This window comes from Allomuricauda sp. MMSF_3307 (genome assembly GCF_030733585.1).
Lineage (GTDB): Bacteria > Bacteroidota > Bacteroidia > Flavobacteriales > Flavobacteriaceae > Flagellimonas.
The window spans coordinates 229409-287079 of the sequence record NZ_JASHIQ010000002.1; the positions used below are offsets into that span (position 1 = coordinate 229409).

Below are 57671 nucleotides of genomic sequence, written 5' to 3' on the forward strand. Positions count from 1 at the left end.
CTCCTTCATCCGGGTCTCTTCCACAAAGGAATAGATGGGGGTGTCGATGGTTTTTCCCTCTTTCAATAATTGGATATGCTCGATCAAAAGGTCAAAGTCTATCGAATTGGGGTGATCAAAGTTTACCATGGCCCTTTCTTCCTTGGTCAAATGGGAAAGATCGTTATAATAGGAATCTTGGGAAATAACCCCAACCTCGTCCGTCGGCAGCTGCTCCACAATTTGGTTTACTACCGTAGTTTTACCGCATCCCGTGCCGCCTGCAATCCCTAAGATCAGCATAGTTTAAATTTTGGCATCAAAAATAAACAAATGATTACATCTCCTGCCCAATTACGACACAACATAATTAAGGAAGATTAAGATAACAATTAATGATCATTGTCATAATTATTGGTTTCGATTGGCCATAGCTTTGTATGAATTCTAATGCAATACCCTTATATTTATCAAGCTAACCAATGGAAATTTTTGATATGAATGATTCTTATTCGGTCAAGGTTGGGGATGACTTTGACTTTACACTTTCCAAGGATACGATTTCTTCGTTGGATTTGATCAAGACTGGTGATGGGGCCTATCATTTATTGAAGGATGGCACATCGTACCACGTAAAGATCCTGGATTCCCAATTCAATAAAGGAACCTATACCATCAGCATTAACGGTAGCGAATACGAAACCGCTATACAGACCCCTTTGGATGAACTGATCAAAAAAATGGGTTTTGCCGTGAATGCGGGAAAAAACATCGACTCCATTTCAGCGCCCATGCCGGGATTGATTCTGGATATTTTGGTGGAAGCAGGACAGGAGGTGAACGAAGAGGACCAATTATTGATCTTGGAGGCGATGAAAATGGAAAACATCATCACCTCGCCTCGACAGGGGGTAATCAAAAGCGTTAGCGTATCCAAAGGCGACGCCGTAGAGAAAAAACAATTGTTGATCGAATTTGAATAAAGCAACATGAAAAAAATATTGATTGCCAATCGTGGCGAAATCGCTGTAAGGGTGATGAAGACCGTCAAAAAAATGGGAATAAAAACCGTTGCCGTTTATTCTGAGGTCGACAGAAACGCTCCACATGTATTGTTCGCCGACGAAGCCGTCCGTATCGGCGAAGCACCCTCGAACAAATCCTATCTCAAAGGGGACAAGATCATTGAAGTGGCCAAAAAACTCCAAGTGGATGGCATCCATCCCGGTTATGGCTTTTTAAGTGAAAATGCTGATTTTGCCGAAGCTGTAGAAAACAGCGGAATTACGTTTATTGGGCCAAAATCCAAGGCCATCCGAATTATGGGAAGCAAACTAGCAGCCAAGGAAGCTGTAAAAGCCTATGATATTCCCATGGTTCCCGGTATTGACGAAGCCATTTCGGATGTGGCCAAAGCCCATGAAATTGCCAACGAAGTTGGTTATCCCGTATTAATCAAGGCCTCTGCCGGTGGTGGTGGAAAAGGAATGCGTATTGTGGAAAAAGAGGAAGATTTGGAATCCGGAATGAAGCGGGCCATTAGTGAGGCCACTTCCGCCTTTGGCGATGGCTCCGTTTTTGTGGAAAAATATGTGACTTCGCCCAGGCATATCGAGGTACAGGTAATGGCCGATACCCATGGGAATGTGTTGCACTTTTTTGAAAGGGAATGCAGCGTGCAGCGGCGTCATCAAAAGGTAGTGGAGGAAGCGCCTTCTGCCATTTTAACGCCCGAATTGCGCAAAGAAATGGGCGAAGCGGCCTGTAAAGTGGCCAAATCCTGTGACTATATTGGTGCCGGTACCGTCGAATTTTTGATGGACGCCGACCATAATTTTTATTTCTTGGAAATGAACACCCGTCTGCAAGTGGAGCATCCAGTGACTGAATTGATCACTGGGGTAGACTTGGTAGAGTTGCAGATAAAAGTGGCCCGTGGCGAAGAATTGCCCATGAAGCAGGAAGACCTTACCATAAATGGACACGCCGTGGAACTTCGGGTATATGCCGAAGATCCTTTGAACGACTTTTTGCCCAGTGTTGGGAATCTGGAGACCTATCAGCTGCCCGTGGGAGAGGGAATTCGGGTGGACAACGGTTTTCGGGAAGGAATGGATATCCCCATTTACTACGATCCCATGCTTTCCAAGTTGATCGCCTATGGTAAAACAAGAGAGGAAGCGATTGAACTGATGCTGGACGCCATTCAAAATTATAAGGTGAAAGGAGTACAGACAACCTTGCCTTTTGGCAGCTTTGTGTTTGCCCACGAAGCCTTCCGTTCTGGGAATTTTGATACCCACTTTGTAAAGAATTATTACGCTCCCGAAATGATAAAGGAACAAACAAGCAACGAAGCGGAAATTGCCGCCATGATTGCCCTTTATCAATTTTTGGAAGACAAGAAAATAGTACGATTACCTTCAAACTGAATCCATGGATCACAAAATAAAAGAACTACAGGACAGAATTGCACAGGCCCATTTGGGCGGTGGTGAAAAACGCATCGAAAAGCAACATCAGAAGAAAAAACTAACGGCCCGGGAACGCGTGCTCTACTTTTTGGATGAAGGCTCTTTCGAGGAAATGGGCATTTTGGTGACCCATCGTACCACTGATTTTGGCATGGATAAGGAAATGTACTATGGCGATGGTGTTGTGACCGGCTACGGAACCGTAAATGGACGGTTGGTGTATGTGTATGCGCAAGATTTTACCGTTTTTGGGGGAGCGCTTTCAGAAACCCACGCAGAAAAAATCTGTAAGGTGATGGATTTGGCCATGAAGGTAGGTGCACCCGTTATCGGGCTCAATGATTCGGGGGGAGCCCGGATACAGGAGGGAGTACGATCGCTAGGCGGTTATGCCGATATTTTTTATCGAAATGTGCAGGCATCCGGTGTGATTCCACAGATTTCGGCCATTATGGGACCTTGTGCCGGTGGGGCGGTATATTCGCCCGCCATGACCGATTTCATCATCATGGTGGAAGAAACCAGTTATATGTTCGTGACAGGGCCCAACGTGGTCAAAACGGTAACCAACGAGACCGTGACTTCGGAAGAATTGGGCGGTGCCAGTACCCACGCTGTAAAATCCGGGGTGGCGCACAGGACTTCGGCCAATGATGCTACCTGTTTGGATGATATCAGAAAACTTTTGGACTATTTACCGCAGAACAATAAGGAAACCACTCCGCTATTGCCATACGAGCTTGGCGATGAAACCCGTGAGGAACTGTCCAGCATTGTTCCCGACAACCCCAACAAGCCTTACGATATGCATGATGTGATCAATGGAATCATCGATGCGGATTCGTTCTATGAAATCCATAAGGAGTATGCGGAGAATATTATTACCGGCTTTGCCCGATTGGGTGGACGAAGTATCGGGATCATTGCCAACCAGCCCATGTTCCTGGCCGGGGTTTTGGGAGTAAAAAGCTCGCGCAAGGCCGCGCGATTTACCCGTTTTTGTGATTCGTTCAATATTCCCTTATTGGTCTTGGTGGACGTCCCTGGATTTTTGCCCGGAACGGACCAGGAATGGAGCGGGATTATCGTACATGGTGCCAAATTGCTCTACGCTTTGAGTGAGGCGACCGTGCCCAGAGTTACCGTGATTACCCGAAAAGCCTATGGTGGCGCCTATGATGTGATGAATTCCAAACATATCGGAGCCGATTTCAACTATGCCTGGCCCAGTGCCGAAATTGCGGTCATGGGGGCAAAAGGAGCGAGTGAGATTATTTTTAGACGTGAAATTGCCGCTGCCGATGACCCAGAAGCCAAACTCAAGGAAAAGGAAACCGAGTACGCTGATAAGTTTGCAAACCCTTACAGGGCCGCAAAGCGTGGTTTTATCGATGAGGTGATTCTGCCCAAAGATACCCGAAGCAAATTGTTGAAGACGTTTGCCATGCTGGAAAAGAAAGAGGTACAAACCCCATGGAAAAAGCATGGGAATATTCCGTTGTAAGCTCGGCAAGTGATCAAACTTTAAGGCCTGACACGAATGGCACGGATTTTCTCGAAAACCTTAGTTTTTAGATTTTCCGAGGGCTGACGGTTTAACTACAACATCACCGTCTTCCCAGTTTTAACCGATTCATCGGCGGCGAGCACGATTTTAAGGCTGTTCACCGCATCGTTCAAATGGTCGGTGAGGTCACGGTCGTTTATAATGGCATCGAGCAGATATTCTTGTTCCAACAGACATAGTCCATCATGGTCCGGCTCGTCCGCAGTGCTGATGATTTCATCCTTTTTGGTAAAATTGCCTTCTGCATTGAGTTCGCTGTGGTGCAGTTTCAAACTTCCTGTTTTGGTATGCCCCTCGATATCCTCAGAAGCGCCTTTGTCCAAATCACTGATGGAAACACAGCCTTTGGGACCTATCACATCTTTGATAAAAAAGGCGGTTTCACTCATCATGGGACCCCAACCTGCCTCGTACCAGCCTACAGAACCATCCTCAAAGCGAACCTGTAACTGCCCATAATTGTACATCTCGGTATCCACTTCGTCCGATAAATGGGCACCAATGGCAGAAACACTAATGGGTTTGGAGCGGGTCATGGAACACATCACATCCACATAGTGCACGCCGCAATCCACTATGGGCGACATGGATTTCATCAGTTGCTTATGGGTATACCATTGCTCTCCGGAGCTTTGCTGGTTCAGATTCATGCGCATTACCAATGGTTTGCCCAAGGTCTGAGCCATTTCGGTAAACTTGGCCCAAGTAGGGTGCACCCTCAAAATGTAGCCAACTACCATTTTTCGGTTTTGCTGTTGGGCCAGTGCCAACAAAGTTTGCGCTTCCGCTACGGTTAGGGCAAGGGGTTTTTCCACAAAAACATGGGCATTGGCTTCCAAGGCCATTTTCACATAATTAAAATGCGTATCGGGATAGGTGTTGATGGATACCACATCCGGTTGAGTGGCTCGGAGTGCCTCATCATAGTCCGAAAATGTAGGGGCACCGTCCAGTTCTTTGGACAGTCTCTCGCGACTTTTGGCCCCTCTACTGACCAATCCTACAATCTCAAAACCTTCCAATTGATGGTATGCGCGTGCATGGGAGGTTCCCATATTGCCACATCCGACCACCAATACCTTTAATTTGCCCATTGTTTCTAAAGATTTAGCCATAAAGATAGGGTTATCTACATTTTTTACCATGATTTGGAAGAAGTTAGGTTCGGTGGTTTCTGGAAGGACTTGTAAAATGTTCAACTACAACGATGTATATGTTTCCTTTACATTAAACCTTTCTTAAATGCTTTACCAGTCCAATGGGTATGCCTAATTTTGCCTGATGCAAAAACAACATCAAAAACCCAACTTTGAGTTTGTGGCCCTTATGGCCGCTTTGATGTCCATCGTAGCCTTGGCCATTGATGCCATTCTGCCTGCCATTTCCAATATAGGAACGGCCATCAACAGTACCGACCCAACGGATAACCAGTTATTGGTGACCATGATTTTCTTGGGGCTTGGGGTAGGACAGCTCTTCTTTGGACCCATATCCGACAGTTTTGGAAGAAAGCCAGTGGTTTATATTGGTTTCATCATCTTTTTGATTGCAAGTGTCGTTTGCTTGTATGCACCTTCTTTGGAAGTGATGGTCGTGGGCCGAATCTTTCAGGGCATTGGGCTTTCGGCACCCAGGACGATTTCCATTTCTATCATTCGGGATACCTACGTGGGCGATTATATGGCCAAAATCATGTCCTTTGTGGTGGCCTTCTTTATTTTGGTTCCAGTGGTAGCGCCTGCTATTGGTAAGTTGATTCTGGATGCTGCGGGATGGGAGGCTATTTTTTATGTGCAGATGTTCTTTGTTTTGGTCGTTGCCATTTGGTTTTGGAAACGTCAAAAGGAAACCCTGCATCCTGAATACAAAATCCCGTTTACCAGGCACGTATTTATTGATGGGGTCAAAGAATTTGTGAAATATCGGGAGACCGTGGCCTTTACCTTGACATCTGGATTGGTGACAGGCGCGTTTTTGGTGTACTTGAGTTCGGCCCAGCATATTTTTGAAGATCAATATGCCCTCAAGGAAATGTTCCCTTATATTTTTGCGGGCTTGGCCGTTTCCATTGGACTTTCCACTTTTTTGAACGGAACTTTGGTGATGCGCTTCGGGATGCGAAAACTATCTTTAATGGCAACCATTGTTTTTTGCGTTGTCGCTTTAACGTATTCCATTGTATTCCTTAATACGCCCAATCCCAGTATTTACGTGCTGGTAGGGTTCTTGTCCATTCAGTTTTTCTGCCTTGGGTTTATGTGGGGTAACTTCCGTTCCATTGCTATGGAGCCTATCGGTCATATAGCGGGTATTGGTGCTGCTATCAATGGATTTGTATCTACTTTGCTGTCCATTCCCATAGCAACCTTTATTGGGGAATTTGTAAAAGAAACGGTATGGCCGCTTTTTGCTGGCTTGGCCATTTGCGGTCTTTGTGCCCTTGCCATTTTCCTTCTGGTGAACAAGCCCAAACGAAAAAGGGTGGTCACCACTTAATCTTCTTGGGGGTAATATACCTCTCCGCTACAGGAATCTGAAGTGGCTCCGGTCACAGATTTTAAAACATTGGTCCTTCCTTGGAGTCTCAGCACCCCCATTAGTGCGAAAACTAGGGCTTCTTTGTAGGCAATCAGGGTTTTATCGGGTACTACCACCTCAACGTCGTCGCCCAATGCAGTTTGCAGGCTATCCATAAAAAACTGGTTGAGTGCGCCTCCGCCAGTGGCCAATAATTTATGCTTATCTGGCTTGTCGGCTTTGTGTTGATGGACGGCCAAGGCAATCTGCTCGCAATTATGATGGATAAACGTATGCAGCAAATCTGGGTTGGAGGCCGATGAGTTTTCAATCAACGGGACAATTTGAGAGGTAAACCATTCGTAGCCAGTAGACTTGGGGTAGGGTAGTTTATAATATTCCAAAGTATTGAGTTCATTTAAAAGTGTTGTGTCCAATTTCCCCGACCGTGCCAGTTGACCATTTTTATCGTAGGCCATTCCCATTTTGTGGGTGATATAGTTCAGCGGCATATTGGCCAATCCAATATCGTAAGCGATACGTTTGCCATTTTTTTCAAAGGAGATATTGCTGATGCCCCCGAGATTCAGACAAAAATCGTATTCGTGGAACAATAATTTGTCGCCAATGGGCACCAAGGGAGCGCCTTGTCCCTTTAAGGAAACATCCTTGGTCCTGAAATCGCAGACCACTTGCTTTCCGGAGACATTCGCCAAAAGCTGTCCATCGCCCAATTGAAAGGTGACACCATCTTCGGGGCGGTGATGTGATGTGTGGCCATGACTGGCAATAAAGTCTACCTCTTCGCCAAGTTCATCCAAAAACAAACGGCACTGTTGCCCTAACCAGATGCCATAATCTTTGTGCAATTGTGCATGTTCTTCCTCGGAAAGATGAATGGCATTTTTGAGGTATTCCCGCATATCTTCCGAGTATTCGATTTCGGCCGTATTTTTAATGCGAAAGTTCCAAGTTCCGTTGGCTTCCCAAATATGGCAATAGGCCATGTCCAAGCCATCCAGCGAGGTGCCGGACATCAGCCCCAAAACTTTATAAGTGCTCATACCAGATACTTTTTGAGACTATTAAAAATAACAAATTGTGGGCTCATGGTCGAAAAGTTTTTAGTTGAATGGGAAGCTGTCCTTTTGCCTTGATTTTTCCAGAGAAATGGGCGAAAGCGACCTTTTGGAACGCTTCAAAATTTTGATATGCCAAAACCACATTGGCGTGGAGCGGCAACTCTAAAATATCCAGTACATATGGATTGCCGAACAGATACAGCAACACATTCTTTTTCTGAAGAAATTTTTGAAGGGAATCCACGGTTTTTTCGTCCATCCCAAACTTATTTTTAGGTTTTACCGCAGGCGGAAATAAGCTTACTACGACATTCTGTTGATTGGACTGTAAAGCGGTATCCAAATCAACCGTTTTTGAACCAAAGTGTATCGAAATCTCTTCGGCAAACCAGTCTTTCTTGTCAAAAGACACAGAAACGCTCAAAAATCCGGACGATTTAATGTGGTCAGCCATGACTTTATCTCCATACAGTTCCGTGATGGTATTTTCTGCTATGGTATGGTTCAATTCAGAACACGAAATAGTATCCATTTCTTTGGATTCTCTTTCTTGGGAAAACATTTTTTCTTTTAGCTTCCAGACCCTATCAAAACTCTCTTGAATGCGTTGCTCCGATGCACTGGAAAGGATGGCATCCACACCTTCCTTTACATGTTCGCTAAAACATAGCACATCCATCCCGGCATCAAAAGCCGCTTTCTCCAATGTTCCTTTTTTGGGGAATTTTTTGGAAACGGCATGCATGTTCAACGCATCTGAAATGACAACACCTTTAAAGCCGAGTTGCTCTCTGAGCAATTCTGTAATTATTTTTGATGAGGTGGTAGAAGGGTTCTCGGCATCCAATTGGGGCAAAAGCAAATGGCCTACCATAACCGAGTCAACCCCCATATCAATGAGTTTTTTGAAAGGATACAGTTCGTTCTCAAATAATTCGTCCAAAGATTTATCGATTACTGGAAGTCCTAAATGGGAGTCCGTTGCGGTATCGCCATGCCCTGGAAAATGTTTAACGGAGTTTAAGGTTCCGCTGTCTTGCATACCTTTTAAGAAAGCCCCTGCTTTCTCAACTACACTTTTCCTGTCGTCCCCAAAAGACCGATAACCGATGACCGGATTTTCTGGATTGTTGTTGATGTCCACAACGGGTGCCAGATTCCATTGGATTCCTGCCTTTTCGCAGTCATTCCCAATAGCTTTTCCAACTTGATGGATAAGTTCGTCTCTATCGGTAAGTGCCCCAAGGGTGATCGCGTATGGGTATTGCGGCGTATTTTCAATGCGCATGGCCAGCCCCCATTCGGCATCGATTGCAATCAGCAAAGGAATGATCGCCGCCTTTTGATACCGTTCGATAAGGTCCAAGAGTCTGTCGTAGCTCTTCTCGTTGTGCACAATGGCTTTTTTCCCTTCAAAATTGGTGGCCGCACTGGCCCGACTATGAAAGAAACAAATGGAACCTACGTGCTGTTCACGGATAAGCTGTTCCATTTTTTGTACTTCGGCTTCGGTATCGTTGATGAATGCAGCTGGCATGAACAACTGTCCAACCTTTTGTTTTAAGGTCAAAGGTTCCTTCGGAAGCCTAAAAGGTTGAATCGTTTTATTCATTGGATTCTACTGTTTTTTTACCGTAATCTGCGGGATATTTCAGGTAACGGAGCACAAGGAATGCAGGGAGCGCAGCGACCACCACCCAAATGAAGAAGCCGTCGTATCCCAGCCATTCCTGAATATACCCGCTCAACATGCCCGGAAGCATCATCCCCAAGGCCATGAAGCCGGTGGCAATAGCGTAGTGCGAGGTTTTTGAGGCTCCTTCGGCCACATAAATGAGGTACATCAAAAAGGCGGCAAAACCAAACCCATAGCCAAACTGTTCTAGTACCACGGTACCCACAACTGCATATATGCTGGTGGTTTGCGTAATCGCCAAAATGGCATAGAGTGCATTGGGCAGATTTAGGGACAACAGCATGGGGAGCATCCACTTTTTTAAACCGTCCCTCGATATCAAAATTCCACCTAGGATACCGCCCAGCGATAGCATGATTACGCCTACAGTGCCGTAAATGGTCCCCACAGCCTCGGTGGAGTAGGCCAGTCCGCCTACCTCCAATTCATCCAACAGAAAAGGGGATGCCATTTTTACCAATTGTGACTCGCCCAATCGATAAGTGAGAATGAACAGCAAAGCGACACCGATTTGGTGTTTCTTGAAAAAACTGGCAAAAACTTGAAAGAAACCTGCTGGTTTTTCCGATGATGTAGTTGTGGATGCTTCAAACTTAGGTGCGGATAAAAAATTGGCAACGGTCAACCCTATCATGAGTACCGAAGCAGTAATCATGGTTACGGACCACGCCTTGGTATTGTCACCATATTGATTTTCCAAGAAGCCGGCAAAAATCACTAGTAATCCTTGCCCTGTGACCATGGCCAATCGGTAAAATGTACTTCTCAGTCCAATAAAGAAAGATTGTTTTTTCTGGGTGAGACCGATCATGTAATAGCCATCGGAGGCAATATCGTTGGTGGCCGAGGCGAAGGCAGCCATCCAGAAGAAGGCCAATGTGATGATAAAGAACGAGTTGGAAGACAAAAAGAGACCAATGCCCAAAAAAGCAAAGGAAATGAGCAACTGCATCCCTAAAAACCATTTTCGTTTGGTACCGTTCAGGTCCACAAGTGGGCTCCACAAGGGTTTAATCACCCATGGGAGGTATAGCCAACTCGTGTAGAGTCCGATTTCTGCATTACCAATACCTAAGCGTTTGTACATGATCACGGAGACCGTAACTACTAAAATGTAGGGTATGCCTTGGGTGAAATAGAGGAACGGTATCCATAACCAGGCGTTTTTGTCTTTTGGCGCTACATTCACTTTGTTTGTTTTTTTAGGTTGCTATATAAATTTTTATGTACGTTGGGTGTCACCTTAGTTTTTGGTATTGATTTGGTTTTGGTTCATTGGTACGGTTTGTAAACCACTTTGATTGCCATAGGCATCGCTTACTCCGATCATTATTTCTTTTCGAAGATGCTTTTTTTCCAAATCAAACACATAGCAACCTTCGATATCACTTTCAGAAAGATATTGCTTTCCAATGAGTTGAGGACCTTCCTTGCCTGATTTGTACAGATTCAAAAATCGGGGAATATTATCCACGTGACGGATGCAAATCTCCAAGGTCCCATTCTTCAATTTTGTGGAGCTTATGGCAGGGAGTTGTAGCTGTCGAACCACCTTATTCAAAGGACCGGGGGTTTCGGCTGGAAGCGGATATAACTTCCTCTGCAATTTCCGAGTTATCTTTTCGTGATTGCCCATCAAGGATTTGGCACTGAAAAAGATATTTCCGTCAATGTTTTCCAAATTTCGGGCAAAGTTGAGCTGTTGGGGTATCTCCCTTTTTCTGTCCCAAGCTTTGTCTGGATTATTTTTGATCTTGTAAGCACCATTGCCTATGTACAGATGAGTGTTGGGGGCATGCTCCGCCCACCATTTGGCAATAACCTTGTGAGAGGCCACAGGATAGTCCATGCTCCAATACACTTGCGGTGCCAAATAGTCCAACCAGCCTTGTTGAACCCATAAAATAGGGTCGGCATAAAGGTCTTCGTAGGTGGTTTGCCCAGCTTTGGTGTCGGAACCCCTTGGGTCCGTATCCCGGTTTTTCCACACCCCAAACGGGCTTATTCCGAACTGTACCCAAGGTTTGTGTTTTTTGATGGTGCTATGGACGCTTTTTACCAGTGAATCCACATTGCTACGTCGCCAATCTTCTAAGGATTGACCCGTTGGCGCATAGGTGGAGTAGGCTTCGGCATCATCGAAAGTTTCACCCTCCACTTTATAGGGATAGAAATAGTCATCAAAATGGATGGCGTCCACTTCGTAATTGGTCACAAGTTCCTCTATAATGGCATTAAATTTTTCCCTGACTTCGGGAAGTCCCGGATTATAATAGTTCTTGTTACCGTAGGTAACAATCCAATCGGGGTGTTGAAAGTAATCATGGGTTTCCGATAAGGTGGAAGTATTAAGACTTACGGTGGCGCGATAAGGATTAAGCCATGCGTGAAATTCCATGCCCCTTTTGTGGGTTTCCGAGATCATCCATTCCAGTGGTTTGTCAAATCCCTTCGGGGCTTCTCCCTGGGTACCTGAGAGGTATCTGGACCAAGGGGCCAAAGCAGTGGGGTAAAGTGCATCCCCAGCAGTTCGCACTTGAACTATGGCAGCATTGAAATTCAAATTTTGATAGAACTCCAAAATATCGATAAAGTCCTTCTTTTTTTTGGCTACGTCGTCTTCGGGATGTTTGGGCCAATCAATGTTGGCCACGGTGGCGACCCAAACGCCCCTAAATTCTTGTTTGGGTGGTTTGGTCGTTGCGCAGGATAAGAGAAAAAGTATGGGGATTAAAGTTAAAAATCGATGCATTGAAAAAAGTAAAAGGCCTACTTGTGCAATAAATGTAGGCCTTTTTGCTAGATTAAATTAAACAACTAACAACTTAAAAGAGTGTTATTTTAAAAACGATAGCGCACAAAACCTTCCATGGCTTCATATTCGGCCATACCCAGTTGATTGTAGCGGTTTGCAGTTTCCTTGTTTCTTTGCTCAGCCCTTTGCCAGAATTCCCTTTTGTCGTTTCCGGGGAACATGGCACTATCCTTTTGGGACTGGTGCTTAAAAATGGCGTTGATTTTTCGGGTCATATCCTTAGGCCCGATGGGTACCGCCATTTCCATATCTGCAATATCCCATTCTTGCCAAGCTCCACGGTAGAGCCAAACGTAGCAGTTTCTGATCCAATCGGAGCCTTCGTCAACCAGTCGCTGTATGGCTTTGTAGATAACGTCCAAGCAAACTCGGTGAGTGCCATGGGGGTCGGAAAGGTCGCCTGCCGCAAATATTTGGTGTGGCTTGAGTTTCTGTAAGAGGTCGTAGGTGATTTGCACATCTTCCTCGGAAAGTGGTTTTTTACGTACCGCTCCGGTTTCATAAAAAGGAAGGTTCTGGAAGTGGGCATTCTCCTCGGGTACCCCGCAGTATCGGCAGGCAGCTAAGGCTTCCCCTTTTCGGATGAGCCCTTTGAACTGCTGTACCTCAGGACTGTCTAGCTCCCCAGGCTTTTTGTTGGCCAAGAACTTTCGTACTTCCTTGAACTTTTTCTGCAGTTCTTTGTTGTCTTTTTGCACATCGGTGGCAAAATCCAGAAAACGGATGACCTCATCATCAAAAACGGCGATGTTTCCTGAGGTTTGGTAAGCCACATGCACATGATGTCCTTGGTCCACCAAGCGCAACAAGGTGCCTCCCATGGAAATCACATCGTCATCGGGGTGTGGACTAAAAATTAAGGATGTTTTGGGATGAGGTTGCGCTCGCTCCGGCCTTTGACTGTCATCAGCATTCGGTTTTCCGCCCGGCCATCCGGTAATGGTTCGTTGTAATTGGTTGAAAACGGAAAGGTTAATCTGTTCAGCGGACCCAACTTCGGCAATAAGGTTACCCATACCATGTTCGTTGTAGTCCTCGTTGGTCAATTTTAAAAGGGCCTTGTTCAATTTTTCGGACAGCCAGATGGAGGCGGTCTTGATGAGTTTTTCATCCCAATCACATTCGCTCACCAACCACGGGGTCTTGACCCTGGTCAGGTAAGAAGAAGCGGCATCATCCAGTACAAAGTCACAATTAGTGTGGTGCTGCAAGAATGTCGCAGGAACAGATTCCTTTATTTCCCCTTCCACAGCTTGTTGAACTATGGGTGCCTTGCCCTCGCCCCATGCCATAATGATGATTCTTTTGGCATCCATAATAGTGCCGACGCCCATGGTGATAGCGCGGCGCGGTACATTTTCCTCACCAAAGAAGTCACTTGCCGCATCCAAACGGGTCACACGGTCCAAACGAACCAAACGCGTTTTGGAATTAAGGGAAGAACCAGGCTCGTTGAAACCGATGTGTCCGGTTCGGCCGATACCTAAAACTTGAATATCAATGCCGCCAACATTTTTGATTTTTTCCTCATAATCCAAACAATATTTTCGAATCTCTTCCTTGGGCAAGCTACCATCTGGAATATGCACGTTGTGGGGCTCAATATCGATATGGTCGAACAGATGCTCGTTCATAAAACGAACATAGCTGTGAATGGAGTCGGGTTCCATGGGGAAATATTCATCCAAATTGAAGGTGACCACATTTTTAAAGCTCAGTCTGCCCTCTTTGTGGAATTGCACCAAATAGTCGTACACCTTTGTTGGTGTAGATCCCGTAGCGAGTCCAAGAACCGCTTTTTGCCCTTGCTCTTGTTTTTGCTTGATCAAGCTGGCGATTTCGTTGGCCACATACCAAGATGCACTTTGCGAATCTTGATAAATGTGGGTGTTGATTTTTTCGAACTTGACGATTTCGGCATCCAAAGGTTCTCTTTTGATGGGATTGTTGGCTAATTCTTGCATGTTTACTTTGCTTTTTACCAGTTTTACAGGACAAATATAGACTAAAAAAGCAAATACCTGCAATAATTTGCAATATATTTGCATTTAATTGCAGTTTTAGACAGGAAATAACATTCTGTTTACATACAGCTTGTTTTCTGCAATTGTTTTTACTTTTGATTTTTGGATGAAAACATCAATCCCATGCTGAAAGAAGAAAGACAACACGCCATACTGAACGAGGTAGAGCTCCATAATAAAGTTTTACTGGCCGATTTGGCCGATAAACTCAACGTTTCGGTGGATACCGTCAGAAGGGACGTGAAGGAACTGGACGAGGAAAACCTATTGGTTAAAGTGCATGGGGGAGCGGTTTCCCTAGGCTTTTCCAACCATAGTCCCCAAAGAAACAATGTATATGCCTTGGACAAGAAGGTTGCCATCGCCAAAAAGGCGATTGCTTTGCTACGCAACAATAGCGTTATTTTGATTGATGGAGGAACCACCTGTTTGGAGATGGCCAAATTATTGCCTGTAAATCTGAAACTGACCTGTTTTACACTGAGTCTCCCTGTAGCCATGGAATTGCTTCGCAAACCGAATGTGGAGACCATCTTTATTGGTGGTACCTTGTCGCGCGATTCGCAGATTGCCATGGGACCCAGTGCCATTCTTGCCCTTTCCGAAATAAAGGTGGATTACAGTTTTATCGGTACGGGCTATGTGGATACCGAATTTGGTCTCACCGAGTTTGACTGGGATGTGGTACAGACCAAGAAGGCGGTCATTAATGCCTCCAAGAAATCAGTGCTATTGTGCATCTCCGAAAAATTGAATTCGCAGCATCGATTCAAGACGTGCAGTTTGAATGTGATCAATACCATGATTACGGAACTGGAGCCTTGGGATACCAAACTTGATGCCTTTAAAAACCTGAACACACAAATACTCTAAATATAGTAATGGACAAGCATAAAAGGATTACCGAAGCACCTTCCAATTATGATGGATTGGAACAAATGGATGCGCTGGATATCGTGACCCACATCAACCAAGAGGATAAAAAAGTAGCAGATGCCGTGGAAAAGGTACTTCCGCAAATCGCCAAGGTAATCGATGAAACGGCAAAGCGTTTTGAGCAAGGGGGGAGATTATTTTACATAGGCGCAGGAACCAGTGGAAGGCTGGGAATATTGGATGCTTCTGAAATACCACCAACATTTGGAATGCCCCATGAACGGGTTATCGGACTTATTGCGGGAGGCGACCAAGCGATACGAAAGGCAGTTGAGTTTGCCGAAGACGATACCGAGCAAGCTTGGAAGGACCTTTTGGAATATGGGATAAACGAAAATGATGTTCTGGTCGGAATTGCAGCTTCAGGCACCACTCCCTATGTTTTGGGAGGAATTGCCGATGCCAATGCCCATGGCATTTTAACAGTGGGTATAACCAATAATCCGGGTTCACCATTGGCGAATGCGGCAACCATTCCCATCGAGGTGAATGTGGGACCGGAGTTTTTAACAGGAAGTACCCGAATGAAGAGCGGTACCAGTCAAAAATTGGTACTCAACATGATTTCCACAGGATTGATGATTCGCATTGGAAGGGTGAAAGGGAACAAAATGGTGAACATGCAGTTAAGCAACACCAAATTGGTAGATCGGGGAACGCGTTACATCATGGAAGAGTTGGGTCTCAACTATGAAAAGGCCGAAAAAGCGCTCAAACAATATGGCTCCGTAAAATTGGCCGTGGATGCCTTAAAAAAATAGGTTATTTGGGAACCAGTCGGTAAATCCCTTTGCCTTCAACACTAACATAAATAAAACCATCAGGTGCTTGCCTCACATTGCGAACCCTTCCCATACCATCCATCAATTTTTCACGGTACACCACTTGGTTGTCCTGCATTTCCAATCGTTCCAAATATTGAAAGGCCAAAGACCCCACCAATAAGCTTCCTTTCCATTTGGGATATTTGTCCGAAGTAACGAACGCCATTCCCGATGGTGCAATGGAGGGAGTCCACTGATAGAGCGGTTGCTCCATTCCCGGGCGTGAGGTTTCATCTGTGATTGGCGTGCCACTATAATTGATGCCGTAGGTAATTATAGGCCATCCGTAGTTTTTTCCTTTTTGTATAATGTTGATTTCATCCCCGCCCCTTGGACCGTGCTCGTGTTCCCAAAGTCGGCCGGTTTCGGGATGCAGGGCCAATCCCTGTGGATTTCGATGTCCATAGCTCCAAATCGCTTTTTTGGCTTCCGCTTGGTCCACAAATGGATTGTCATCGGGAATGCGACCATCATCATGCAACCGATAAATTTTACCACCATCCCTGGTAATGTCCTGTGGATTGACATCCCGGTTGCCACGTTCCCCAATGGAAAAAAACAAGTAACCATCCCTGTCAAATTCAATTCGGGACCCAAAATGTTGTCCTCTTGTGGAGTTGGGAGACGCCTTGTAAAGTTTTTCTTGCTGGACCAATTTGTTGTTGGATAATTTGGCCCTCATGATGGCGGTGTTGCCCCCTTTTCCGTTTCCTTCCGTAGAGGCGTAGGAGAGATAGATCCAACCATTGTTTTCGTAATTGGGATGTAGTTCAATATCCATCAAACCGCCCTGTCCTCGGTTGTACACCTCCGGTAGATTTTCAATCTCGCTTACCCTCCCAGAGTGAAAAAATTTTAGTTTTCCGGACTTTTCCGAGTAAAAAATGCCGCCTTTGGGCAAGAAAACCATGCCCCAAGCGTTCTCAATGTCGTCAATCACGAGTTCAGCAGTAAAATCAAGGGTTTCGGGAGTTTTTATCTCTTTATCCGAAGTTTGCGCGCAGGATGTACTAAGCAGTACAACGAAAAAAATGGGAAATAAGAGACTATTTTGCATAATTTTACGTTGAAATAACAGATTTAATAGATAAACGACCATTTATTATGGTTGGGTGTGTTGAAGATAAAAAGAAATTTATACGAACAGAAAATTACTATCTAGAATATTAAGGTCCCAAATCTGAAGTATTCTTCCAAACAAGACTTAACCCTATGCTCCCACAAAAAACAAGGCATTTGCTATATGTCGTGTTGTTGGTGTTCATATCAATATTCGGTTCCACGGTATTAGCAAAAACAAACGTTACTCGGATACTTACCAAAATTGTTTCCAGTAACGCAGTGTCGGATACCCAAAACGAGATTCCCGAAGTTGCTGCAGAGGAATCTTTTACCGAAGACAATGAACTGCTCGCAACAGCTCCTATGTTCTCCACTATCATCAACGGTGCGAACGAGGAAGTGGTTTGTCCAAACGATGGAAGTACCTTGGCCAAGTTCTTCCTTTGCGGAACCAGTGATGTTCGGACGCTTACCCTAAGTCAATCTGGAAGTTCCTACCAATGGCAGCGATTGGACCCCAATAGTTGTGCCCCTACCGTAGTGGACGATTGTCCCACCATCAACAACGCCTGTACTTGGAACACCGTGGGAACGGGTTCCACTTTTAATTTGGCGGCAGCGGGCGAATATAGGGTACGGGTCAACTCTGGACAGTACTACTACTTTAAATCCACCCTTAACCCACTTAACCCACAACTCATAAAAGAAGATATTATTTGTGGTAATCCCGGCAGGGTAGAGGTAACCAATGTCCCAGCAGGGTACGAATATAGTTTGAACAGTTCCGCAGGACCTTATCAAGATGATCCTTTCTTTGATATCACCGCCTCTGGCGATTATCGAGTTTTTGTACGATTAAAAAATGTGTCCCAAACTGCATGTGTATTCCCGTCCAATTTGGTCACCGTAGGTGATTTGGATATCAATGTGGACGTTACCGCCAATGATATTTTGTGTAGTGGAGAATTGGGTAGTATTGATGTTGCGGTATCTGGGGTTCCTGGTTTTTACACTTATCGGCTTATAAAAAATGGAGTATCGGTGGATACATTCGGACCCAATGGTGCTGATTCGTATTCTTTTGACAATGTAAGTCCAGGTACTTATTCTATTCGTGTTGAAACCAATTCCTGTTCCGAAACCATCACTACCGACGTTGATGGGGACCCTATCGTTATCGGTGGGGGTATCAGCCCATTGGCGGTTTCGGCAACGGCATCCGATAGTTTTGGTTGTGGGGCAACATCCGTTAATGTCAATGTGACCACAAGTGGGGGAACAGCACCCTATCGATTCAGTGTGGATGGAGGTCCATTCGGTTCCACCTATTCCAGTACTTCCTCTTTTTCTGTAAGCTCGGCTGGCACTTACAATATTTTGGTGGAGGACGCCAATGGATGTCAACGTACCGCAGCTGTGGATGTGGAGAATATCCCGCCTCCCGTGTTCAGTTTTACCGAGGAGGATGCCAATTGTGGCGGCGCCAACGATGGTAGGATTACCGTGAATGTGACCAATGGATATGGATACGAAATTCAGTATAGTGTCAATAATGGGGCAACCTTTCAGATAAGCAATACCTTTTCCAACCTGGCCCCAGGCAATTATGATGTGGTACTTCGCTATGAGCAGGACTCTTTTACGTGTACCACAACACCTCAAGCAGCGACCATAGGCACTCCGTCGACGATTACCGCAACCGCCACACCGGACGCTGTTCCAACATGCGGTGATGAAAATGGTGGTCAGATTACCATCTCGGGGGTCTCTGGAGGAACCGCACCTTATGAATACAGCGTAGGAGCCGGCTTTAGCAGCAACCCTGTGTTCCCGAGCCTTGGTGTTGGAACCTACACTCCCATGATTCGGGATGCCAATGGATGTGTGCAAGCACTTCCCGATATCGTGTTCAATACCCTGAACAAGCCTACCAACTTGGATTTTAGTATTTCAAGCTTGGATTGTATCACGACCACAGCATCTTTGGATTTGACCGTTACCGGTGGTTCTGGAACATATACCTATGAGATTATCGCTCCAGCGACGAGTGCCGTAAACAATGGAAGCAATAATACGTTTACAGGTTTGGGCCTGGGAACCTATACCTTTAGGGTTACCGATAGCGAAGGATGTTCCTATGATGAAAACTATGCCATTACGGATATCAGTTCCATTGGTGTTCAAGGGCAGCAGACCCGAGTAGTGACCTGCGTTGGGGATTCCGATGGAGAGGGACGCTTTTTGGTGGACGGTTTCAATACCACCTATAGCTACAGTATTGATGGTGGGCCCGTTTCCACAGGACAAAACAACAGCATCATTCCGTTGACAGGTTTGGCGGCAGGAAGCTATGTGATTTCCGTAACTGACGAGGAAACCAATTGCACGGATACTGCTACCTTGGTGATTGAAGAACCGTCCACCGCATTCGCTATTTCCAGTCTTGATGTAACCGCAATGAGCTGTCAAAATGGAAATACGGGAGCCGTTCGCATCAATACTGTTGGTGGTTGGGGCGGTAACCGATATACTTTGACCCAGCCAGATGGTTCTACCCGTGGTCCCAAAAATGGAAGTACTTTTTCCAACCTTTCACAAGATGGCACCTATCAAGTGAGTGTTACCGATGCCAACGGATGTACCGTTACCGATAGCTTTACCTTGACCCGACTGGATGCGCCAACCTTAACTTTGGATGCTGCAGCATCCGATTTTTGCTATGACAACTTTACGGCGGCCACCCTCTCGGTAAATGCTACAGGAGGCTTGGCACCATATCGCTACCGTATCAACGGAGGAGTTTTGGGTGCAACTGCCAGCTTTAACGGTCTCACCCCTGGTACCTACACCATTGAGGTAGTGGATGCCAATGATTGTAGGGATACCGTAACAGCGACCATCGAGCCACAGGTAATGGCCAATGCGACCACCATTCAAGAATTGGATTGTGCAGGCCCTCCCGGACAGATTCAGGTGAACATCAGTAATGGTTATACCTCTTCGGGCGATTATGATATTTACGAAGTAAGTATTAACGGAGCACCATACACTTCGGACAACAACAATATTTCTGGAAACTCTTTTGTGTACAGTATCCCGAATGATGGCTCCATCATCTCCGATACCACCTTCCAGTTTATGATTACGGATGCGAGAGGTTGTACCACCGAAACCAACACCGTGACCATTTCCCCACCTGAAACCATAGCAGGTACCGCTGTGGCAACCGACACCCAATGTGGTGACAATGCCAGTGGTGTAGTGGAGCTGATTCCCGATACCACCCAAGGGATACCCCCTTACGAGTTCAGTAATGATAATGGTGCGACATTTAGCACACAAAATATATTCTCAGGCTACGGAGCGGGAACCCATGGTGGTTTTGTTATCCGTGATAGCCGAGGCTGTGTGAGTCCGGCCTATTCGGTAACCATAGGTTCCAGTGCCCCATTGGACGCAACCGCTACCCCAACGGATGCCGTTTGTTCCGCCGGAGCGGTGAACGGTTCCATTTTGGCCACAATCAATAATGGCGTAGCTCCATTCGATTATGTATTGGTGGATGAGTTTGGCGGTACGGTGGCAGCATCAACAGGAACTGCCAGTACCACCGTAAACTTTCCGAATTTGCCATTGGGCAATTACACCCTTATCACCACCGATGCACAAGGTTGTGAAGACCGTGACCCTGTTGTCATTGACCAAAATCAGTTGGACCTGATTCCTTTGGATCCTGACCCTGCCATTTGTTCAGATACCTCGTTTCCCTATCGGGTTAGAGCTACGGGTGGAACGGCGCCTTACGAATTTAGATTGGTGGGAGAACCCACATTCAATCCCGCGACATCTGGGGGCGACACCTATGATTTTACAGGTCAGGTAGTCCCGGGCGTCACCTATTTTGTTGAGGTACGGGATGCTTTGGGATGTACCTATATCGAAGAAATTGACCCGATTGGACCAAGTAATCCGGTCGCGGTAACAGCAACATCCTTGTCGGCTTCCTGTAATGTGGCCGGCAGTGGCTCCATTGACTATGAGGTGGCTGGTATTTCGGCACCAGGTAATTTTACCATTACCGTTCAAAATACGGATACGGGCGCCAATGTATCCAGCAGTTCGTTTACTGGGGAAACCATTCCCTACAACGGAACCATCAACGGATTGGCTCCTGGCAATTATCAAATCATTGTCCGCGACGACACCAATGGATGTAGTGGCAGCACTTTGGCCTTTATCGATATCAGTTCGGTATCCATTGCCATTGACAATTTTGTGGAGGCTACCTGTAATGTTGGCGCATTGGTAACGGTTAGAGGTTTTGGAACCACCGGTCCTTACAATTATGCCTACGTGCCCACGGGAGATCCCGCGCCTACCACATTTGCTTCGGAAACCACCTTTGAGATTCCCGGACCATACCCTGCGGATTACGACTTTTATGTTCAGGATGCAAACGGATGTACCGCGCTGACCACTTTAACGGTCACCCAAGAAGCTGGTGTGCCAGACCCTGTAATCGACGTGGTTAATCAGTGTACTGCGACCAGTGGATATCAAATTGATATTGTATCTCCATTGTCTACAGGTTCCGGTCTACCAGAAGAAACCTTCCAGTACGATATCGGAAGTGGTTTTCAGACGGGAACTACTTTTATCGTACCCAATCCTGGAAGCTATGTCATCACCGTTAGGGACGGAAACGGTTGTACCAATACCGTTACGGCCGAGGTGTTTGATTTCTTTGCAATCTCTGCGGATGCTACTTCATATCCTACCTGTAATGCAGGGGACGGGGAAATTACGGTGAACACCACTGGAGGTAGCGGTAACTTCGAATACCAGTTGAGGGATGCAGGCACCTTGGCCAATATTGGCCCGGCCCAATCCACCAATGTGTTTACCAATGTGATGCCCGGAGATTATAATATTTTGGTAACCGATTTGGATTCCAACACCTCTCCTTTGTGTTCGGATGAAGCGGAAGTAATTGTTTCCACAGTGGATACGCCAGTGATTTCAGCTACGCCAAGTAGCGATGTCACCTGTTTTGGAGCAGATGACGGAACCATTACGGTGGAACTCCAACCCGGAACCGATACCGATACACCCATCAACTATGTGCTGTATCAAGGGGCCACCGCCACTGTGATTGCGGGACCCCAAGGTTCTCCTGTATTTGATGACTTGCAACCTGGTACATATCAGGTAGAAGCTGTCTCCGACAGGGGATGTACGGATCGCTCTGGAAATATCATCATCGACGAGCCTACCGAACTGATGATCAATGCAGTAAACACAGAGTTTAGTTGTAATCCATCCAGTAATCAATTCAGTACGGCCACCATTACCATTTATACTGATGATAATGGAGACGGAACAGGAACACCAACTGGTTCAGGTTCCTATACCTATAGCATGAACGATGGAACGCCACAATTTGATGGAACCAACTTCCAGACGAGCAATACTTTCGAGGTGATTGACAATGGAACCAATCAGTCGATAATCTTAACGGCTCGCGATCAAAATGGTTGTGAGCAAACAGCAACGGTAAACATCAATACCCCTACCGATATAACATTTAGCTACAATGTCAATCAAATTACATGTGATGCATCCGGCAGTGGAGTGACCCCAGGTTCAATTGATATCATCATCAATGAAGGTCCAGGGAATTACGAGGTGGAAATTCTGCCCTTGGGTTCAGAGCCTGCTCGCAGCTCTGGTGGAAGCGACAGGGTAACATGGGATATTGCAACCCCAGGGGATTACATTTTTGCGGTGACCGATATTGGCAGCGGCGGTTGTACCTACTTAACGACCACCATCAATATGCCGGAATACAACACAATTGATGCCGTGATTGCCGAGTTGGAACCCGTCACCTGCTTCAACGGTAACGATGGTGTCATCAGTTTGGACATTTCCAACTACTCTGGTGTTTACAATTATGAAGTCTTTTCAAGGGATAACGCTGGCGTTGAAACATCTACCGGTGTAACAGGGACCTTCGATACCAATGCACCTATCAATTCTCCTGAGCGTATTGAAAATGTTCCAGCGGGTAATTTGGTGGTCCGAATCGAAGCTTTGGATTCGCCGTTTTGCGATGCAGTGAGCAATGTAACAACGGTACGTTCACCCGATCGTCCTCTTACCGTGGACGCGGTGCAAACTTCTCCAGTGACCTGTAACGTTCCCGGTTTTGGTGAGATTACAGCATCGGGCGATGGTGGATGGGGCACCTACGAGTACCAGTTGGTAGCTTCGGACGGCACCATTCTGGTAGATTATCCGAATACCAACCCCGTATTTGAGAATCTTTCCACCGACACCTATACGGTAAACGTTCGGGATTTGAGAGGCTGCGAGGCTACCATGGATATTGATTTGCCTTTGCCTACGCCAATTTCCGCAGATATTCAAGTGGTAAGCCCACTTGCATGTAACAATGATAATGATGCGGTAATCGAAGCCTATAATGAAGCAGGCGGACAAGGTCCTGGCAATTACCTGTACCAGTTGAACAGAATTACGGATGGCACCAACAGTGGATTGCAGACCACCCCAAGGTTTGCCAATTTATCTGCAGGAGAATACACCATCACCATTTTTGATGGCTGGAACTGTAGCTTTACCACCATTCCAATAGAGGTGCAAGATCCAGAGATTGTGATAGCAGAACTTGTAGAGCTGCAACCTCCAGGTTGTGGGGATTTGGGCCGTATGGAACTTACGGTGACCAACCCGGAACCAGGTGTGGATTATTTCTACCGAAGAGCGGGTACCACCGATCCTTTTATCCCCTTTGGTACAGGAATGACCAGTGTAGAGATTGCAGCCGATATTACCGTAGATCCAGGACCCTTCCAATACGATGTACAAAACTCCAATGGTTGTCCGTTTGAGAAATCCAACCAGATTTCGCTAGATCCCGCAGCACCTTTGGTGATTGCTTTGGATTTGACCAACGCCACCATTAATTGTGCGGGTGAGGCGACGGGAATCATACGTTCAGAAGCCTTTGGAGGCATAGGTAACTATGTCTATACCTTGGTCAACTCGAATACAGTGCCACCAACCGCGGCATCGATTGTTCGTCCGGCCCAAAGCTCAGGTATTTTTAGGGAGTTGAACCCTGGTACTTATTACGTATATGCACAAAGTGGCGGATGTGAGGCCATATCGGACCCAATTGTGATAGAGCCCAAAGACCCATTGGTATTGGATTATTTGGAAGCGGTTCCCGTGCAATGTGCCGGTGATATGAACGGACAGATTATCATTGAAGCCAGTGGTGGAACAGGGCAGATCAGATATTCGATTTCCGATACCCTGAGCGAGTTTTTTGAAGGCGACGACCCGAACAATCCGAACAGAAAAACATTTAATGATTTGGCCCCAAGAACGTATGATATTATTATTCAGGATGATTTGGGCTGTACCATTACCAGAACAGTGGAAATTACCCAACCGATGGAATTGGTAGCGGGTGTAGTGGACACCACCCCCGAAACCTGTTTGGGAGATGGGGATGGAAGCATGACCTTGCAAGTAACCGGTGGAACAGCACCCTACTATACGAGTGTTAATTCTGCCGATGACGCTGATTTTGTTCAGAACGACAGCCTATTCTTCGATAATCTCCAAGGAGGTGAAACCTACGTAGTATTTGTGCGTGATGCCAATGGATGCCAAACCAATGTGGTGGCAGAAATCGGGGTGGGTGTGGATATTGTCGCTGAACCCGTGGTAGAGTACGGTTGTGAAGGGATTTTCCCAAACAGTACGGTTACGGTAAACATTGCAGATGGTTCCCAATTGCCGGATCTCCTGTTTGCGTTGGATGTAGAAGATATTCAACAAGCAACGACCCAAAGAACTTTTGGGGATTTGCCAGCAGGTATGCATACGGTCTATATTTATCACGCCAATGGATGCGTCACCTTTGTCGAATTTGAAATAGAGGCCTACGAACCCTTGACCTTGGAAGCGACCAAGACGGGTCCGGATGAGATTACAGCTATAGCAACAGGAGGGTTTGGAGATTACGAATACTTCTTCCAAGGGGAATCTTTTGGAGAAGTGAATACCTTCAATGTAACCCAGGACTCCAATATCAGTATTCGGGTTCGCGACCGAAATGGATGTGAGGCCACCTTGGTTATGCCGTTCAATTTTGAAGGCATGCCCGAAATGCCAAATTTCTTCACACCCGATGGGGATAACCTGAACGACTTCTGGTATCCGGAGAACAGGGAGTACTTCCCCTTTATCGACGTGATCATTTATGATCGGTATGGTAGGGTAGTGGCCCGACTTGATCAGGTGAAGAAATGGGACGGAAACTATGATGGTAAACCATTGCCTACGGGAGATTATTGGTACGTGGTAAATGCCAACGATAGTGAGAACCAGCAATTTGTGGGACACTTTACCTTATACCGGGAATAGGATGAAAAAGATTTTCAGTCACAAGGCCTAAATATCACCAAAATTTTTATTTTTGCAGTCCCTTTTCGGGATGTGGCCCATCGGCTACGCTCAGGATAAACTCCGTCTGGTACCCATACTGCTTTGCAGTTGGGCGGAATTTAAATTTGGGTTTTATTTTTTGAAATTTTATCAGCATTAAGCTGATTTCGGGATGTGGCCCTTCGGCTGCGCTCAGGATAAACTCCGTCTGGTACCCAGACTGCTTTGCAGTTGGGCGGAATTGAAATTTGGGATTTGTTTTTTGAAATTTTATCAGCATTAAGCTGATATCGGGATGTGGCCCATCGGCTACGCTCAGGATAAACTCCGTCTGGTACCCAGACTGCTTTGCAGTCGGGCGGAATTTAAATTTGGGTTTTATTTTTTGAAATTTTATCAGCATTAAGCTGATTTCGGGATGTGGCGCAGTCTGGTAGCGTACACGCATGGGGTGCGTGTGGTCGCTGGTTCGAATCCAGTCATCCCGACGAACCATGGTTTTATGACACTAAGTAAAACCTTAATTAATTGAAAACCAGAAAATTAATTTTTTCTGGTTTTTTTTATTTCCATCTGAAACCATCGATGAGGATGTCCTATAGAGTGTCCTATTTTTGTCGGGAAAAATTCCCTAAATTGTACTTCCGTAATTGATTTTTCGTGTGATTTGACTTTCGCTTAATCCAAAGTTTAACTTAAAGCGAGAACACATGAATACCTCTAACGCCTTCAGTATCAGTTTTTGGCTGAAAAAATCAGGAAGAAAAAAAGATGGACGTTTTCCAATTTATGTCCGAATCAGATGTAAAGGAAAAAATGCAGATCTCAGTGTCCATCGATCAACTTTTGAAGAACGATGGTGTCCTATTTTGGGAAAAATGGACCATAGGGCCAGTGAATCCGTTGTTGTCAACAAATATTTGGACGACGTCCGGGCAAAATTACTGGAATGCCATCGACAACTCTGTGCGGAGAGCAACTTTATAACGGCACAATCCATCAAGCTTAGATATCTGGGGAAGGACAAGGTGATGCTCACCCTATTGGACCTTTTGGAGTATAACCGAACCTATGAGTTGCCCAAACTGGCCAAAGGGACAGTCAAGAACTATTCTTCTACAGAGACCTACCTGAAACGTTTCATTGCCAAAAAATATCGGGTGCCCGATATTGGGTTGGCCTCCATTGACTATGCCTTTTTGATTGAATTTGAAAACTTCCTGCGGAACTGCGAACCCATCAAGTCGTTCCAAACATTGAACAACAATGGCATCATGAAACATATGCTACGGTTCAAGAAATTGGTGACCATGGCCTATAAATTTGATTGCATCCCCAAGAATCCCTTCAACCTCTATAAAGTGAAAATGGAGGATTATGACAGTGCTTTTCTGGAAGAGGAGGAAATCTTGGCACTGGGCCAATTGAAATTCGAGGAAAAGGGGATGGAACTGGTCCGCGATATTTTCCTTTTTGCATGCTATACTGGACTGAGCTACATTGAGATCAAACTTCTCAAACCCAACGGTATCGTATCCGGCATCGATGGGGAACTATGGATCGATGTAAAGCGCCAAAAGACCAAGACCGAAGTCAAGGTCCCCCTATTGACCAAAGCCAAGAAAATCTTGGAGAAGTATGCGGATTTTCCCAAAAATGAAGATATTGTTCTTCCTGTGTACTCAAATCAAAAGGTGAACCAATACCTAAAGATCATTGCACAAAGGGCAAATATTGATAAGCACCTAACGTTCCATGTGGCCAGACATACCTTTGCAACAACAATCACCCTTATGAACGACGTACCCATAGAGACCGTTTCCAAGCTCTTGGGGCATACCAAGCTTTCTACGACCCAAAAGTATGCAAGGGTGGTGGAAAAGAAAATCAGTAAGGACATGGCCCAATTGAAAAACATATTGGATGAGAGCAGCCATAAAATTCAAGATAACAGTGGGGTTCCCAATTTGAGAATTGTACGGTAGAGCTGTAGGGGTATTGTTATTTCTATTTAGAATACCTTTCAGGAAAGCAGTTTTTGCTGATGAGCGGGTTGTTTTATGCGCAATATCGAATGCAGTTCGACTTCAACAGATAAGACAGGACACTTAGTTTCAAGGGGTCAAAAGTCAGCTGTCGCGGAAAGGGACTCTACTTCAACGCTACTTTAACATTTGAGTCCTGTTTCTGGGCTATTTGAGAACAATTGGAATCAAAATGAACTAGGCTGAATTAAACCTATCTCTCAAGCCGGTTAGCTTGTTGATTAAATCTTTAAAGCTTTCCGTTTTACCATAGAACATGCTCTCTTTCATCTCCGCATAATCTTCTTCCCATTCTGCCATAACTTCTTCAGGTGGAATGAAATTCAAAGTTTTATAACCATGCTTTGAATAATCGATCCAAGATATTCGTGCATATACTTCTCGGTGTGCCACAATTTTGTCGTACAATGCTTTGTCCTTTATTGCCGATTCCCCAAATCCTGTATCCATCATTCTGGATACATCATATAAATGCCTTGTCATTCGATGACCTCTTATTGGTCCCCGTTCTTTTGGTTTCTGAAATTCCTCATGCAATAGGAACAGTTTTTCCAAAAATGTGCGTTGAGGCAAAACTGTGGGTATATAAACGGCTTTATCAGCAAAGGATAGGCCTTTGTACATTTCCCCAATAAACGATATAACCTCTCTATTTTCAAAGGGTCCCCGAAGTGACCTGGAGCTTATTTCAACCAGTATTCTGGGTTCTAAATAGGGAACCTTGTCGACCAATGACTTATAGCGGATTTCAATGGCCAAGGGATCAGTATCTGATTCTTCAAAATCGCGGACATGGATGGTAAAATCCTTGATGCCCATTTCATGAAGCTTATCCTCTAAATCTTGTGGCAGTATCTCGCTCACAAACTTGCATGATGCCTTTCTAAGTTTTTTAACCTGTTTTCGGGAAAGATCTCCCTCAAATTCAAAAAAGGATTTATCCATACCCAGATCTATGTCCTCCGAAAAGCGCTCAATAAGTCTCCATGCCTTGCTCAAGGATGTACCTCCTTTGAAAACCAGATGGTTTGAATATTTGGTTTCGAATAGGGTGCGAAGGACAGCGACCACCCACCAATCCTTTTCTATGGCCGCCTGTGGAAGGCCTTTTAAAATACTTGTTTGAACAATCACTTCTCTTCTGTCCTGTTCGGATAAATCAAACCATTCCTTCATGTCGGTTCCCTTTTTGATAGTGAATTTTGCATAATTTCAGAAATCCAAACAGGAGCTAGCTTCATATCATGAACTATTGATTCTCTATCAACCTTTTGGAGTATCATATTTATTTTCTCCAAGGTTTTGTCATCTATATTGTGTTTGCCCAATTGGCGCAGGGCTTGCATGATAAGAATATTGGTCTCACTCTTGACGGCTAGAATTTTAGGGGAAGCCTTTTTAAACTTTATTGTATTTTCCCCAACGGATATGGTACGGGAAGTTCCGTCCGTCAAGTAAACTAAATTCAAAGGTACCTGTGTGGAAAGCCCCAGTTGGTTGAGCGCCTGAATCCCAGTGGGAATAATTCTGGCCTTATCCCTTTTAGAGATTGCTTTGGCAATTTCTTCCAAAGACGGATATAACGTCCCAAGTAGCTTGTGTTCTTTGGGATATAGATAAATGCCTTGGGCCAATCGGATCAAAAAACCTTTGTCCTCTAACCTTTTCAATGCTTGCCTTATCGCTTCAGATGTACCGAATTTGGAAAAGTTTTTCGGGAAAAAAATTTTTCCACGCTTATGGTTCGAAATTGAATTTTTTATAAGTTTTTCAGTGGGTATGGGCATTTTGTAACTTATTTTTTGTCACAAATTTAGTAAAAAAATGTGACGAATAAATTTTTGGGGAGACAAGAGTGAAAATTACAAAAGATGGAGGGTGTAAACCTAGTGCTGTTGGTCTTGACCAACAGCACTAGGCAAATTTTCCACATGGTAAACATCGGTGTTCACAATTCACTCGAAATATCAAAATAGCTCATGAACACCGATGTTTACCATGTAGTGAAGTTAGTTTTTTCCAGGAAGAAAGTCAATGGGGTAGGGGCTTGGTCGACGGTGTGTTATAAACAAATTAATGAACAGTGTGCTCTTGGGCCAAAATTCTTAAACTTGTCTATATGCATGGTAAGGGCAACCATTGGGTTCCCAAGGAGCGCTTTTGAAACCATTATAAATCACATCAGGCACCAACGCTTGAATTTTGCCTTATAACTTTTATTTTCTTACCAATATTCCCGAAAGTTAAGCTCGCACTATTTTCTCGGACAAGGGACGGCATAAAACCGTTCCGATGGTCACTGTTTATTCCGTTTCCTTGCCACTCCAAAATTTTGTCTTCCGCTTGGTTTCCGCTCAAATATTGTTTAACCAAAAATCCAAAAAATCATGGAAGCACAAACAAAACAAAGAACGACAAGCAAAAGGAATGCGGACCAATCATCAAAAGCAAACCGACCCGCACCGCAGAAGGAACAGTACTCTGTTCCACAGATCCAGATGTTGGAAATCGGTTTGGTTTCGCCAGATCCGACACAACCCAGAAAAACCTTGGATGAACAAAGTCTCAATCATTTGGCACAGAGTATTGCCGAGCATGGTGTATTGCAGCCCATCACTGTGAGAAAATCTGATGACGGCTATATCATCATCATGGGTGAAAGGCGATTTCGAGCCAGTAAATTGGCAGGATTGTCTACTATTCCAGCCATGATAAGGGAATATACGGGCTCTGAAATTTTGGAAGTCCAGATCATCGAAAACCTCCAAAGGAAAGATGTGGAACCTACTGAGGAGGCCGAGGCCATCCAATTTTTGTTGGACCGTTACGAACCCGTTGAGATTGCCAAACGTCTCGGGCGTTCGGAGAACTTTATCCGCCAGCGTATCAAATTGGCCGGTTTAATCGAGGGATTCAAGGCCTTTGTCCGAAATGGGGAAATGACCTTGTCCTTGGGAGTCGCAGTGGCACTTTTTGAGCCCGGCGAACAACAGATGTTATTGGAAAGCCTGGAAGGGAAATTTCAGGAACATCGAATCAAACGGATGATCGAGAGCCGAACCTTTGACCTGACCAAGGCCAGCTTTGATGTGACAGATAAGACCTTATTGCCCAAAGCAGGGGCATGTGTTGCCTGCCCTTTCAACGCTGCCAACCAAGGCAACTTGTTCGGGGAAGGGAAGATGGTCTGTACCCGGACCTCCTGTTTTGAGAACAAAAAGACAAAGACCTTTTTGCAACTCCTGAAAAGAGTAAAAAAGGAAGGATTGAAACTGGTGCCCAACATCAACAAATATTGGGTGGACGAGGAACGCAACCAGTGGGTCATGGCCCAAATGGAAAAAGAAGGTCTAGAAGTACATTTGACCAATGAATTCGAAATTTTAAAGGAGCCTGTTGAGCCTACCATGAAAAGCATTAAAGAAGAGCACCGGCACTATGAATACACCGAGGAAGAATTGGCTGAATTCCTTGACGAAGCTTTGGAATCCTTCACCGAGGAAAAGGAGGCATGGGACAAGGCCGTGGAAAATGGATTTGAAAAGGGTATTCTACTGGAAACGGATACCTACTTGACACAGTCCATTTTTGTAAAGGTCAGGGAAGAAACCAATAATGGAAGTTCAGATGCCAAGTCCTTGGAGGAACGGAAGATGGCCGAATGTTCCCCAGAGGAACAGATCATCAAGATCAATGCACGGGAACTTAGGAAAAAACAGATCGAGAACAACCACCAGTTCAAGGAAGTGGTGGATATGATCCGGGAAACGGATTACATCAATAGGAACAAACCTTTGACCACGGATGAAATGGTGGCCATCTCCATCTCACTGTTCGAGAACAACATTGGATATTATAGTCAAAGGGAACATTTTGAGGGGTTCATTGGGGAGGATTCCAAATTGTCCCGAGAGGAGCTGGTGGCCCGGTTCAAACAAAACTTCAAGAAAGAGGCCTTCTATAAACTGATACGGTTTTTGTTGACCAGGCAGGTACACCTTGGGGAAAGCAACCATACCAATGACATGACCAACCAATCCTTCTATGTGGCGATGCTATCCTTTTACAAGGACAAGATCTCGGCCATTGAAGAAACCTATGTCGAAAGTCGGCAAAAGCGAGAAGCACGGATCAAGGAAAGGGTAGTTGCCCTGGAGCAGCAGGCCAAGGTATTCAAGGATTGATTTTTATCACTGGGGGTCTGGAAACAGGCCCCTCTTTTTTTATGGTCATCTATAGGAGATCGACACTTCTTCGTAATCCACTTTGTCTATGATACCCTGATAGTTGGAATCCACACTTCTACTATATAGATCCTTGGTGACGGGATAGGCTTCGAGATCACCTTCCCATAAATCGTCATCGATAAGATCTTGAACGTCGGATTCATTGTTGCCGTTATGTAACCAAGCATCTAAATTTTCATCATCTATGATCACGGGTCGCCTTTTCTTTTCATTGTGGATCTCTTCAAACATAGGGGTGGCATCCTTGGTGAGGACAGCAAAGGTCCTTCTTCCATCTGAGGTGTTTGTATAGATGCCTGCAAGATATAGCGGGTCACCGTTCTTTCTATGGAAGTAAAAGGGAACCTTAAAGTCCTTGCCCTTGACCTTCACCTTGGTATTATGCGGTTCAAAGAAACCGTCCACGGGAATGATGCAACGTTGGTCCTCCCAACAATACCGGTACACGAAGTGATCAAAAAGCTTTTCGGATCTGGCATTCAATCCCCCAAAGGTCTTGGGGTTCTTGAAATACTCCGTATAATTTTCCTGATTTTCCTTTGGGGGCATGATACCCCACATGGCAGGGAGCAAATTATTGGGCTCTTCCTGGCCCAAGGTCCACATCACGGGATGGCTCCATCCATTGGCGTGGAAATAGATCAGTTCCACATCAGTGTCAAGGTCACCGTACATGGCCTTGACGGAGAGCAATTTCTCCAGTTCCTTTCGTTCGCGGGTCTGTCTTGTCGAGTAACACATCTTGAGGTTGCATTAATGTAGCCATAAGTTAGGCAAAATTGTTAAAGTTTTGAAATGGATTATCACTTTTAGTAAATTTGGATATTTTCCAATAAATAGGAATAAATCCAATAAGTTTTATGAAACCCACCATTCTCCATCTCGATCTGGATACCTTCTTCGTCTCCTGTGAGCGGCTACTGGACAGTCGTCTGATGAAGCGGCCCCTTTTGGTCGGAGGGTTGGGGGACAGAGGGGTTGTGGCGGCCTGCAGCTATGAGACCCGGCGTTTTGGGGTGCACTCCGGCATGTCCATGAAAGTCGCCCGGAGGTTGTGTCCTGAGGCAACAGTCATCAAAGGTAATGCTGGGACCTATATGAAGTTTTCGGACAATGTGACCGAGATCATCAAGGAGAGCGTGCCGGTCTTTGAAAAGGCCAGTGTGGACGAGTTCTATGCCGACCTTTCGGGGATGGACCGCTTTTTTGGCTGCTATAAGTATGCCTCCGAAATGCGCCAACGGATTCTGAGGGAAACGGGGTTGCCCATTTCCTTTGGACTGTCCCAGAACAAGGTGGTCTCCAAAGTGGCCACAGGGGAGGCCAAGCCCAACAACCAGATGAAGATTGACCTTGGACTGGAAAAGGAGTTCTTGGCACCCCTGCACATCCGTAAACTGCCCTCGGTGGGGGAGAAGACCTATGGATTGTTGTCCAATATGGGGGTGACCACCATACAGACCGTACAGGAACTGCCCTTGGAAATGTTGGAAAGTGCCTTTGGCCTGCATGGACGGACCATCTGGATGCGGGCCCAAGGGCTGGATAATTCCCCCTTGGTCCCTTTTCATGAACGGAAGTCCATTTCCACGGAACGGACCTATGGGAAGGATACCACCGATATGGTCAAATTGGAGACTACCTTGTTCGCCATGGCGGAGAACCTGGCCTACCAACTCCGAAGGGCCAACAAGATGACGGGCTGTGTGAGTGTGAAGATCCGATATAGTGACTTTAAGACCTATACGAAGCAGAAACGGGTTCCCTATACCTCTGCGGACCATGTGTTGGTACCCTTGGTGAAGGAACTCTTTACCTCCCTTTATGACCGGAGGATGCTGATCCGACTTGTTGGGGTCAACTACAGTCATATCGTGGGAGGGCATTATCAGATAGACCTTTTTGCCGATGATGAAAAACTGCTCAACCTCTACCAGGCCATGGACCGGGTACGGAACCGTTTTGGGGAATCCAGTCTGATGCGGGCCTCGGCCATGGGGGCACACAGTATTGGAAGGGGCGGAAACCCTTTTGACGGACAGCCTCCCATTTTATTGGCCCATAGACAGCAATAATGTACCTGAACTGTCATACATATTACTCTTTGAACTACGGGGTGCTCTCCGAAACAGAGCTCTTGGAGTTGGCCCGTTCCCATGGGGTGGAAACCTTGGCCCTGACCGACATCAACAATAGTTCGGCGGGCATGAACTTTGTGCGATTGGCCAACGAACAGGGGATACGTCCCATTTTGGGGATTGATTTTCGCAACGGTAACGTACAGGAGTTTGTGGGCCTGGCACAAAACAATGAGGGGTTTCGGGAAATCAATGCCTTTCTTTCTGAACATTTGCATAAGGGAACATCCATTCCCTCCGTGGCTCCAATATTTGAACATGTCCATGTCATCTATCCTTTCGAGAAGATACAGGAAGAGGAACGAACGGACTTCCGGGCTTATGAGTACATTGGGGTATCCGTGGAAGAGCTCCGGAAATTACGGTTCTCCAAGTATCGGGATTATACCGACAGATTGGTGTTGTTACAGCCCGTGAGCTTTCGTAGCAAAAAGGATTTCAATACCCATCGGTTACTTCGGGCCATAGGCTTGAACACACTATTGAGCAAACTCCCCCAGTCTGAGGAGGCCAGACCCACCGATACCCTTCGGCCCATGGAGGAATTGAAAAGGGCTTTGGCCGATGTTCCCCATATTTTGGAGAACACACAGCGGCTAATGGACTCCTGTACAATTGCCTTTGGGTTTGGAAGTGAACGGGTTTCCCAAAACCAGTCCCGTTTTTTAGCATCCAAGGCCATGGATGTGGAACGATTGCGGGAACTGGCCTTGGAAGGACTGCCCCGACGCTATGCCCATCCGACCAAAAAGGTCAGGGAACGTATGTTCCGAGAACTGCGTACCATCCAGGAGCTGGATTTTGTGTCCTACTTTTTGATCAACCATGATATCGTCTCATATGCCAAGTCCAAGGGTTATCCCTATGTGGGTAGGGGAAGTGGGGCCAACAGTCTGGTGGCCTACCTTATTGGGATCACCGATGTGGATCCCATTGAACTGGACCTCTATTTCGAACGGTTCATCAATCCCTTTCGAGCCTCGCCCCCGGATTTTGACATTGATTTCTCCACTTGGGACCGGGATGATGTCACGGCCTATATCTTCAAGCGTTTCGGACATGTGGCCCTATTGGGCACCTATAACACCTTTAAGTACCGGGCTGCCGTTCGGGAACTGGGCAAGGTGTTCGGCCTGCCCACCGAGGAAATCGATAAGCTTAGTTCGGGTCGGTACGAGCAGGGAGCCTTGGACGAACTGGCCCGATTGGTGCTCAAATACGCCACCTATATCCATGGGATGCCCAATTACATCAGTGTGCATTCCTCGGGCATCCTGATCCTGGACCGTTCTGAGCATTATTATTCGGCCACTACACTACCACCCAAAGGGTTCCCGACGGTACAGTTCGATATGGTCATTGCCGAGGATGTGGGCCTGTTCAAGTTTGATATTCTAGGGCAACGGGGATTGGCCAAGATCAAGGAGGCAGTGGAAGTCATCAAGTGCAACCAACCGGATGCCGTGCTTTGGGACATCAAGAGCGTGGAGGCGATGAAGCAGGATGTCAACATCAACCGACTGTTGAGCCAAGGGAGGGCCATTGGGGCCTATTATGTGGAATCCCCGGCCATGCGGGGTCTGATGAAGAAATTGCGGACCCATGACTATTTGGGACTGGTGGCGGCCAGCTCCGTGATCCGTCCCGGGGTGTCCTCCTCTGGAATGAAGGATGAATACATCCGAAGGGAACGTGAACCGGAACGACGCAAGGAAGCCAATCCCATCCTGTTGGAAATCATGCCGGAGACCCATGGCATCATGGTCTATCAGGAGGATGTGCTCAAAGTGGCACACCTCTTTGCAGGATTGGACCTTGGGGAAGCCGATGTCCTGAGACGGGGGATGAGCGGAAAATTCCGTTCCCGGGAAGAGTTCCAGGCGGTCAGGTTGAAGTTTTTTGAAAACTGCAAGCAAAGGGGTCACGATGCTGCCCTGACCCAAATGGTCTGGGAACAGATCGAGAGTTTTGCGGGCTATGCCTTTGCCAAGGGACATTCGGCTTCCTATGCCGTGGAGAGCTACCAGAGCCTATATCTGAAATGCTACTTCCCTCTGGAGTTTATGGTGGCTGTGCTCAACAATGGGGGAGGGTTCTATGATACGGAACTCTATGTCCATGAGGCTAAAATGTGGGGAGGAATTATCCATCCGCCCTGTATCAACCGCAGTGACCATGTCAATGCTATCTATGGGAAACACATCTATTTGGGACTGGGACAACTTCGGAGTTTGGAACGTTTGGTCATCCAACGCATCCTCAACGAAAGGCAACTCCATGGCAAATTCCGGGATTTTGATGATTTTATCGACCGTATCCCCATTGCCCTTGAACAGTTGACCATCTTGGTGCGTATCGATGCCTTTCGTGTCTTTGGAGTGCCCAAGAAACAACTGCTTTGGCAGGCCGTGTTCAAGACCAAGGCCCATCGAAAGGAAACTGTCCAGAAACAGCTGTTTAAACCCAATCACAGGCATTTTACATTGCCGAATTTACCTTCCCATCCCAATGAGGATGCCTATGACCAAATGGAACTCTTGGGCTTTCCGTTATGTGGATATTACGAACTCATGGATGGCAAGGTAAGGAGCCGATTGACCGCCAGTGATTTTGGGGCCCAAGTCAATCAAAAGATTTGGATCTATGGTTCCCTGGTACATACCCGTTTGAACACCACGTCCAAAGGGGACACCATGCGCTTTACCACCATGCTCGATCTGGAAGGCCACTTTTTTGATTGTGTACACTTCCCCCAAACGATGGCATCCACTCCCATTCACGGAAAGGGCATCTATTTATGCCACGGAACTGTGACCGAGGAGTTCGGACATTACAGTCTGGAGGTGATCTCGACCCTCAAACAGCCCTTGAAACCTGACCCAAGGCAGGTAGGTACGGGTGCACTGATGGCCAAATAATGGGGTGTAGAACCTATTCCGATCAATACTGCCCAAAGATAAACCGGGAAAATATTTCTCGGACAAGGGAGGGCATAAAACCGTAGCCGATGTCACTTTCTATATTCTCTATTAAAAACCAAATTTTTTATAAAAAAAAGTTCTATTATTATGAAAAATATTCCTTTTTAGGAGCCAGTGAATTAACCCCGATTTATGTCACTATCTTCTGGACCAGATTAAAATTGAGTTTTCCTTAAAATTCGTGCTATAAAGGTAATTCCCGTCGAACAGAACATCCGTTGGATAATTGATATGGTCGGTCAATACCTGTTTCAATACTCCGTCAAAATCGTAAATCAGCACCCTACTATTTTCCTGGTCGGTAATTGCGAACTCCCTTTCCCCCATTGCAATACCTGAAGCGACGTTCATTTTTTCATTTCCACCAATGGTTTTTAGGTGTGTTCCATTGAACCCGAATACCTGTATTCTGCTGTTGTACGCATCGGCCACATATATCCTGTTATCCTTCATCTTTACGTCTATCGGATAGTACAGCTCCCCATCTTTGTGCCCCTGCCTACCAATAGTGAAGCATTCATTCAGTGTCTGTACGATGATTCGGTGGTTATAAAAATCGGCTACAAGAACTGTATCTCCGTAAATGGAAACCCCTGATGGGGCCTGTGGTCTTTTGGATAGTTTCAAAGGCCATCTTTTGTCATCTCTATATTGCCAGATGGTGTCCGTCAAAAATTCGGGAATAAACAGGGTGCCATTGTCAATATGGATGTTCATTGGTCGCTGGATACCAGTAATCGAATCCAACAGCTCTCCGTCCCGGTCGATCTTGTAAAGCCTAAAATAATCAGGATCGGAAAACCATATCGCATCACCATCTTTGGCCAAAGCCAAGGGTCGGGCTTTCTCGGGCAGCATGATCTTCCGTTCGAACTGCCATTGTTTCTCGGGCTGCTCACAACTTGACATAAGGGACAGTAAAAAAACAACCTGAATAATATGTGCGGGTCTAATATTCATATCCATAGTTTACTATCGTAAGTATTAAAACCAGAAATGTAACGGTCCAAAGCGTCCACGAATTAATGAGGTGCTTTTGTCCATGGTTTTGACAAGGACCTGCATTCCCACATTTCCTTTCATTTTTGATGTTTTTAAAATGGGCGAACCCAAGCGTTCCTGCCGAAATAGTGGTCAGATAGGGCTGCACGGGATGCACCCATTCAAAATTCCCACCCAAGAAACCCAGTCCCGCCACGACCGACAACAAGGTCGGGGCCAAACAGCACATTACCGGAAGAAGGGCCGCTACCAAGCTGGTGCCCAATACCATTTTGAGAATTACTTTCATAAGGCCTATTCTATTTTGGACAGTATGATCTCCCATTGGTCCGAGAGATTATCATCATCTTCATCCTGTACCGTGCCACTTAGCGTTGTCCTGCCCACCGCCAATTTTTGAACCAATTCGATAGATGTATCCTGCGATACCGCAAACCGTTCGTTATCGGTCTCGATGTACCATTGGCCATCCTCTTTCGTTGCGTTACCCATTAGAACCACTTCGGCTTTCTTTGCCGAAAAACCGTTCTTTTTGACCTCTTCCTGAATGCTACGTAAGGTAAGGTCATTTATTTCGGCCAATCCCAAATACGCTTTTCCATCGTTCAGGCTGACGCGAACCTCCTGAAGCCCGTCCATCTTTTTCAACCCGCGTTCCAATCCATAGGCACAGGGTGCGCAGTCCATTCCATAGACTTCTTGGTCAACCCTGGCGATTTGGCCGCTTATCGTGCCTATTCCAAAAATACCGATCAGGGCCATCATTTTGATGTTTTTCATTTTATGTGCTTTTTAATTTATACTGTGTTTACAACCAATAACTTAAATTTACGGCAATCCGATACCTTTCTTTTACCGAACCGGGTGTCAAATCCTGTACTACTGGAACCATCGCACCAAAGGATATGCCCCAACCACCGTAAAGTCCTAGGAAAGAAGGTCCCACCAAAACCTTTGTACTGCGCGTATCGCTAAAATCCAGTTGTCCATCAATTTTATTGCCTCCAGGGAATTCGGCCAATGATTCGATAAAGATGCGCCAATCGGGTTTTGGGTAATCACCCATAAAGATATTGGGCCGGTACCCCACAACGGCACTCGCATAGGGCAGGTCGCCCAATCGTTCGTCATCACTTTCAAAATAATATTGGTAACCGCCACCGATCCATGCATACCAAGTGCGTGAGGCATAGCCCGTGGAAATGGCCGCATGTATAGCGTTGCCGACATTGACCTGTCCCCTGACATTATCGGTAGGAGCGGAAACACCCACGATGGCAGTGGACTCAAACCGCTTTCCCACACCAAAGGCGTTCGAGAAAAAACGGTACCAAAGGGAAGCCTCGATATCCCCATTGGCGGGCATATTGCTATTGCCCCGTGTCCTTGGCGTCTCGCCCAACCGTTCTATCATTGTGGGCGTGGTAAGGTTTACCTGTAGATCTTCTGTAATGCCATAGGAAAATAGGTAGCGCAACATATAGGAGGTTTCGGTTTCTGTGCCTAGGCTCATGCCGGCCACGTTCAAATCGACCCCGCCTTTGGCAAGGGTCGGTGTCTGAAGTCCATAGAGCGGGCCGTGGCCCTGGGCCATCCCCGATCCTGATATGGCCAATAGCAATATCAATTTGACATAGTGAACGTTCAGCGATACTTTCGGGAATACTTTGCGAGTCATACTCAAACACTTTTTAATTAGGATTGTCCGATTCCTGCTTCCACCAATTTCGCCTCGGTGATTGCCGAATACCTACAGCAATCCAAGAGCTCGCCGTTCACTACCACGGCGGGCACTTTCTTGATGCCGTATTCATCTATCTTCTCAAGACAGGTCTTGTCTTCACATTGCCTGACCAGATCATAGGTCGTTACCTCACATGTATCGCAGGCCAGTTCCTTTATCATTTTGACCACTGGGTCACAGACCGGACAATTGGCCGTAAAAACTTCTACTTGACGTTTCATATTTCTGTTTTTAACTATTTAAAATTTCTTTAAGCGTCATTGAGTTCAAACAACGAATCAAAGGTAGATAGGTAGGTGGGGTGGTCACCAAATAAAATTTCAAAAAAATGGCCCACATCGTGCGGGCCATCAAATCGCCTGTGGTTGTGGGGTCAATCATTTTTGTGGTTTTCGAGCTTGGCCTTGAGCGCATCTATCTCCTTCATCTTTTCGGTCAGGTTGTCCAATTCCAAATCTGGAAATTGTTTTCTGATAAATTCGATACGTTCTTCATTGCCGCAATTTCCTGGACAGGCCTCGACAGTTTCGGATATCATGATGGCAAGGGTCTTTCGATAGGTCTCGTCGAGAAGTAGGTAATGCGCTTTGTCCAAGGCCTTCTTCACCGCTTTGAACTGAACCAGAATCTTCTCGGGGTCAGAACCTTCGTCCAATAGCCTGGCCAAGCCGCTCACCTGTCCATTGATGCTTTGAAGTCTCGTTTTGATGTCCTGGCTTAAATCTTTCGGTATCATAGGTTTCGATTTCATTGCAATATATGGTTGTGGAAGGGGTGGTCCCCAAATATTTTGGTCAACAACAGGAAGACTGATTCTGTATGGGTGGACAGGCGACAGAACCATATGAACAAAATACACAGCAATCACCTTCTTCTGGACGAATCACTTCGTGGCAATTTTTACATTCATAGAAGAATTGGCAAGCATTGGTGGGCATTTGTTCATCCTCTTGGTGCCCGCATTTGGGACAGGTAATGGTAGATAATATTTTCGTATCCATATTATTCAGAAACCTTATAGCCCGTATTGTTGATGGCCTTTATGATTCGTTGCTCCGTCACTTTGGTACGGTCATATTTAACTGTAGTATTGCTTTTTTCATAGCTTGCTTTTACTGAAACGATACCGTCCAATTTGTTGACCTCGCTCTCAATGTGGTTTTCGCAGCCGGAACAGGTCATTCCTTCCACTGTAAAGGTTATATCTACCATGTTGCCCTGCTGCACATATATGATTTCCTTGGTCGGTTGGGTATAAAAAAGCCCTGAGAAATATGGAAATGCCAGCATCAGTCCCGCAAAGAGGGTAACAAATAGCAGGAACCTTTTTGATTGTAGAAAGGAAGGTTTTACTTCATTTTCACAGGCACAATCAATTTCTTGCTGCGATTTTGACTTTAGCTTCTGGTACCAGGCAAATCCAAGTACCAATACGGTCAGGCCTATAAAAAATGGTCTGAAAGCTTCCAGCCATGCAAAGGTAGATGCCATTCCGCTGGTGCCCGCAATCAATGCAAGCACAGGTGTGATGCAGCATAATGAAGCTGTGATCGCTGTAAAAACTCCAGTGAACATTGCTGAATATGATGATCTTTCTATGTTCATTCTATGCAACTTTTTTGTTTTCCTGAAGCCTGCTGAAGATGCCTTCCAACACCTCGCTTTGGCCTTTTACCAGTGAGTAATACAAGGTTTGACCTTCCCGTCTGGAGGTAATTAGACCAGCATCCTTCATCTTACGGATATGCTGCGAAATTGCGGGTACGGTCATTTCCAGTATATCTGAAAAATCACAAGGGCAGAGCTCACCTTCCTTGTTCAGCAGGAAAAGAATCTTCAATCTGGTCTCATTTCCTGCTAGGGCCAGTACCTTACCAATAGTGTTGATTGAATTCGAACTCATCCGTAGTGTCTCGCGACAGCGCATCAACTGCTTTTGATCCGCCTCGGCGCGGGTGCAACTTATTTCAAGGGCCATGATAAAAATTTTATTAAAGATAAGGTTATATCATTATATAAGCAAATGCTTAAATAAATTGTTTTTTTATGACCGGTTTATGGAACGACTGGCTTATCATTCAAGGAAGCATCCCATTACAGGTCAACTTGCCCCGTTTGAATAGGACTTTTATACATCGGACGTGGCCTTTAGTACTGCCCACTACATAAATTAAATCTTATAAGCCACCATTTTGTACTATGATTAAGACCGTTTATTACGGTCAGTTGGACAGCTTGTCCATTACAAGGAACGTTTGCTTGTTCCATTTGCCAACTGTACTTTGTTTCGTGATCCATGGCAGTTGTAGTGGCTTGTTCCAGCAGTGATTTATTTTTTCGGTTATCATGAGCGTTCTTGGATACTTTGATTTTTTCCAGACGAATTGGGATTGGGACGTACTCTGGTATAGACCATAGCCTTTTGGGGGTCGGTATGGATTGGAAATTTCCTGTCTTGAATTTTGGATGGTCCGGATTGCCCCATTTGATCATCCCTTGAAATTTGAAATGGAATGCTCTTGGTTCCATACACTAAATCTTCAATAGGTCCTTTCCGGATTTTGCAATGCAGTTGCACCAAAGTTCTGTTATCTTTGCAAAGTGAAATTTTTTACCGTCATATTATCCATCTACGTATTGGCACTCAATGTGGTTCCTTGCAGTGATGCGGGTAACGTAACAGAAGACTCCCAAGGTGTTTATCTGGTTCAATTTGATGGTGAACACAGCGAGAATTGTGAACTATGCTCACCATTTTGCCACTGCCATTGCTGCCATGTGCACACGGTGGATTTTGGTATAGCTCGATTCCAGCCGCTTCAAGAGACTTACCTTGAAGATGATTTCACCCATTTTGAAGGATTGGGCAAGGAATTTACCGACCCACTATTTCAACCTCCACAGGTTTAATTCAGTTTTACAGGATAGCTATATCCGATTATGAGGTTTATGGACTTTGAACTTTTCAAAGACCTGTTCCCTCATACTTGCAACCCTATTGCATTGGTTCAACTGAATTAAAACACATTTTATATGATCAACAGAATCATTGATTTTTCAATCAATAACAAATTTATTATAGGTCTGCTGACCCTCGCATTGATTGGTGCGGGCGTTTATAGCATGACCCAAGTTCCCATCGATGCCGTACCGGATATCACCAATAATCAAGTGCAGGTCATCACTCAATCACCTAATCTGGGAACAGAGGATATTGAGCAATTCGTGACCTATCCCGTGGAAGTTGCGATGAGCAACCTACCCAATGTCAAGGAAATCCGCTCTGTTTCCCGTTTTGGGCTTTCTGTGGTGACCATTGTATTTGACGATGAGGTGGGCACTTATTTGCCCAGACAACTTGTAGCCGAAAAACTGCCCGAGGTTCAGGAACAGATCCCTTCTGGCTTTGGCAAACCCGTTATGGGGCCAATTTCAACGGGATTGGGTGAAATCTATCAATATACCCTTGAAGTAGATGATGAACATCAAGGTGAATATTCGGCAACGGAACTGCGAACGATGCAGGACTGGATTGTACGGAGACAGATGGCCATGGTACCCGGCGTGGTCGAGGTAAACGCCTTTGGCGGAAACAAAAAGCAATACGAAGTGGCGGTTGACCCGGACGAACTTCGCGCCATTGGTATAACCATTACAGAAGTGTTCTCGGCCCTTGAAAACAACAACCAGAATACAGGTGGGGCCTACATCGAGCGTAACCATCAAGCCAACTTCATTCGTGGTGAAGGACTGGCCAGGACCATATCTGATATTGAAAACATGGTGGTCAAGGCCGTTAATGGCATTCCCATCAAAGTGAAGGATATAGGTAAGGTAAGCATGGGAAGTGCGGTACGCTATGGTGCGCTTACCAAAGATGGTAAAGGCGAAGCCGTGGGCGGAATGATCTTGATGCTCAAGGGGGCTAATTCCAATGAGGTGATTGAAAATGTGAGCCAACGGGTAGAACAGATACAACGGTCCCTTCCTGAAGGTGTTTCCATCAAACCTTTCCTTGACCGCAGCGAATTGATCGCCGAGACAACAGGCACGGTAACGGGGAACCTTTTGGAAGGTGGGCTTATCGTGATCTTCGTGTTGGTCTTGTTATTGGGAAATTGGCGTGGCGGACTCATTGTGGCTTCGACCATACCCTTATCCCTATTGTTTGCCTTTATTCTGATGAATGTTTTTGACGTATGGGCAAACTTGATGAGCTTGGGGGCAATCGATTTTGGAATCATTGTGGATGGTGCGGTGATCATCGTAGAGGGCACCGTTTTTTTAATGTACTCCTATGTGGTCAAAAAGAATGGCGTTAGTGCAGAAACACGGGATGACATCGCCGCCAAGGCCTCCAAAAAAATGATGAACGCCGCTTTCTTTGGCCAGCTGATCATTCTAATCGTGTTCCTGCCCATTTTAGCCATGGAGGGCGTCGAAGGGAAAATGTTCCGGCCCATGGCCCTCACCTTCATTTTCGCCATGATCGGGGCCATGCTATTGTGTCTTACCTATGTGCCCATGGTTTCGGCATTGTTCCTACGGCCGCCAAAATCCAAAAAACAATCCTATGGCGATAGGTTCGTGCATTGGATTGAGCAGCAATATGAACCGTTGTTGACCAAATCACTTTCAAAGGCCAAAATGGTCGTAAGCATTGCCCTTGGCCTTTTTGCCATTGCCATTTTCGCCTTTACGAGAATGGGTGGTGAGTTTATCCCTCAATTGGACGAAGGTGATATTGCCTTTCACGCGATCTTGAAACCCGGCAGTTCCCTGTCGGAAACCATCGAAACCACGACAAAGATTGAACGTATCGTGAAGGCCGAATTTCCCGAAGCGGAAACCGTTCTCAGCCGTATCGGTGTCGCCGATGTACCAACGGACCCGATGCCCATGGATATCGCCGATGTCTTCGTTATCCTCAAACCAACGGATGAATGGACATCTGCAGAAAGCAAGGATGAATTGGTGGAAAAAATGAAGGAGGCCATCAGTATCGTTCCCGGTGTGAATTTTGAGTTTACCCAACCTATAGAAATGCGCTTCAACGAATTGCTTACGGGTGTTCGTGAGGATGTGGCCATTAAATTGTTCGGGGAAGACCTCGGCATATTGGCAAGCAAGGCCGAGGAAATGGGGGAAATCATTGCCACCGTTCCCGGTGTGGCAGATATGAAAGTTGAGGCCACGGACGGCCTGCCACAAATCACCATTGACTATAACCGCAATAAATTGGCACAGTACGGTCTAAAGATCGAACAGCTCAATAAAGTGGTACAGGCCGCCTTTGCAGGAGGAAAGGCGGGCGTAATCTTCGAGGGTGAAAAACGGTTTGACCTGGTCGTAAGACTTCAAAAGGAAAACCGGCAAGGCATCGAGGACATCCAGAACCTGTTCATCAACCTGCCCAATGGTTCGCAAATCCCATTACGGGAAATTGCCGAGGTAAGTTATGAACCCGGCCCCATGCAGATAAGCCGTGACAATACCAATAGGCGGACCTATGTGGGCATCAATATTCGCGACCGTGATGTAAAATCCGTTGTAGAGGATATCCAAGAAAAATTGGATGCCCAGTTTGACCTGCCCACAGGATATTACATTCGGTATGGTGGTGCTTTCGAAAATCTGGAACGCGCCAGCAATAGATTGCAAACTGTTGTCCCTATTGCCTTGTTCCTGATTTTCATATTGATTTATTTTGCGCTAAAGTCATTTCCACAGACCTTAATGATCTACCTCGCCATCCCGATGGCCACCATTGGCGGTGTGTTCGCCCTCTGGTTAAGGGATATGCCCTTTAGTATTTCCGCGGGGGTCGGCTTTATCGTGCTTTTTGGCGTGGCCGTTCTGAACGGACTCGTCATGATAAGTGGTCTCAATGAACTGAAGGAAGAAGGCGTGACCAATCTTAAAGGTAGAATTATAGAAGGCACCAAAAGACGGATTCGTCCCATTATGCTCACGGCCTTTACGGATATTTTAGGGTTTCTTCCCATGGCCGTTTCGGCTTCGGCCGGGGCAGAGGTACAGCGACCTTTGGCCACCGTGGTCATTGGTGGCTTGATAACTTCGACCCTCTTGACCCTCTTTATCCTACCCATCTTTTACCAATGGGTCGAGGGACGTTCGGAACGGATGAGGAAACCCGACCCGAAATGGGGTACCCCTGTGGTCATGGTCCTTCTTTTGTTCGCCACCGCACTGCCTGCCAAAATGCATGCGCAAGAAGGTTTTGAAAATGCACGGCAGATCCAGCCTAAAGATTCACTGCCCGCTATTTCATTGGAAAAGGCGGTGGAAGTTTCCAAGAAAAACTACCCGCTGTTGAAAGCGAAACAATGGGAGGTCCAAAAACAAACCGCCCTAAAAGGTATGGCTTACGACCTTGGCAATACCCAAGTCTTTACAGGTGGCGAAGAAATTGCGGACGGACAAGGAATTTATACCTTGGTTGGGGTTGGACAACAGAATATCGACCTGTTGGGCATCAGTGCAAAAAGGCGTTTGCAGAGACAACGCATCGCTTTGGCCGAGACAGCTCTTGACCTTTCCGAACTGCAAGTGGAACAGGAGGTCAAAAAGGCTTGGTCAGAAGCCTATCGACAACGACAGAAATTTGAACTGTACCGTGAACTGGATTCCATTTATTCACAGTTTAAAAAAGCAATAGAACTCAACTTCAAGGTAGAAGCCATTTCCCGGCTGGAATATTCATCGGCCACAAATCAGGCCTTACAAATCAACAATCAACTGCAACAGGCCGAAAGTGATTATGCCATCGCCCTGCAAAAGCTCAATCTTTGGTTGGTTTCGGACATCTACTATTCCGTTCCAGAAAAGCTTGATGAAAGTGCGGTAACGGTTTTGGGATGGGACGGGGATTTGGGAAAACACCCAGAGCTGGAACTTTCACAAAGGCGCATCGAAGAGGCCGAGGCGACATATGATGCGGCACGGGCTGACCTGCTGCCTAAGTTCAACCTTCAGGGCGGACTGCAACAGGTCAATGGCAATAGCGGGTTCTACACCTATCAAGCCGGCATTTCGGTTCCTTTGTTTTCAGGTGGACAGCGTAGTCAAGCCAAGGCCGCCAAAATTGAAAGTGAAATCGCAAAGACCAATGCGGATTATACCAAACGCCAGCTGCAATCCGAATATCGGCAGGCGGTGCAAGCCTATCGGAAATGGAGCGCATCGTGGCAATTTTATAGGGACAAGGCCTTGCCGCTTGCCCAAGAGCAGCGCAGGGGAGCATTGTTGGCCTACGCGGAGGGTGCGGTGGACTATGCAGCGTTCACACAGATTATTCGGGATGCCATAAACACGGAAATGGATGCACTTGACGCTCTTGACAACTATCTGGAATCAGTATTTGAACTACAATATTTTAAACAATAGACAAATGAACAATCTTTTTAAATATAGCGTTATCGGGCTCGTGACGATGCTCTTGGTTCTTACTTCCTGTGGGAATTCCAAAGCCGATACTGAGGAAGCAAAGCAAAAAAATCCTGAAGTGGGTGAAATGCACAAAGAAGGTGAAGCCAAAGAAGCCATGCTAACGGAAACGCAATTCCGCAACCTTAACATGAAAATCGATACCGTTGCCCCACGTGTTATGAAGCAATATGTGGAGGCCAATGGCCAACTGGAGGTCCCACCACAGAACGAAGCGACCATTACTACCGTCGTGGGTGCCAATGTGGTGTCCATAGAGGTCATTGAAGGCGACAAAGTAAGCAAAGGTCAAACGGTTGCCTATCTGTCCCACCCCAATATCATCCAGAAACAGACCGATTTCCTGAACGCCTACAGTAACAGCCAGTTTCTTAAGAAGGAATTTGAAAGACAAAAAACCCTGTATGATGCCGGGGTGGGCAGCGGGGCCAACTTTCAAAAGGCCGAAGCGGAATACCGGGCCTCCCAAAGCCTAGCAAAAGGATTGGAAGCACAGTTGGAACAATTGAACATTAGTGCATCCGGGGTCAGAAACGGTACGATTTACCAACGGGTGGCATTGCGAAGTCCCATTGAGGGATTTGTCCAAAAAGTAGCGGTGAAGACCGGGCAGTACGTAGAACCGCAGACCGACCTATTTGAAATCGTTGACACCCATCACGTCCATGCCGATTTAATGGTGTTTGAAAAGGATGTGTACAAAGTAAAGGTAGGCCAGCAAGTATCCTTCAATGTACAATCCATTCCCGGAAAGGAACTTACTGCGAAAATTTATTCCGTAGGGAAAACTTTCGAGCAAAATCCCAAAGCGATACACGTCCATGCTGAAATCGAGAACAAGGAAGGGCAGCTGATTCCAGGGATGTATGTTGAAGGACGGATTGAAATCCAAAAATCCGAGACCGTTGCGGTGCCTGAAAGTGCAATAAGTTCGAACGAGGGAAAGAAGTATATTTTTAAAGCGGAGCGTGAAGGCAATGACTGGAGCTTCAAACCTGTCGAAATTAACACAGGCCCAAATGACGGGGATTGGGTCGCCATCGATTTTGTAGATTCCGTTGGGCCAAATACTACATTTGCATACAACAATGCCTACTATTTAATGGCCCAAATGAAAAAAGGGGATGCGGGACATAGCCATTGATAAAATTACAATATGATGACAGACATTGAAAAAACATTGGAAAATAAAGGTGTACGCCCAACGGCGATGCGTATTTTGATCTATAAATATTTGGCTGAAAAGGAAGTGGCCATTGCCCTGACCGATATGGAGAACGCTTTCTCAAAAGCGGACAGAACCACATTGTACCGGACCCTGAAGACCTTTGAGGAAAAACGCATTGTGCACCAAATAGATGATGGCACCAATATTTCAAAGTATGCCCTGTGCGAACCAGGTTGCAATTGTGAAATGGAACAAGATCTGCACCTGCACTTTCATTGCGATAACTGTGATGAAACGGTCTGTCTCACTGAGCATAAGATTCCCCATATCAATCTACCTGATGGGTATGTGGCAGAAAATGCCAATTTGGTCATTAAGGGAATCTGCGACAAATGCAGCGGTCAATAAATGCACTTCCGTTGCACGAAACTAATTACGACCTTACCGTCTATGAAAAAGAAAAAAGTAAAACTACGTGATCTAGGTTCAAAGGAACGCCAAGGCGAACACGGACACGAGAGTGGCCATAACCATGGCGGTCCTGAAGGTGTATCTAAATTCAAGACCTATTTACCGGCCATTTTCAGTTTTGTAATGCTCATCATCGGCATAGCAGTGGACTATTTTGATGCTTTCCCGTTTTTCAAGGGCTGGATAAGGATCGCATGGTACACCCTTGCCTATTTGCCTGTTGGTTTCCCTGTCATCAGAGAAGGTTGGAACAGTATAAAGCATGGTGATTTCTTTACTGAATTTTTCCTGATGTCCATTGCCACTCTAGGGGCCTTTGCCATAGGCGAATACCCAGAGGGCGTGGCCGTAATGTTGTTTTACGCCGTGGGCGAACTGTTCCAAAATGCAGCAGTCAATCGGGCAAAGGGAAATATTAAGGCCCTTTTGGATGCGCGACCGGACGAAGCTTTGGTGCTTCGTAACGGGAATTTCGTTACCGTAAACCCCGAAACCGTCGAAATTGGCGAAAGGATACAAGTACGTGTGGGGGAGAAAATCCCCTTGGACGGTATTCTCTTATCCGAAAGAGCTTCCCTCAATACGGCGGCAATTACTGGCGAAAGTAAGCCCGATACGATAAATAAAGACGAAAAAGTCTATGCCGGAAGTATTAATCTCGAGGGTGTTATCGATGTAGAAACCTCCAAAGAATTCAAGGACAGTTCCATCACTCGAATCTTGGATATGGTACAAAACGCTACAGCCAGAAAATCAAAGACAGAACTGTTCATTAGAAAATTTGCAAGAATTTATACGCCCATTGTAGTTTTCCTTGCCATTGGATTAACGTTCTTGCCCTACTTTTTTCTAAATGACTATGTATTTAAGGATTGGCTTTATCGCGCTTTAATATTCCTTGTCGTTTCCTGTCCCTGTGCCTTGGTCATTTCCATTCCGCTCGGCTATTTTGGTGGTCTGGGAGCGGCATCCCGAAATGGGATTCTTTTCAAAGGTGCATCTTTTTTGGAAGCAATCACCAAAGTGAACACGGTAGTGATGGACAAAACGGGAACCGTTACCAAAGGGGTTTTTAAAATCAAGGAGATCAAGACCGCGCAATTTGAGGAAGCCAAGTTTATGAAATACCTGATGGCCATGGAGGAACAATCTACCCATCCCATAGCAAAAGCAATTTTGGAATACAAAGCCGAAGGCACGGATATAAAGGCAACCGATGTATCGGAAGTTGCAGGAAAGGGATTAAGGGGAACGGTCAATGGGAAAACAGTGCTGGTGGGCAATAAAGCCCTAATGGCCTCAAACAACATTGATGTACCTTCAGAAACCGATGATATTGTAGATTCTATTGTAATGTTGGCCATTGATGAAAAATTTGCAGGCTATGTTACCATTGCAGATGAACTCAAGGAAGATGCCCATCAAGCCATCCAACAAATCAGGGATGCCGGGATTTCGAAAATCATAATGCTTTCGGGTGACAAAGATTCCATAACGCAACAAGTCTCGAAAAAGTTGAACTTTGATTGGGCAAAGGGCGGCCTGTTGCCAGAAGATAAGCTCGGCGAAGTCGAAGAACTCAAAAAACAATCAGACACCAAAGTGGCCTTTATGGGCGATGGCATTAATGATGCGCCCGTTCTGGCCATCAGCGATGTGGGCATTGCCATGGGAGGCTTGGGTAGTGATGTGGCCATTGAAACAGCAGATGTCATCATTCAGACCGACCAACCGAGCAAGATGGCACGAGCCATTAAAATAGGACGCTCCACCCGAAAGATAGTTTGGCAAAATATTGGGCTCGCTTTTGGCGTGAAGGCATTTGTGCTCATCCTTGGAGCGGGAGGCCTAGCCACGATGTGGGAAGCAGTTTTTGCTGATGTGGGGGTTGCCTTATTGGCAATATTGAATGCTGTTCGACTTCAGCGGATGAAGTGGAACACTTAGTTTCAAAGAGGAACCATTTTTTGGGCTAACTTATATTTCAGCCGTTGTTGGCAGCCCCATGGTTCGCCAAGACCTTCAATAAAATTGTACATGAGAGGCTTCGCAGGTTGTGTCACCCAAACAACTGTCCGTGTATTGGAGGGGACTTCAGGAAGGTTAGGGGTCTGATTCTTCGAGAAACGGCGACAGGACTTATGAGACAATATGAAAGCTTCCGGGCATAAAGAATCTTATCCGAACAATTACGAAATGCTTATCACTGTAGATGAAAAATAATCCGGTCGTAGGGTAACTCCAATACTTTTGTTCCCTTATTGTCGTAATGTTTGATGAAACTTCATTTGGGCAAAACGGAAGTCGCCCAAACGGATTTTTGGTGCGTCCTTCCTTTGCAAACCCTTCTTGGGGTTTTGCCTATAAGGCCGCAAATCCGCTTGTCCGCCCATCAAATTTTAAGGGTCCCGTAATAAAAGAAGCCCTGATTGTTTTTCGGGGCATCGAAAAACAGGGCAGGGCCCAAGGACTTCCAATCAGGACACCATCGCCTGCAGTCGCTTAACTTCCCGTACGCTCCCTTGCCAATGGGTCGGATGGAATTCCTAGGGCCCTCATCGAACCTGTCAAGGCCAAGGCAGGTTTTGTCCATAAATAGGGTTTCCACTTCCTTGAAAATCCTAGGATTTTGCTACGTCGCGGAGCCTCCCGATTTCAATCCAAAAGCCTTGACAGAACCCCCTTCTTTTATTGTGCTACGCACGTAAGAAGCAAACAAACGCCCTTAAAATTTGGGAAACAAAAACCAAAAAAAGAGGGGAAATTTTAACCCTGTTTGCTGATTTATCCAATAAAGGAAGACGGCAGGCCTTTAAAACTTTTTATCATGAGTACATTGAGAAACAAAGTGCAGTTGATCGGAAACGTGGGGCAGGAACCCACTATCACAGACCTTGACAAAGGGAAACGTGTGGCACGGTTCACCATGGCCACCAACGAACACTACAAGAACTCCGAAGGGGAACGGGTGACCAATACCGAATGGCATACCGTCATCGGTTGGGGAAAACTGGCCGACATCATCGAAGGGTTCGTGACCAAGGGCAAGGAAGTTGCCATCGAAGGGAAATTGACCTCCCGTTCCTATGAGGACAAAGAGGGCAATAAAAAGTATGTGACCGAAGTGGTGGCCAGTGAGATTTTATTGTTGGGTGGTGGTGATAACAATACCACCGAGTAAAATGGATAGGGGGTGTCCAGTCTTTGGGCATCCCTTTCTTTTTTCATCCTTAACACATTTGAAATGGAACACCGTGTCAATGAAATACAGATCAGTTATCGGGAAAAACTCAGCACGCTGAAATCCCTGTCCGTGACGAACTCCAATGAGGTGGCGAATCTATTGTTCCAAAATTGGGACAACAAGACCATAGGCCTGCACGAGACCTTTAAGATCGTGCTGCTCAACCAGTCCAACAAGGTAAAGGGCATTTATCCACTATCCCATGGGGGCATCACAGGTACCTTGGTAGATCTGCGCATCCTTTTTGCCATTACCCTAAAGACCCTTTCCGTGGGGATCATCCTCGCCCATAACCATCCTTCTGGACAACTCAAGGCCAGTTATCAGGATAAACAATTGACCCAAAAGATCAAAGAGGCGGCACAGCTTTTTGATGTCAAGGTTTTGGACCATATCATCCTTGCGCCTGATGGTAGGTATTACAGTTTTGCTGATAATGGAATTCTTTAATCCAATGGTCATGGAAGCGAATACAGCGAATACAGAAATGATGGAATTTGAAAAATGGTTGGAAGAACAATATGACCCAAGGTATTACCCCGATGGGTTCGATCCAAGCCTATATGATCTGTGAGCAATGAACTATCAAAGTTTTGAATAATGGTCTATTTGAACTTTACCAACCTTGATAGCGAGACCCAGGAACGTTTGCTTTCCGTATCCAAAGAAGATGTGGAAAGCCGTTCCGGGACCGAATTGCTCCAATTTGCAGAAACGCATGATAAGGACTATGATACCCTCTTGGAAGAAGAGGCAATGCGAAATCTCTACAGTTATGATTTCGTATTCAATATGTGAATGCCAAAACACACCATCGAAGCCCATCCATCACGATGGGCTTTTTTTATGGGTTCATGGTTGGTTTTTAGGTGGGTCGAACACCCAAAAACCAATTTGGGAAATTCTTGTTTGCAAAGTATTGGGCAACCCCAAAGTATACCTATCCCTTATTTGACCGCAAGTTCGCCCTTCAAAAATGTTCCCATCAAAAGACTACGGCATAAACCGTTCGTACCTCACTCCTTATTCCGTTTCCTTTTGAGCTGAAATTTTTGGGAAGTGCGGGGATGCCCTCAAATAATTAATAATCTAAAATCATGTATTATGAAAGCAATTGTAAAAAAGTCATTGGAGATCCCAGCGAAGAAACACCCAAAGAAAAGTGTAGTCAAAAAGACAGCGGATGCCTCGGTGGACAAAACCTACTCCCTGGTGGTCAATCTCTGGATATTTCGGTATGAGTATTACAGGGAACAGACCAATACTGTTCCATCGGAGGACTGACGGGAACAAGACCCTTGAAAAAGGGTCTTTTTTTTTGGCGTTCCCGTGGAACTCCTGACGTTGTGGAAACCCAAAAATGGACGTTTCATATTTGCTGCGGGCAAATGATGCCATTTGCCCGCAGAACGCATTTTTGTGCCTGAAGGAATGTGGGTATATTTAAGATGCTACATCGTAGCAAAGTTTGCACGGCAACCCAACTTGATCTGACTTTCCAAAAGTCCGTGCTCCATAGGGTAAAATATGAAAAGGGACGGCTGTCTTTTTAAGATGGTTTGTGCGATGCTTTTTGGGCCTTTGGCGCAAAAAGGAGAAGCAAGAGGATAGCGTGCTGGCGCAGCGCTACCGATTAGGATTGCTCCGCAAGGCCCTGTTCATGGGGGTTTTGGGGAATCTTGAAGATTTGGGGCATTCGGTTTTTGTTGAAAAAATGGGCCGGGCCCAGTAAAACCAAGGAATTTTTGTTGAAAAAATGGATAAAGGATACGAAAAAGAGACATTTGCGGGACTGAGGATCAAAATCTCGGTGGCCATGAAATTTCGGAGCTTTTCCAAACGGCAAGGAAAGTCCCATTCCATGACCTTGTTGGCCATGGTGGAGTTCTTTGACCATAATGGTATATCGCCCGATGAACGGATGCACGAGACCATTGCAAGCCTTAAATATTTGATCAAACGGCGATTCAATGCCATGGTGGCCATTATGCGCAGTATCGAAAAAGAGCAGACCCTGCCCACGGTCAGTATGATACAGGCCCTTTTTCAGCAGGAACTGGAATCCGAAGAGGGCGAGGAATGGGAAGGGGACTTTGAGTTTTTTGAAAAGCAACTGACCGAGATCAATGCCCCCACCAATCCTGAACTGTTGGACAAGGAGACCACGGTGCCCAAGATCGTGCATGAAAGACTAAAAGAGCAATTGGTGGAACTGAAGGAGGATTTTGCGCATGTTCTGGATCATGTGTCCGTGACCAAGAACCGCTTTGGAAAGGACCACCTCAAAGTGGACCTCAAACCCGGGGCCATTGAACAGTACCGCACCAAACTCAAAAATCTATAAGCATGTACATCGCCATCACAAGACAACACTTGGGAGATAACTATCACGGCAGTGCCAGTGATTTTGTCAAGTATCTCGAAAAGGAGAACGAAGGTAAGGCCCCCGAAGAACAAGAGTTTTTTTTCAACCAAACGGAAAATGATATCGATGCCCAAAGGGTCATTGCCGAGATCGATGCCAATACGGCCAAACTTTCGAAACGGGATCCCAAGTTCTATTCCATCATGGTCAGTCCATCCCAAGCCGAGCTCAAGCATATCGGAAACAACCCTGAAAAACTGAAGCAGTACACCCGGGAACTGATGAAGACCTATGCGGCCTCCTTTTATAGGGACAAAGAGGTGACGGTCAATGAGGTGCTGTATTTTGCGAAGTTGGAACGGGAGCGGACCTATTCCGAAAAGGACAAAAAGGTCAAGGAGAACCAGGCCTATGCCAGCAAGATCTTGGAACTGCAACACCAGATCAGGGCCATCAAAGAGGGTAGGGAGCAAGGGGATATCGCCAAACTACAGGAAAAAATTCAGGTCTTGGAAACGGAGGCGCCCCATAAACAAAATGGCAAGCGCATCGTTCCCGGAATGACAAAGGAAGGCCACCAGAGCCATATCCATATCATTGTCAGTCGTAAGGATGTCACCAACTCCCATAGCCTCTCCCCAGGATCTAAGTTCCGCACCTCGGAGACCACCCTCAATGGGGAAAAGGTCAAACAGGGCTTTGACCGGGACAAATTCTATCGAGCAGCGGAGAACAGTTTTGACAAACAATTTGGTTATCGCAGGAACTTTGTGGAGACCTACCATGCCCGAAACCTTCTGGATAAGGATCCCAAACAATTTTTTGCGGCCCTTTTGGGATTGCCAACCAATGAAAAACAGGCAGCAAGACAATTGTTGTTCAAGGCCGGAATCAAAGTGCCAAGTATCCCCACCAATAAAGCACAGTTGGCCTATAAAGCGATGATGCAGCTCAAAAAAGGCATCGGAAAGGCCATGGAATCGGGATCCATTGGAATTTAAATAGTGTAGATATGGAAAATTTAGGATGGATTGAAATAGTATCTGGTATGGTGATCGGGGGAGGAATCTCGGTTGCAGTAAATCGATTTCTCAAATATGGGTTTGTGATATGGTTTTTGGGCATAGTTCTTTTGGCGGTGGCCAATGGTTTAGTAGGAGGATGGGATGGTTTCATAAAGGGATCATTGACCCTTTGGTTGCCATTGTTTTTTGTCCATGTGGTGATCTATGGTCTGGTGGATTACTACAAGGACAATAAGAAACCCTCCAAAGTCTTTGAGGTGAAAATGAGGGTAAAGGGGAGGCCATTGGTACTGGGAAACATCCGAAGGGGGGTCTCAGTGATGGCTTCTGCAGGAAGCGGTAAGACGGAGAGTGTCATCTATAATTTTTTAAAGCATTTTCAAAAGGAGCATTTCTCCGGGGTCATCCATGATTACAAGGATTTTGAGATAACCGAAATGGCCTATCCCTTGTGGAATGGTGAAGAGATCCCCTTTAAGATTGTTTCTTTTGGACCTATTTATAATCGGGTCAATCCAATAGCTCCCCGATACCTGCCCGATGAGGAAAGTGTGCATGAGGTGTCAAGGGTGCTATTGGAGAATTTGATGGAACATAGGGACTCGGACGAGAACAGTACCTCCCGCTTTTTTAAGGATGCAGCCGAGGGCTTGATCAGTGGATTGATTTGGCGATTAAAGACCGATTATCCACACTATTGCACCTTGCCCCATCTCATGGCTGTTTTCCAACAATTGGCCACCAAGAGCTTGATCAAGTTCCTAAAGGGAAACATCACCTCCCGTGCCATGGCGGATGCCTTTATCAGTGGCATAGGATCGGAACGACAGACAGCAGGGGTGCTCAGTACCCTGGCCAATGGATTTAAAAAGATCAGTACACGAAAGATCTTTATGGTGCTTTCCAAGGATGAGATCTCCTTGGATATCAATAATGAAGACCATCCATCCATCATTGCCTTGGTGAACAACCCCCAAAAGGATGCTTCCCTTTCCCCGGTGATTGCTACCATTATCCATACCATTTCCAAGCAGATGAGCCAACGCAACCGTAAACCTTCCTTTATGTTGTTGGAAGAGGCTTCTACTTTGCGATTGTTGAACATGCATCGGATTCCAGCCACTTTGCGGAGTTATGACATTGTTAGTGTCTATGTGTTGCAGGACAAGATCCAGAACGATATGATGTACGGGGAGAAGGCCAGTAAAGCGATTCTCTCAAATTTATCTTATCAGTTTTTCGGGAAAGTCAATGACCCAGACACCGCTCGATACTATGAACGTTTTTTTGAACTGGTCAAGATACCGACCCGTAGTGTGAGCAAGAGTTCAGGGTTGAACCTGGAACGACGCATCACGGAAGGGGAAAAGGAAGTGTCCAAGCGTAGGGCCGAGGTGTTTTTTCGGTTAAAGCAGGGGGAGTTTGTGGTTTTTGCAGATGGGAAGGACAGAAAGGTGCAGTTTCAAAAGCCAGAAATTGAAAGAGGATTGTCCAAGCCTTTGCTGGTTTCAGAATCGGAACTGGAGCAGCATTATCTAAAAGTGCACCATGATATTGGGATGATTTTTAAATGAAATGAAAGGATTGTTTTAAATTGTTCTTATTATCTCTCCCATCCTATTATTGCACAAATTTGAGTAATTTACTTAATATAGACGTAAGGCATTGCTAAGAAGGTTATACCGATATCAAAACTATCCCAAATAAATATAATTATGAAAATGAACAATGGGGTTGGACCTGTAAAAAGAGTGGACTTGAATTTGAGAACGCTGTTTCCCGAATTGGCAACAACCATTTATAAAATTGAGCTAAATAAATATCTCATCTATGTGACCAACTTTAGTGGGGATTTTAAAGTTCTAACAGAACGATTCGAAAATGAAATAAGGCCTTTGCTCACTCCAGTAAAACTTGTCAATACAAAGCCAGAACATTTTCAGGAGATTATCCCGGGATTATCGGATTTAGAAATCTCCAAGGGATTTCAAGGAATGCTCATGAACAAGGTAGAATGGATTTTTCTTCTAGCCGCTAAATTTCCAAAAATCAATTTTTACAAGATTTCCGATGACGACGGGGTCGTTGGCATACATATCGCCAATTATAAAATAAAAAGTGGAAAGGAGACCAAGTATGTGTATGCAGATATATTTTCTATTGCAGAATTGGAAGCTTTTTTATCAAGTCACCAAAGTCCAATCACATTCAACATTATAATTGATGAGTTTGAGGAAAAACCGGAATTGACCCAAGGATTTGATGAACGTGGTGGAACCTTTACCTATGTGAGAGAAAAAAACCAGAAACCTCTGTTTGT

General features: G+C 45.7%; 48 protein-coding genes and 1 tRNA gene (2 of these 49 running past the window's edge). 26 read left to right on the forward strand and 23 right to left on the reverse strand.

The features are described 5' to 3' along the window. On the reverse strand, positions 1–282 hold the beginning of the coding sequence (gene udk / locus RBB12_RS05465; protein WP_306013296.1) for a uridine kinase. It extends 327 nt beyond the left edge of the window; the window shows 282 of its 609 coding nt (coding positions 1–282); it begins with the start codon at positions 280–282; its stop codon lies beyond the left edge, outside the window. Between the two features lie 194 nt (positions 283–476). On the opposite strand from udk, the gene RBB12_RS05470 reads away from it, so the two are divergent. The 3 genes from RBB12_RS05470 to RBB12_RS05480 are packed head-to-tail and all read left to right on the forward strand — an operon-like array spanning position 477 to position 3957. After that, positions 477–962, forward strand: coding sequence for an acetyl-CoA carboxylase biotin carboxyl carrier protein subunit (locus tag RBB12_RS05470; protein ID WP_306013295.1), 486 nt, complete (start codon positions 477–479; stop codon positions 960–962). Positions 963–968: 6 nt separating this feature from the next. After that, positions 969–2411: an acetyl-CoA carboxylase biotin carboxylase subunit gene (gene accC / locus RBB12_RS05475; RefSeq protein WP_306013294.1), complete on the forward strand. Its 1443-nt coding sequence runs from the start codon at positions 969–971 to the stop codon at positions 2409–2411. A gap of 4 nt (positions 2412–2415) precedes the next feature. After that, entirely contained in the window at positions 2416–3957 is a 1542-nt protein-coding gene (locus tag RBB12_RS05480; protein ID WP_306013293.1) for an acyl-CoA carboxylase subunit beta, read from the forward strand. Positions 3958–4052: 95 nt separating this feature from the next. On the opposite strand, the gene RBB12_RS05485 is transcribed toward RBB12_RS05480, so the two are convergent. Beyond that, a complete protein-coding gene (locus RBB12_RS05485; protein ID WP_313882856.1) occupies positions 4053–5135 on the reverse strand; it encodes a Gfo/Idh/MocA family oxidoreductase in 1083 nt (360 codons plus the stop codon). A gap of 166 nt (positions 5136–5301) precedes the next feature. Between RBB12_RS05485 and RBB12_RS05490 the strand changes: the two genes are divergently transcribed. Continuing rightward, on the forward strand, positions 5302–6516 hold the full coding sequence (locus RBB12_RS05490) for a multidrug effflux MFS transporter (protein WP_306013292.1): 1215 nt from the start codon (positions 5302–5304) through the stop codon (positions 6514–6516). Here the strand turns inward: RBB12_RS05490 and RBB12_RS05495 are convergent. The 5 genes from RBB12_RS05495 to nagB form a co-directional block, all read right to left on the reverse strand. Continuing rightward, positions 6513–7601 (reverse strand): anhydro-N-acetylmuramic acid kinase, encoded by a 1089-nt coding sequence (locus RBB12_RS05495; RefSeq protein WP_306013291.1) that lies wholly within the window; start codon positions 7599–7601, stop codon positions 6513–6515. The genes RBB12_RS05490 and RBB12_RS05495 overlap by 4 nt on opposite strands. A gap of 43 nt (positions 7602–7644) precedes the next feature. Then, complete coding sequence (locus tag RBB12_RS05500; RefSeq protein WP_306013290.1) at positions 7645–9231, reverse strand: glycoside hydrolase family 3 protein; 1587 nt, start codon at positions 9229–9231, stop codon at positions 7645–7647. Continuing rightward, positions 9224–10504, reverse strand: coding sequence for an MFS transporter (locus RBB12_RS05505; RefSeq protein WP_306013289.1), 1281 nt, complete (start codon positions 10502–10504; stop codon positions 9224–9226). The genes RBB12_RS05500 and RBB12_RS05505 overlap by 8 nt, the downstream gene beginning before the upstream one ends. 54 nt (positions 10505–10558) lie before the next feature. Continuing rightward, the gene (locus tag RBB12_RS05510) at positions 10559–12067 is read right to left on the reverse strand and encodes a glycoside hydrolase family 10 protein (RefSeq protein ID WP_306013288.1); all 1509 of its coding nucleotides are present in this window, start codon (positions 12065–12067) and stop codon (positions 10559–10561) included. 89 nt (positions 12068–12156) lie between these two features. Further along, entirely contained in the window at positions 12157–14094 is a 1938-nt protein-coding gene (nagB, locus tag RBB12_RS05515) for a glucosamine-6-phosphate deaminase (protein ID WP_293289759.1), read from the reverse strand. A 183-nt stretch (positions 14095–14277) separates the two neighbouring features. Here nagB and RBB12_RS05520 point away from each other — a divergent pair, with 183 nt between their 5' ends. Together RBB12_RS05520 and murQ are read left to right on the forward strand one after the other, a co-directional pair. Beyond that, positions 14278–15027 carry a DeoR/GlpR family DNA-binding transcription regulator gene (locus RBB12_RS05520; RefSeq protein WP_306013287.1) on the forward strand — a complete coding sequence of 250 codons (750 nt, stop codon included), beginning with the start codon at positions 14278–14280 and terminating at the stop codon, positions 15025–15027. Positions 15028–15035: 8 nt separating this feature from the next. Further along, positions 15036–15851: an N-acetylmuramic acid 6-phosphate etherase gene (murQ, locus tag RBB12_RS05525; RefSeq protein ID WP_306013286.1), complete on the forward strand. Its 816-nt coding sequence runs from the start codon at positions 15036–15038 to the stop codon at positions 15849–15851. 1 nt (position 15852) lies between these two features. On the opposite strand, the gene RBB12_RS05530 is transcribed toward murQ, so the two are convergent. Further along, entirely contained in the window at positions 15853–16971 is a 1119-nt protein-coding gene (locus RBB12_RS05530; protein ID WP_306013285.1) for a PQQ-dependent sugar dehydrogenase, read from the reverse strand. A gap of 155 nt (positions 16972–17126) precedes the next feature. Between RBB12_RS05530 and RBB12_RS05535 the strand changes: the two genes are divergently transcribed. Then, a complete protein-coding gene (locus tag RBB12_RS05535; protein WP_306013284.1) occupies positions 17127–25433 on the forward strand; it encodes a T9SS type B sorting domain-containing protein in 8307 nt (2768 codons plus the stop codon). 46 nt (positions 25434–25479) lie between these two features. On the opposite strand, the gene RBB12_RS05540 is transcribed toward RBB12_RS05535, so the two are convergent. Further along, positions 25480–25902 (reverse strand): hypothetical protein, encoded by a 423-nt coding sequence (locus RBB12_RS05540; RefSeq protein WP_306013283.1) that lies wholly within the window; start codon positions 25900–25902, stop codon positions 25480–25482. Here RBB12_RS05540 and RBB12_RS05545 point away from each other — a divergent pair. After that, positions 25869–25942, forward strand: a tRNA-Pro gene (locus tag RBB12_RS05545). The two genes, RBB12_RS05540 and RBB12_RS05545, sit on opposite strands and share 34 nt — an antisense overlap. Before the next feature lie 222 nt (positions 25943–26164). Beyond that, positions 26165–27439, forward strand: a complete 1275-nt coding sequence (locus RBB12_RS05550) for a site-specific integrase (RefSeq protein ID WP_067036128.1) — start codon at positions 26165–26167, stop codon at positions 27437–27439. Positions 27440–27676: 237 nt separating this feature from the next. Here the strand turns inward: RBB12_RS05550 and RBB12_RS05555 are convergent, their stop codons facing one another. Further along, positions 27677–28675 (reverse strand): nucleotidyl transferase AbiEii/AbiGii toxin family protein, encoded by a 999-nt coding sequence (locus tag RBB12_RS05555; protein ID WP_090294737.1) that lies wholly within the window; start codon positions 28673–28675, stop codon positions 27677–27679. Further along, a complete protein-coding gene (locus RBB12_RS05560; RefSeq protein ID WP_067036133.1) occupies positions 28672–29286 on the reverse strand; it encodes a DUF6088 family protein in 615 nt (204 codons plus the stop codon). Before RBB12_RS05560 ends, RBB12_RS05555 begins: the two co-directional genes overlap by 4 nt. Before the next feature lie 600 nt (positions 29287–29886). Between RBB12_RS05560 and RBB12_RS05565 the strand changes: the two genes are divergently transcribed. Next, on the forward strand, positions 29887–31683 hold the full coding sequence (locus tag RBB12_RS05565; RefSeq protein WP_225604894.1) for a ParB/RepB/Spo0J family partition protein: 1797 nt from the start codon (positions 29887–29889) through the stop codon (positions 31681–31683). A gap of 45 nt (positions 31684–31728) precedes the next feature. On the opposite strand, the gene RBB12_RS05570 is transcribed toward RBB12_RS05565, so the two are convergent. Further along, on the reverse strand, positions 31729–32487 hold the full coding sequence (locus RBB12_RS05570) for an SOS response-associated peptidase (protein WP_225604893.1): 759 nt from the start codon (positions 32485–32487) through the stop codon (positions 31729–31731). A 119-nt stretch (positions 32488–32606) separates the two neighbouring features. On the opposite strand from RBB12_RS05570, the gene dinB reads away from it, so the two are divergent. Together dinB and RBB12_RS05580 are read left to right on the forward strand one after the other, a co-directional pair. Further along, positions 32607–33821: a DNA polymerase IV gene (gene dinB / locus RBB12_RS05575; protein ID WP_220114596.1), complete on the forward strand. Its 1215-nt coding sequence runs from the start codon at positions 32607–32609 to the stop codon at positions 33819–33821. Continuing rightward, complete coding sequence (locus RBB12_RS05580) at positions 33821–36802, forward strand: DNA polymerase III subunit alpha (protein WP_288933036.1); 2982 nt, start codon at positions 33821–33823, stop codon at positions 36800–36802. The genes dinB and RBB12_RS05580 overlap by 1 nt, the downstream gene beginning before the upstream one ends. A gap of 201 nt (positions 36803–37003) precedes the next feature. On the opposite strand, the gene RBB12_RS05585 is transcribed toward RBB12_RS05580, so the two are convergent. The 10 genes from RBB12_RS05585 to RBB12_RS05630 all read right to left on the reverse strand — a co-directional run bounded on the left by RBB12_RS05585 (position 37004) and on the right by RBB12_RS05630 (position 42140). Continuing rightward, positions 37004–37825: an NHL repeat-containing protein gene (locus RBB12_RS05585; protein ID WP_288933038.1), complete on the reverse strand. Its 822-nt coding sequence runs from the start codon at positions 37823–37825 to the stop codon at positions 37004–37006. Beyond that, a complete protein-coding gene (locus tag RBB12_RS05590) occupies positions 37815–38156 on the reverse strand; it encodes a hypothetical protein (protein ID WP_225604890.1) in 342 nt (113 codons plus the stop codon). The genes RBB12_RS05585 and RBB12_RS05590 overlap by 11 nt, the downstream gene beginning before the upstream one ends. Before the next feature lie 5 nt (positions 38157–38161). Next, the gene (locus RBB12_RS05595) at positions 38162–38647 is read right to left on the reverse strand and encodes a heavy-metal-associated domain-containing protein (protein ID WP_288933040.1); all 486 of its coding nucleotides are present in this window, start codon (positions 38645–38647) and stop codon (positions 38162–38164) included. Between the two features lie 28 nt (positions 38648–38675). Then, positions 38676–39545: a hypothetical protein gene (locus tag RBB12_RS05600; protein WP_288933041.1), complete on the reverse strand. Its 870-nt coding sequence runs from the start codon at positions 39543–39545 to the stop codon at positions 38676–38678. A gap of 17 nt (positions 39546–39562) precedes the next feature. Then, positions 39563–39832 (reverse strand): thioredoxin family protein, encoded by a 270-nt coding sequence (locus tag RBB12_RS05605; RefSeq protein WP_306013282.1) that lies wholly within the window; start codon positions 39830–39832, stop codon positions 39563–39565. A gap of 152 nt (positions 39833–39984) precedes the next feature. Further along, on the reverse strand, positions 39985–40347 hold the full coding sequence (locus RBB12_RS05610) for a metal-sensitive transcriptional regulator (protein WP_288933044.1): 363 nt from the start codon (positions 40345–40347) through the stop codon (positions 39985–39987). 58 nt (positions 40348–40405) lie between these two features. Then, entirely contained in the window at positions 40406–40612 is a 207-nt protein-coding gene (locus RBB12_RS05615; RefSeq protein ID WP_288933046.1) for a GDCCVxC domain-containing (seleno)protein, read from the reverse strand. 1 nt (position 40613) lies between these two features. Further along, positions 40614–41216, reverse strand: a complete 603-nt coding sequence (gene merTP, locus RBB12_RS05620; protein WP_288933047.1) for a mercuric transport protein MerTP — start codon at positions 41214–41216, stop codon at positions 40614–40616. A gap of 1 nt (position 41217) precedes the next feature. Further along, positions 41218–41514, reverse strand: coding sequence for an ArsR/SmtB family transcription factor (locus RBB12_RS05625; RefSeq protein ID WP_369885153.1), 297 nt, complete (start codon positions 41512–41514; stop codon positions 41218–41220). A 245-nt stretch (positions 41515–41759) separates the two neighbouring features. Continuing rightward, on the reverse strand, positions 41760–42140 hold the full coding sequence (locus RBB12_RS05630) for a hypothetical protein (RefSeq protein ID WP_306026642.1): 381 nt from the start codon (positions 42138–42140) through the stop codon (positions 41760–41762). A gap of 72 nt (positions 42141–42212) precedes the next feature. Between RBB12_RS05630 and RBB12_RS05635 the strand changes: the two genes are divergently transcribed. From RBB12_RS05635 to RBB12_RS05655, 5 genes are all read left to right on the forward strand, one after another. Beyond that, complete coding sequence (locus RBB12_RS05635; protein ID WP_067036178.1) at positions 42213–42521, forward strand: DUF6660 family protein; 309 nt, start codon at positions 42213–42215, stop codon at positions 42519–42521. A gap of 123 nt (positions 42522–42644) precedes the next feature. Then, positions 42645–47018, forward strand: coding sequence for a CusA/CzcA family heavy metal efflux RND transporter (locus RBB12_RS05640; protein WP_306013281.1), 4374 nt, complete (start codon positions 42645–42647; stop codon positions 47016–47018). A gap of 4 nt (positions 47019–47022) precedes the next feature. Further along, a complete protein-coding gene (locus RBB12_RS05645) occupies positions 47023–48222 on the forward strand; it encodes an efflux RND transporter periplasmic adaptor subunit (protein WP_225604884.1) in 1200 nt (399 codons plus the stop codon). A gap of 15 nt (positions 48223–48237) precedes the next feature. Next, positions 48238–48654 carry a Fur family transcriptional regulator gene (locus RBB12_RS05650; protein WP_108246765.1) on the forward strand — a complete coding sequence of 139 codons (417 nt, stop codon included), beginning with the start codon at positions 48238–48240 and terminating at the stop codon, positions 48652–48654. 42 nt (positions 48655–48696) lie between these two features. Next, entirely contained in the window at positions 48697–50664 is a 1968-nt protein-coding gene (locus RBB12_RS05655; RefSeq protein WP_306013280.1) for a heavy metal translocating P-type ATPase, read from the forward strand. 445 nt (positions 50665–51109) lie between these two features. Here RBB12_RS05655 and RBB12_RS05660 read toward each other — a convergent pair whose 3' ends face one another. Beyond that, the gene (locus RBB12_RS05660; RefSeq protein ID WP_275648321.1) at positions 51110–51310 is read right to left on the reverse strand and encodes a hypothetical protein; all 201 of its coding nucleotides are present in this window, start codon (positions 51308–51310) and stop codon (positions 51110–51112) included. 234 nt (positions 51311–51544) lie between these two features. On the opposite strand from RBB12_RS05660, the gene RBB12_RS05665 reads away from it, so the two are divergent. The 9 genes from RBB12_RS05665 to RBB12_RS05705 all read left to right on the forward strand — a co-directional run. After that, the gene (locus RBB12_RS05665; RefSeq protein ID WP_306013279.1) at positions 51545–51898 is read left to right on the forward strand and encodes a single-stranded DNA-binding protein; all 354 of its coding nucleotides are present in this window, start codon (positions 51545–51547) and stop codon (positions 51896–51898) included. A 63-nt stretch (positions 51899–51961) separates the two neighbouring features. Continuing rightward, the gene (locus tag RBB12_RS05670; protein WP_119618872.1) at positions 51962–52411 is read left to right on the forward strand and encodes a JAB domain-containing protein; all 450 of its coding nucleotides are present in this window, start codon (positions 51962–51964) and stop codon (positions 52409–52411) included. Between the two features lie 150 nt (positions 52412–52561). Next, the gene (locus tag RBB12_RS05675; protein WP_090294768.1) at positions 52562–52759 is read left to right on the forward strand and encodes a hypothetical protein; all 198 of its coding nucleotides are present in this window, start codon (positions 52562–52564) and stop codon (positions 52757–52759) included. Positions 52760–53065: 306 nt separating this feature from the next. Next, a complete protein-coding gene (locus tag RBB12_RS05680; RefSeq protein WP_306013278.1) occupies positions 53066–53245 on the forward strand; it encodes a hypothetical protein in 180 nt (59 codons plus the stop codon). Between the two features lie 277 nt (positions 53246–53522). After that, positions 53523–53693, forward strand: coding sequence for a hypothetical protein (locus RBB12_RS05685; protein ID WP_306013277.1), 171 nt, complete (start codon positions 53523–53525; stop codon positions 53691–53693). A 24-nt stretch (positions 53694–53717) separates the two neighbouring features. Then, entirely contained in the window at positions 53718–54305 is a 588-nt protein-coding gene (locus RBB12_RS05690; RefSeq protein ID WP_306013276.1) for a BfmA/BtgA family mobilization protein, read from the forward strand. 2 nt (positions 54306–54307) lie between these two features. Further along, positions 54308–55327: a MobB family relaxase gene (gene mobB / locus RBB12_RS05695; RefSeq protein WP_306013275.1), complete on the forward strand. Its 1020-nt coding sequence runs from the start codon at positions 54308–54310 to the stop codon at positions 55325–55327. A gap of 11 nt (positions 55328–55338) precedes the next feature. Next, positions 55339–56925, forward strand: a complete 1587-nt coding sequence (locus RBB12_RS05700; protein ID WP_306013274.1) for a type IV secretory system conjugative DNA transfer family protein — start codon at positions 55339–55341, stop codon at positions 56923–56925. 141 nt (positions 56926–57066) lie between these two features. Next, positions 57067–57671 carry the start of a hypothetical protein gene (locus RBB12_RS05705; protein ID WP_306013273.1) on the forward strand. Its footprint extends 1291 nt past the window's final position, so only the first 605 of its 1896 coding nucleotides appear in the window; it begins with the start codon at positions 57067–57069; its stop codon lies beyond the right edge, outside the window.

Coding starts and splice junctions, on each gene's coding strand:
- RBB12_RS05570 (WP_225604893.1), bottom strand. CDS start 32,487: ATGTGTTACTCGACAAGACAGACCCGCGAACGAAAGGAACTGGAGAAA.
- RBB12_RS05610 (WP_288933044.1), bottom strand. CDS start 40,347: ATGATACCGAAAGATTTAAGCCAGGACATCAAAACGAGACTTCAAAGC.
- RBB12_RS05670 (WP_119618872.1), top strand. CDS start 51,962: ATGGAACACCGTGTCAATGAAATACAGATCAGTTATCGGGAAAAACTC.
- RBB12_RS05520 (WP_306013287.1), top strand. CDS start 14,278: ATGCTGAAAGAAGAAAGACAACACGCCATACTGAACGAGGTAGAGCTC.
- RBB12_RS05495 (WP_306013291.1), bottom strand. CDS start 7,601: ATGAGCACTTATAAAGTTTTGGGGCTGATGTCCGGCACCTCGCTGGAT.
- RBB12_RS05645 (WP_225604884.1), top strand. CDS start 47,023: ATGAACAATCTTTTTAAATATAGCGTTATCGGGCTCGTGACGATGCTC.
- RBB12_RS05625 (WP_369885153.1), bottom strand. CDS start 41,514: ATGAGTTCGAATTCAATCAACACTATTGGTAAGGTACTGGCCCTAGCA.
- RBB12_RS05490 (WP_306013292.1), top strand. CDS start 5,302: ATGCAAAAACAACATCAAAAACCCAACTTTGAGTTTGTGGCCCTTATG.
- accC (WP_306013294.1), top strand. CDS start 969: ATGAAAAAAATATTGATTGCCAATCGTGGCGAAATCGCTGTAAGGGTG.
- merTP (WP_288933047.1), bottom strand. CDS start 41,216: ATGAACATAGAAAGATCATCATATTCAGCAATGTTCACTGGAGTTTTT.
- RBB12_RS05560 (WP_067036133.1), bottom strand. CDS start 29,286: ATGCCCATACCCACTGAAAAACTTATAAAAAATTCAATTTCGAACCAT.
- RBB12_RS05480 (WP_306013293.1), top strand. CDS start 2,416: ATGGATCACAAAATAAAAGAACTACAGGACAGAATTGCACAGGCCCAT.
- RBB12_RS05530 (WP_306013285.1), bottom strand. CDS start 16,971: ATGCAAAATAGTCTCTTATTTCCCATTTTTTTCGTTGTACTGCTTAGT.
- RBB12_RS05675 (WP_090294768.1), top strand. CDS start 52,562: ATGGTCTATTTGAACTTTACCAACCTTGATAGCGAGACCCAGGAACGT.
- RBB12_RS05665 (WP_306013279.1), top strand. CDS start 51,545: ATGAGTACATTGAGAAACAAAGTGCAGTTGATCGGAAACGTGGGGCAG.
- RBB12_RS05640 (WP_306013281.1), top strand. CDS start 42,645: ATGATCAACAGAATCATTGATTTTTCAATCAATAACAAATTTATTATA.
- RBB12_RS05485 (WP_313882856.1), bottom strand. CDS start 5,135: ATGGCTAAATCTTTAGAAACAATGGGCAAATTAAAGGTATTGGTGGTC.
- RBB12_RS05660 (WP_275648321.1), bottom strand. CDS start 51,310: ATGGACAAAACCTGCCTTGGCCTTGACAGGTTCGATGAGGGCCCTAGG.
- RBB12_RS05605 (WP_306013282.1), bottom strand. CDS start 39,832: ATGAAACGTCAAGTAGAAGTTTTTACGGCCAATTGTCCGGTCTGTGAC.
- RBB12_RS05565 (WP_225604894.1), top strand. CDS start 29,887: ATGGAAGCACAAACAAAACAAAGAACGACAAGCAAAAGGAATGCGGAC.
- RBB12_RS05500 (WP_306013290.1), bottom strand. CDS start 9,231: ATGAATAAAACGATTCAACCTTTTAGGCTTCCGAAGGAACCTTTGACC.
- nagB (WP_293289759.1), bottom strand. CDS start 14,094: ATGCAAGAATTAGCCAACAATCCCATCAAAAGAGAACCTTTGGATGCC.
- RBB12_RS05550 (WP_067036128.1), top strand. CDS start 26,165: ATGAATACCTCTAACGCCTTCAGTATCAGTTTTTGGCTGAAAAAATCA.
- RBB12_RS05600 (WP_288933041.1), bottom strand. CDS start 39,545: ATGACTCGCAAAGTATTCCCGAAAGTATCGCTGAACGTTCACTATGTC.
- mobB (WP_306013275.1), top strand. CDS start 54,308: ATGTACATCGCCATCACAAGACAACACTTGGGAGATAACTATCACGGC.
- RBB12_RS05580 (WP_288933036.1), top strand. CDS start 33,821: ATGTACCTGAACTGTCATACATATTACTCTTTGAACTACGGGGTGCTC.
- RBB12_RS05700 (WP_306013274.1), top strand. CDS start 55,339: ATGGAAAATTTAGGATGGATTGAAATAGTATCTGGTATGGTGATCGGG.
- RBB12_RS05655 (WP_306013280.1), top strand. CDS start 48,697: ATGAAAAAGAAAAAAGTAAAACTACGTGATCTAGGTTCAAAGGAACGC.
- RBB12_RS05585 (WP_288933038.1), bottom strand. CDS start 37,825: ATGAATATTAGACCCGCACATATTATTCAGGTTGTTTTTTTACTGTCC.
- RBB12_RS05470 (WP_306013295.1), top strand. CDS start 477: ATGAATGATTCTTATTCGGTCAAGGTTGGGGATGACTTTGACTTTACA.
- RBB12_RS05540 (WP_306013283.1), bottom strand. CDS start 25,902: ATGCGTGTACGCTACCAGACTGCGCCACATCCCGAAATCAGCTTAATG.
- RBB12_RS05535 (WP_306013284.1), top strand. CDS start 17,127: ATGCTCCCACAAAAAACAAGGCATTTGCTATATGTCGTGTTGTTGGTG.
- RBB12_RS05630 (WP_306026642.1), bottom strand. CDS start 42,140: ATGGAACCAAGAGCATTCCATTTCAAATTTCAAGGGATGATCAAATGG.
- RBB12_RS05615 (WP_288933046.1), bottom strand. CDS start 40,612: ATGGATACGAAAATATTATCTACCATTACCTGTCCCAAATGCGGGCAC.
- murQ (WP_306013286.1), top strand. CDS start 15,036: ATGGACAAGCATAAAAGGATTACCGAAGCACCTTCCAATTATGATGGA.
- RBB12_RS05590 (WP_225604890.1), bottom strand. CDS start 38,156: ATGAAAGTAATTCTCAAAATGGTATTGGGCACCAGCTTGGTAGCGGCC.
- RBB12_RS05510 (WP_306013288.1), bottom strand. CDS start 12,067: ATGCATCGATTTTTAACTTTAATCCCCATACTTTTTCTCTTATCCTGC.
- RBB12_RS05680 (WP_306013278.1), top strand. CDS start 53,066: ATGAAAGCAATTGTAAAAAAGTCATTGGAGATCCCAGCGAAGAAACAC.
- RBB12_RS05690 (WP_306013276.1), top strand. CDS start 53,718: ATGGATAAAGGATACGAAAAAGAGACATTTGCGGGACTGAGGATCAAA.
- RBB12_RS05555 (WP_090294737.1), bottom strand. CDS start 28,675: ATGAAGGAATGGTTTGATTTATCCGAACAGGACAGAAGAGAAGTGATT.
- RBB12_RS05650 (WP_108246765.1), top strand. CDS start 48,238: ATGACAGACATTGAAAAAACATTGGAAAATAAAGGTGTACGCCCAACG.
- RBB12_RS05595 (WP_288933040.1), bottom strand. CDS start 38,647: ATGAAAAACATCAAAATGATGGCCCTGATCGGTATTTTTGGAATAGGC.
- dinB (WP_220114596.1), top strand. CDS start 32,607: ATGAAACCCACCATTCTCCATCTCGATCTGGATACCTTCTTCGTCTCC.